Source organism: Microcystis sp. M44BS1 (genome assembly GCF_020244875.1).
In the GTDB taxonomy this organism is placed as follows: domain Bacteria; phylum Cyanobacteriota; class Cyanobacteriia; order Cyanobacteriales; family Microcystaceae; genus Microcystis; species Microcystis panniformis.
In genome coordinates, this window is the sequence record NZ_JADBVM010000153.1 from 1 (window position 1) to 57,671 (window position 57,671).

Genomic DNA, 57,671 nt, shown 5'->3' on the forward strand with positions numbered 1-57,671 from the left:
CAGGTTGGGTTTTCTCAAACCAGTTTTGCAAAACCTTGATTTTAGTTGGTCTTTTTGGTGTTTCTGGTGCTGGTTCAGTGGTTGGGGTTGTGGTATGATCAAGGGTGTCTGTGGCTGCCCAAACTACAATTTCCACGTTTCTGGGGGGTAAATTCAGGGGTTCGGTAATCAGCAACTTACCAGATTGATCAATTTTTCCTTTGAGTTTGTATGCTTGCATGATGTTTTTTTAGGACTTAAGCAAGACGTGGCTGAACGCCTTATTCTTGCGTAGGGGTAATTCATGAATTACCCCTACTTTCGGTCTTTTTTGCGTAAGTCCTGTTTTTATGATAATCTATTTTTAGATGATATCATATTGATCAAAATTCACTCTCTAAATTTGGGTTTAAATTATGATAACTACACTCATTGAACGGGAAGCAGAACCAATTTTAATTAGTGACCTAACCTGGAGAGAATTTAAAGCTGTTGAACAGCTAATTGAGCGCCCAGGGTTAAGGTTATCTTTTTTAGATGGAGTTTTGGAGATTAGAAAAATGCCAGGGAAAAAACACGAAACCATCAAAGAACGTATTGGTGCTTTACTAGAAATTTATTTAGAATTTTTGGGATTAGATTTTACTCCTACTGGTTCTGTCACCTTAGAAAATGAATTTGAAAAGGTTAAAAAAGAAGGTGATAAATCCTATGAGTTGGGAGCAAATAGAAAACATCCTTATTTAGTGATTGAGGTGGTTGTTGGTAGTGGAGTGATTGATAAACTGGAAGCATACAAACGGTTACAAATTCCCGAAGTTTGGTTTTGGATGAATGATGAGTTATTGTTTTATAGTTTAGGAAATGAGGGACATGAAGCTGTTAGTAAATCGCAACTTTTACCAAGTTTAGATGTAGGTTTATTGCTGCGTTGTATTAATATAGAAAATCATGCTCAAGCACTGCGAGAATTTAGAGCAGGGATAAAAATTATTGAACCAACATAACAATATAAAATGGTGATTTTTCCGCCTATCTAAAGATTATGTCGGATTAAATAATTGGCTGAGTTGTCAAGATTTTTAGACTGCCAAGATCAATTATCTATCTCAGTCCAAAATGGATGTCCTTTCTTGATAATGTGTCTTTCTGCTACTAACATTATTATCCGTTGTCTTTTAACTCAGCTATAATCTTTTCTGTCTTTGTTTTCGACCTTCTTAATCCGTAAATTCGAGAACAAAAAGAGGTGATAATGGCTATTAAATCTGACATAAACTCATCTTGCTTATCCTCACTTTGATTGACAATCTCCACTTTTTTATCTAGTTCTTTTAACAAGATTTCTAGATAATTAGTACCAAATCTGGCTAGACGGTCTTTGTGTTCAACAATTAAAACATTATAATTGGGGTCAACTAGAATTTTGGCTAATTGTTGGCGATTATCGTTTAATCCACTGCCTACTTCTTTGACAACTTTGTAGATTTTGTCGCCTCTAGCAACAGCATAATCTTTTAATCGGTCAGCTTGTCTATCTAGATTGTCTTTATTTTCGGCGCTGGAAACCCTTGCATAAATGCAAGCTATCAAGTCGGGTTTTGAATGGTTGTCATCCGTTATGATAATTGTACCAGAAGGCAATTGATAACCTGTTAAATTCCCTTGTTTCCACCATCTCCAAGCCGTTCGATAACTTATTGCTGCTTTTTTTGCATAGTCTGATAGTTTCATGTCCACATATTGCCATGCTTGACTATATCTGACAATATTTGTCTTGAAACTTTACAATACCCTCCGCTCAAAGACAGGGACAACCTTTGATCCTAGCCCATCGATAGAAAAACTACTATGAGGGCCACTGGTAGCAACAAGGTGAACGGTGACAGAACTTAACGGCCTATGATTAAAGAAACGAGGAATCAGAACCCGAAATAAATCCTCGCTCCGCCATTGCCTTGATTCTCCCTGATAATTATGGGACTTTTTGCCCGTTACCAAAACCTCCGTCAGTGGTTTAAATCCCAACACTTCGGACGTAGCGCCACCGATAGTCGCTATGCTTTACTGGTCGCCTGTTTAATCGGAATTCTCTCCGCCCTTGCCGCTATTATCCTGAAATTGGGCATCGGTTGGTTAGGTGGTTGGCGGGTGCATCTAGTAGCCAATTCCTCTCCTTTCCTAGTTTTGCCCCTCGGCGGTTTTCTGCTTGGTTATAGCGCCGGCTGGATTGTGGAACACTTCTCCCCCGCAGCCGCCGGGGGGGGTATTCCCCAAGTAAAAGCAGCCCTAGCTAAATACCCTTTGCCCCTGTCTTGGCGCGTTGCCGTCGTAAAAATGATCGGGGCGATCCTGATCCTTGGCGGTGGTTTAACCCTTGGTCGTCGGGCCCCCACGGTACACATCGGGGCAGCCCTGGCGGCCCAGTTAAGCGTCTGGCTGCCCACCAGTCCCGATCACCGTCGTCAGATGATCGCAGCCGGGGCAGCCGCCGGGTTAGCGGCCGGTTTTACTACTCCCATCGCCGGCGTCCTCTTTGTGATCGAGGAATTAATGCGCGATGTTTCCAGTATGACCCTAGAAACGGCGATCGTGGCTTCCTTTACCGGGGCCGTGGTTTCGATGATGCTGCAGAATACCCCCTCGATTATCACTGAATATGCCAATATTAGCTTCTCTGCCCAAGAAATACCCATTTATTGCCTTTTGGGGGCTTTAGCGGGCTTATTGGGGGCTTTATTCAATCAAGGCATCCTTTTTTGTAGTCAGATGCAGCGGCGTTGGCGGTTATCTTTAGCTTGGCGCATCGGTCTGGTCAGTTGCTTATCGGGAACGGTAGTGGCTTTTTTACCCGACTTTTTTCGAGATAATACGGGTTTACGGGAATTTTTGCTGGCAGGGGAATTAAGTTGGCAGAATACCGCCCTCGCTTTTGTGGTCTATTTTTTCCTGACGATGATTTCCTATAGTTCTGGCGCACCGGGAGGACTGCTCGCCCCTGCTTTGGTGTTGGGCTCCTGTTTGGGGTTTCTGGTGGGGGGAATCGAGACGAAAATTATGGGTTTCGGCAGCGAACCTAGTTATGCTTTAGCCGGTATGGGGGCCTTTTTTACGGGAGTAGTCAGGGTTCCGGTAACGGCGATCGTGATTGTCTTTGAACTGCATCGCAATTTTAATATTGTGCTGCCCCTGATGTTGACCTGTGCCGTTTCTTATATTACTGCCGAAAGCATTCGCCCCGGTTCCCTCTATGAGCATTTACTTTCCGCTAGTGGTATTATTCTCAACGAGGAAACCCCTGCTAATGATGTGCTGGCCCATCTGTCGGCTATAGATGTGATGCAATCCCAGGTGGAAATTCTGCCGGCGGATTTACCCCTGGGGGAAGTGGTGAAAATTATGTCCCGTTCCCATCATCGCGGTTTTCCCGTGGTGGAACAGGGGCGACTATTGGGGATTTTTACCCAAAGTGATCTGGATAAATGGCGATCGAAAAACAGTCAAACCGTCCTACGGGAGATCATGACTCCCAATCCGATTACCGTGGCCCCCCAGGCAGCTTTAAGCGATGTTTTATTTCTCTTAAATCGCTATCAGCTTTCCCGTTTACCCGTTACCGACGGTCAAAAACTGGTGGGGATCATTACCCGCACCGATATTATCCGGGTGGAAGCCGATCAATTGGGGGGGGTTTGTCAACTGCCCCAACCCAGTACCCCTTCCTATGTGGTTTATCAAACCCGTTCCCCGGCCGTGGGAATAGGACGGATTTTGTTACCTATTGCCAATCCCGACACCGCTACCGCTTTGTTTAAAATTGCTGCTGCGATCGCCCGTGAACGCAATTATGAGATAGATTGTCTCTATGTGATTACCGTGCCTCGTCTTAGTTCTCCGGCGGAAGTAAAGGTAGATACGCGGGAAGGACGCAAATTACTTCATCGTCTGGAAAGATTAGCCCGACAGCAGAATATCTCTGTTCATACACAAATTTCTGTGGCTCAGGATATCGCCGACGGGATTTTGGCCACGATTCGCGAACGACACAGCAATTTATTAATTATGGGTTGGACGGGGGAAAAATCGACTACTGGGGCGATTTTTGGGTTTTTAGTCGATACTTTGATCGCCCAAGCTCCCTGTGAAACTATCTTGGTAAAATTGGGAACAAAGGATTGTTTTCCCAACGATCTTAATCGGGAAAGGATTTGGCTGATTCCCACCGCCGGCGGTCCCAATGCCCAACGAGCTTTAGCATTATTGCCTAGTTTGCTGTCTTTGTCCGAGTCTTCGGATCATCCCGAAATTTGGTTATGTAAAATCTATTCTCCGACGGAGTTACTGCCAGATCTGTCTATTTTGGAAGTTTTACAAGCATCTTTACCAAAAGCGATCGCACAGCCGATTGTGCCTTTACCGATTCCTTCGGCCTCTCCGGCCGAGGCAATAATTAATCTGGTAGAATCGGAGGATTGTTCTTTGGTGCTTTTGGGTGCATCTAGGGAAAGTTTGCTCAATCAGTTCTTAAATGGCAATATCCCCTCGACGATTGCCCGTGCGGTTAATTGCACTGTGATTCTCGTGCGAGGGGAATTATCAGATTAGTTTATTAGCTAGGCGGAAGCTAAAGTTAAACCGAAGGGTACGGTGTTGTCAATTTTCGCCCCTTGACTTTCCTCTAGGGAATGGGGGTAGAATATTTCCCCCTCTAGTTGACCATCGGAGTCATCGTCATCCCCATCGCTGATATAAAGGCGTTCACAGGGGATATTATCGGAAAGGATGGCACTGGCCATCATCCCCGTATGAATCTCTAAGAAAGCATCCGCTAGGGTCTCAAATACTAAACGCTGCCCAGGGAAAACCACCCTTTCAAAATACCAGTTAGCAATATTGGTGATGCGAACAATTTGAATATGACTGGTCGCATTGACATAACAACAAAGAATACTATTTTTCTTGCCGTTGGGGAGGGGATCGAGAATCTGTGCCATAGCAATTGGGGTGATCTTAAAGTGGGTTTGTCATCGCTCCTTCACCCTAACATCCTTTGATCCCCGATAGTTGTAAAGATGATTACATTACTCTGATAAAAATCTACCGATCGCTTTTTCTGGTGATAGAAGGCGGTTTTTATTAAAAAATCATTAAATTTAACTAATGCCTAGTTTTGGCTATTTGTCAAGGGGGGAACTACGTTTTTTTGCTGTTTTTCTTGATTTTTTGCTAGGCTATTTATCACTCAATTTTGTTGACGGTTTCAGGATTATCGAAACCGAGGTAATTTTTGTCAAGTTAGATACCTCTTGCTCTTGATCTTATCGATCTGGTTGACTAAAAAGGGGCGGCCTGTGCTGGGACTGATAAGTTTTACAGTGCTGGGGATAATAATCCCTCGATTGTTCGGGGTTTCTAGCCAAATTTCCCCTGAGAATCCCCGTCTTTTGCAAGCGGGGAAATGTCAACTCATCCATACTTGGGACTCTATCAATCGATTTTCCCGGCCGAAGCAGTATTAACTATAAACTTTCTAAAACCTCTTGAGCGGCGGCCAAAGTCCGTTCGATATCGGCCTCTGTGTGAGCTAAAGAAGTAAAACCAGCTTCAAACTGGGAAGGAGCTAGATAAACGCCTCTTTCCAACATTCCCCGGTGAAAACGACCGAATTTAGCCACATCGGCCTTTTTGGCCTCTTCATAGTTATGCACGGGGGTGCCAGTGAAAAACATCCCGAACATGGCACTGATATGACCTCCAAAAACTCTATGACCAGCATCTCTGGCCACTTTCAGCAGCCCTTCAGTTAAGGATTTGGTCACTTTATTGAGATATTCGTAGGTGCCGGGGCGCTGGAGTAACTCGAGGGTTTTAATTCCCGCCGTCATGGCCAGGGGGTTGCCGGATAAGGTTCCCGCTTGGTACATCGGGCCGGCCGGAGCCACCATCGCCATAATATCGGCCCGACCGCCGTAGGCCCCCACTGGCAGCCCACCGCCGATAACTTTGCCGAGGGTGGTTAAATCGGGGGTGATGCCGAATTTTTCCTGAGCGCCACCGTAGGCGATGCGGAATCCGGTCATTACCTCATCAAACATTAATAGGGACCCGTATTCCTTGGTTAATTCCCGCAATCCTTCTAAAAAGCCCGCATCCGGCACGATAAAGCCGGCATTACCCACCACTGGCTCTAAAATCACCCCGGCAATCGAGTCGGGATTTTCGACAAAGAGGGCTTTTACCGCTTCCAGGTCATTGTAGGGGGCGGTTAAAGTGTTGTTAGTGGTGGTTTTGGGAACCCCCGGCGAGTCGGGTAGGCCCAGGGTCGCTACACCAGAGCCGGCTTTAACGAGGAACATATCGGCGTGACCGTGATAACAGCCCTCGAATTTGATGATTTTATCCCGGCCGGTAAAAGCCCGCATTAAGCGCAGGACGGACATACAGGCTTCGGTGCCGGAATTGACAAAACGCACCATTTCAATGCTGGGAACGGCATCAATCACCATTTCAGCGAGAATATTTTCTTGGACACAGGGAGCGCCGAAACTGGTCCCTTTATCTAGGGCATCGTGTAGGGCGGCAATCACTTCGGGATGGGCATGACCACAGATAGCCGGCCCCCAAGTTCCCACATAGTCTATGTATTCGTTACCGTCCACGTCGCGAATATAGGCCCCTTTGACGCTTTCAAAAACGATGGGTTGACCACCGACGGATTTAAAGGCCCGCACGGGGGAACTTACACCCCCCGGCATTAATTTTTGAGCGGCTGTAAAGATTTCTTTCGATTTTGTTGTTTGATACGAAGATGTGCTAACCAATCCTGTCTCCTTGTCTATTTGAGTCTATCGGTTTCGGGGAATGCCCGGAGCTTTGTTTTGTTAACTTCCTGCTGCTTGTTCCATTTTAAAGATCACTGGCCTACATTTGACGCAATTTTTCCCTAGGAAGAGCGCTGGTCGGCTCAAGTCTCGCTCTTCTTGACTTATAGCTTGATGGTTAACAGCTTATAGAATTGGCTGAGAAAGGGCAAAAATTTCACTTTTGACAATTTTTCCACAATCTTTTCAGAATTGCAGTAAAAACCTAGCAATGGGCGAAGTTATTGCTATTGATAGATTTTAGCCCAGAAAGAGCGATCGAAAAAAGCTCCGGTTTTCCACAGATTTTCCACAGGGGAATTCTTGCTATTATTTCTTAGCGTACAAAAAAACTATTCCTGCTATGAAATTTACCAGTAGTCAAAGCGAACTCAACAGCAATTTATCCCTAGTTAGTCGGGCCGTTGCCAGTCGTCCTACCCATCCGGTTTTGGGCAATGTTCTCTTTTGTGCCGATGAGGAAAAGGGCGAAATTAGCCTGACTGCTTTTGATTTGAGTTTAGGGATTCGCACCAGTTTTCGGGCCGAGGTGGTGGAAGGGGGCAAAATTACCCTGCCGGCAAAATTGCTTAACGATATTGTCTCTCGTTTGGGAGAGGGGGAAATCACTATCTCTGTGGAAGAAAACGAGAATGATGAGGAGCATAGTCTCGCTTTCCTGAAAACTGCCTCGGCACAGTTCCAAATTCGCGGCATGAAAGCCGATGAGTTCCCAGAATTGCCCACGGTGGCCGATGGGGAAATTGTTAATTTACCTGTAGTTGCCTTGACAGAGGGACTAAAAGGTGCATTGTTTGCCGCTAGTGGCGATGAAACTAAACAGGTGTTGACGGGGGTACATTTAACTAAAACCGTCGATTGTCTAGAATTTGCCGCTACAGACGGTCATCGTTTAGCGGTGGTACAAACTCCCCTAGAGGAGGTGGAAAGTGCCTCTGGTGGCTTTAATGTCACCATTCCGGCCCGGGCCCTGCGAGAATTGGAAAGAATGATGGCAACAAAACAAAATATCGAGACTATTACTCTGCACGTGGATGATTCTCAAGTCATCTTTGAAATGGGGGAACAGAGGTTAACCAGTCGTAAGTTAGAAGGGGCCTATCCCACTTATAATCAGTTAATTCCTAAATCCTTCGAGCGTTCTTTGGTTTTAGACCGCAAACAATTAATCCGTTGTTTGGAATTAGTGGCGGTTTTATCGGACCAAAAGAATAATTTAGTCAAGTTTAGTCTCGATAGCGAAAATGACCGTTTATCCCTAGCGGTGGAATCTCCTGATTTAGGTAGCGCCAAAGAGTCCATGGCGGCAGAAATTCAGGGAGAAAGTGGCGATATTGCCTTTAATGTTAAATATTTGATGGACGGTTTGAAGGCTTTACCTAATAATGATATCCAAATGCAGTTAAATGCTAGTACCCAACCGGTTATTTTTACCCCCTTGGGAGGTTTAAAGATGACCTATTTGGTGATGCCGGTACAAATTCGTCAGTAATTCTGACTTAATCGGAATTGTGGGATCTGTTTTTAACCTATCCCATTTTTGATTGTAAGTAGCTGGTTATAATTAAATTGAAGATAGATTTTGGGTTCGATCCCCCATTAATCCCCCCTTGATAAGGGGGGTGTCGATCCCCCCTTAATCCCCCCTTGATAAGGGGGGTGTCTGATAGTTTTTAACGCCTAACTACTTATTAACTCAATCCTATTTTCTCGCCAAAGGATTGGGTTTATTCTCTCTATTTTGGCGATATACTGTTGATAATTGAACAACTTCACGGATTGAATGGATATCTTATACTAAATCCGGTTATTAAAGACTGATTATTTATTCCCCCTTTTGCCTTTTGCATGAGTGCCTGTCCTGATATGTAGCCTATACTGAACGGATTTAGTATTAATGGCGATCGCTAACAAGAAGTCCTCCCTACCGATGGACTGGGTTTTACCTCAATCTGCTTAACCCGAACTCAGGTTAATTTAGGCTTTTCTGCCGAAAACAAAAGATAATCATCAAACGCCATAAACCAACCCCGATTGCTTGACCAAGCTTCAAGTCCTGGGTTATCTTTCTGGAGATCGATAACTAAATCATGCTTACTAATCCCTTGGCTAATCTGGGCAAAATAATGAACCATTGCCGGCCAAACATATTCACTAATAGATAAAGCTTGGATATTAACAAATCCATGCTTTTTGAGTTTTTCCACATAAGTATGTCGGTCGTATTGATTAGCAAAGGGAATACACATTTTCTTACTATTAACCCGCAGCCAGAAGTTAATTTCTCGACCCACTCTAGGCAAACAATCCGCTATAGCCAACCTTCCACCGGGCTGCAAAACTCGAAAAGCTTCCGCAAAAAAATCCTCACGAGTGTCAAAATGAAAAGCACATTCTAAAGCGGTCAACTTATCAAAAGAATTCTCATGAAAGGGGATTTGAGTAGCCGAGCCGACTTGAAGTTTTATCCTGTCCGATAAACCTGCTTTAGCTACTCTTTCTTGAGCAATTTCTACTTGTAACTCGGTTGTATTTAGACCGATAATTGAGCTAACATTGTTTTCTCTTACCCAGAGTAAATCCTGTTCAGCAAAACCGAAACCCACATCCAAAAGGTGATCTCCGGCTTTAAGTTCGGCTACTTCGGCTAATTTACGCGCTAAAGCGGCACAAGCTCCGTTATAAGTTGTTTCTTCTTGCCAATAACCAAAATTAAGCCATTGGGGAAAATTAGGATCATGAAGATGAGGATCGCGTTTCGCTATATTAGTATACAGTTCAGAAACTTGAAACTGATCTTGCAAAAACGCCATTTCTCGAACCGGATTAAGGATAAATTGTTTGATGGTTGCCCAGCGATTACGCCATTCATCTTTGAGGGGAATTTTGCCGATGTTTTCCAAATTATTATCCTCCTAAGGATTTTGCAGAAATATTGCCATTTTTAATTAACCGAATCCCTGAGATTCTCTAGGTGCTTTAAAAAAGATTCCACGCCTCTGGATTAATCATATAAGGAGGCTTCTCTCCCTGAAGCACTTGTAATATTTGATTCGCCGCCGAAACAGCAGCTGCTAGACTCGCTTCAGGGGTTACTCCGGCTAAATGAGGTGAGAGAATGACATTCTCAAAATTATATAAGGGATTATCTAAAGCCGGCGGTTCTGGTTCAAAGACATCTAGGGCGCATCCGGATATCAATTTTTGATTAAGGGCGATCCCTAAATCCTTTTCACAAACGACTTTTCCCCGGGAGGTATTAATTAAAAAAGCTGTTGGTTTCATCTTTTGAAAAACTGATATATTAAACATTTCCCGTGTTTCACTTGTTAGTTCAGGATGCAAAGAAACAAAGTCCGATTCAGCCAGAAGAACATCTAAATCTTTGACCCAAGTTGCTCCTACTGTCTCCGCTTTGCTGGCTGGAACATAGGGATCATAAGCTAATACTCTCATCCCTAATGCTAGGTTACATTTGTGAGCCACCAGAGTACCAATTCTTCCTAAACCCACAATACCAACGGTCTTGTTTTCGAGTTGAATCGGTTGGATATGATTGCGAATTAAATAGTTACCCTTTTTCACACAATGATCTAAAAAAGGCAGCTTTTTAGCAAGGGCTAAAATCATAGATAAGGTGTGTTCTGCTACAGCTGTAGTTGACATTCCGGGATTATTAACAACGATAACCCCCTGTTCTGTTGCTGCCATAATATCAATAGAATCTGTGCCAAATCCAGAGGTACTAATTACTTTTAAGTGTTTTGCCAATCGGATTGATGAAGCCTCTAACTTATTAGGATAACGCACAAATACGCCAGATACTTCTTGAATGGCCTGATTAATTTTATCCAGTGTAGGGTTGGCCAAAATCTCTATATTAGTAGATTCTTCAAGGAGTTTTTCCCCCGCTTCATCATACATTTTTCCGATTAACAGAACCCGGTGTTTTTGAATATCCATAGTCAGAGTTTTTGGTGAAGTAGTAGTCATCGTAATTTTTCCTAAATTGAGTTTTGGCAATGAAACAGTTACAAAGATTTTGAGGATCGATAATCATCTATGGAAACAAGTCGCCAACTAGAATCCTCTAAAAGTTCCAACACCCATTGATGATACTTAAATAAACTTTCTCTATGTCCTACGCTAATAAAAGTTGTCTGTGCTTGTTGTAACTGCTGATATAAGGTTTGTTCGTTGTTCAAATCTAAAGCACTTGTGGCTTCATCTAAGATTACATAGCGGGGATGGGTTACTAACAATCGGGCAAAAGCAAGGCGTTGTTGTTCTCCTAAAGATAATATATTTTCCCAAGGAACTTCCGCATCAAAGCCATGAACTTTTGTGGCTATATTTTGAAGATTAACTTGTTGTAAAACCGATTCAAGTTCTCCATCGGTCATTTCACGGGTTGTTTTAGGATAAAGTAACTGTTCTCTGAGAGTTCCTAAAATAATATAAGGACGTTGAGGTAAAAAGAGAAATTGTTCTAAGGGAGGTCGTTTTAAACAACCAGTTCCTGCATTCCATAAGCCAGCAATAGCTCTTAATAGAGAACTTTTACCTCGTCCACTCGGTCCGACAATTAATAAACCTTCGCCTGGTTCGATAGATAGGGATAAATGTTGAACAATTACCTTTTCATAATCCGGTGTTTGTAAAGTAACATCCTCAAACTTGATCTGATTTTGTTCAAGGGTTTTAATGGTACTAGCATCCTTGGGTTGTTGGCGCATTTCTTCTAAAGCCGACGAAAATTCAGATAGACGCTCAACATAACTGGAAAATCTGCCCAAAGAACCAAATTCAAGGATTAACTCAGAAAAACCATTAGCAAACATACTGCAAGCAATAATAGCCTGATTAACTTGTCCGAAATCAATTTCCCCCCGAATATAGGCTGGAGCAAAGACGACAAAGGGAAATATTTGAATAACTGAGCGATAACCTCGACTAAAAATGTCTTGATTTCTCTCCCAATCAATCTTACTGAGAGAATTTCTGACGAGATTATTAAATCGACGTTGAATGATTTTCAACTCTTGATTTTCGCCTTGAAAAAAGGCAATAGATTCAGCATGATTCCGAACATGAGTTAAAGTGTAGGTGTAATTAGCTTTGGATTCCAATTCTTCTTGACTAATCTTATCTAATTCTCGACTTAAATAAACAGCAATTAGGTTGCCGACAATTGTATAAGCCACTAAAATCAAGGCGGCTAGTCGAGAAATCGAAAAAAGAATTACTAAAAAAGTCGTCATTTCTAAGACTTTTTCTAATAAAACAGCACCAAAATTAACAGCATTTCTAGCAATGGGTTCTATTTCTTGAGCTATCCTTTGATCCGGATTATCCACATCGGATCTAAAATTAATTTTATAATAGGCGCGATGGCTCAAATATTGGGTAATAACCTGCTGATTTAGCCATTCATACCAATCCAGAATAATTCTTTTTTTAACAAATTTAGAAAATGCAGTAAACAGGGTAATTAAAAGTAATCCTAAGCCATAAAATAATAAAATTGTCAGAAACTTAGAGGCATTTTTATCTTGAATAATAACATCAACTAAATAGCGATTAACGAAGCTATTAACTGCATTAGAGGCAACCAGTCCAACAATTACTAAAAGGAGGAGAAACAGCATTCCCCATGAACTTATTACCTCGGAAAATTTTCTTCCTTCTTTAGGATCAGTTGGATACCAGTAAGGACCGGCAATCAATTTCAGATTGTCAAAAAATTGATGAGAGCTTTTTACGGTTTCTTGTTGAAAAAATGTAGTTTGCATAGTTTTAATATAGGGTAACTTTTAGGAAATGCCTTGAATTTTTTTAAATTTCAAGCTTTCTAACTTCAAGGCTTAGGATTATTTAATCTCCTAAAAAAGCCTCCAAATCAGTAAGTTCTTGTAAGATTAAATCCTCACTAATCTCCTGCTGAACTTCAGTGAAGTTAATCATCTTCTGGGCTGTTTTTTGAACTTTTTCACCGAAAATGCGGTCAAGCAGATAATCAACTAAGCGTCTAATATTAGGGAAATCAAAGACTAAAGAAGTGGGTAAGAGAACTTCTAATCGTTTCTCTAAACGATTTTTCAATTCAATAGAGGATAGGGAATCAATCCCCATTTCTATCAATCCTTGTTCTGTATCTGGCATAGATTTAATCCCTAAAATCATTCTGACTTGTTTGCTAACATATTCTAACAAATATTCCCGACGTTCTCCGAAAGGCATATCCTCTAAAAGATGCAGTACAGAGTCTGATTCTTGAACAGAATTAATGGGAATTTCTGAGAGTCCTAAATTTTTTAGGAGTGGTTTCTCGCCTTTAAATTGATAGATATTTTTGAAACGAACCCAATCCACATCGGCGATTAAAACCTGTGTTTGATTAGAAGCCATAATAGCATCCATCACTCTCAAGGCCATATCTGGAGCAATTTCCCTGATCCCAATCTGTTTGAGCCAGTCCTCATAGTCTTGAGATACTATACCATGACCCGCCAATAATGCCCAATTTAAAGTCGTTGCAGGCAGCCCTTGAAGATGACGGAAATGAGCCAAAGCATCCAGCCAATGACTAACAGTATCATATAACCCTTGTTCTTTTGCCCCCCAAATTGCACCCGCCGAAGAAAACAGCACAAAATAGTCTAATTGACTACCCAAAGATAGTTGATGTAAATTCCAAGAACCCTTAACTTTTGCCTGAAAAACTGCTTCGAGATCCTGCAAAGTACAGTCTTTTAATTGAGCTTGTCGGCCTGAGATTCCGGCAAGATGGAAAATGCCACGCAGGGGATAAGCGGTTTCTTCAATCTGGGTAAATATGGCCTGCATAGCCTCAAAATTGCCAACATCTGCCGAAATAACTGCGATTGATGCTCCTTTTTCCTCTAATTTTCTGATTTTTTCTGATATTTGAGCTAATTCGGCTGCTGAATCCCACAGGAAGCGGACTGGTAATGAGCGGCGTGTCGTTAAAATGAGATGTTTTGCTCCTAAATTGACTAAATGTTCCGCCAATTCTAAGCCTAGATGTCCTATTCCTCCCGTAATTAGGTAGGTAGCCTCAGGTTGAATCTTAACGGTTTTTGTCTCTAGAGACTTCAGAGGAAGCAGACGAGCAACATAGCCTTGACCTTTGCGGAAGACCAAATGATCCTCATCGTGAGCATGAGTTAATCCTAATAGTAATGCGGTAATATTTTGATTAATGTCAACGTCGGGATCAAGATCGAGCATACCTCCCCATAATTGCGGATTTTCTAGGGCAATAACACGCCCCATTGCCCAAAGAGGAGACTGAAACCCGAAAGAAGGCTGTTCTAATTCAAAGGGTTGGGCCCCCTGAGTAACAAGGAATAATTGAGGGGGATTAGGGATTTTTTGAATAGCTTTGAGAAGATTTAAAAGATAGTTACAGCGATTCAATAAAATGGATTCTGGTTGATCTTTGCCATCACTATTCAAAAGATAAATAATCCGATCTGGAGATGGATTTGACGCAAACCATTCCTCTAATTGTTGTAGTTGATTAGCATTCAAACAAGACTCAGAAGATGATATTTGTGTATTTTTCTCCCCTTGATAAATTATCCGACAGGAATCACACTTTTTCAGTAGTTGCTCTTGAATCCCTAAGGCAAAAGTATTTTGTTGAGGTTCAACATCAGTAAAAATTAGCCAGTTTTTAGCGGTGTTAGGGGAGATTTCTGAACTTTGAGCCAGAATAATACTTTGCTGAAATAAAGCAGTACCTATTTTTTGATCAGGAGAAACAAATTCCACCTGAGAAAAACCAGATTTAAGCAGCATAGATCCCCAAGTCGATGCTGTAATTATAGGATGATTTGGGCGCAAATGATAATCGCTAAAACGCCACCACCCTTGAGTGACACCAAAGATTAAATCAATCCAGGAAGATTGCTGAGTTAATTCTAACAGTAATAAATGACCGCCTGGACGTAGTAAACTTTGAATATGAGGCAAGGTTTCCTCTTGTAAATTGGCGGTAGAGTGTAAGACATTAGCTGCGATAATCAAGTCATAAGAATGACAGCAAAACCCTTGTAATTTCGGGTCTTTTTCAATATCGAGAACTTTGTATTCTAGTCCAGAAAATTCAGCCAAATTATCTCTAGCTTTCTCTAGAAAGAAGGGGGAAACATCAGTGAATGTGTAGGTAATTTGACGAGAGTTACAAGCTTTAAGAACCTGTTGGGTTGTAGCTCCAGTTCCCGCACCAATTTCGAGAATGCGGAGGGAGGCTGAGGGAGGATAACTTGAGAGTAGAAGTTCAACGGTTTTAGAGATACCCAGATTGAGAATTTTTGCCGAAGATGTATTTTTATAAAATTCGCTGGCTCCTCCTTGTCCATCTTGAGAAAATAGGATAGATAAAGGAGATATTTTTCCCGTAATAATGGCCGCTAAATTTGTGGCAACTTGTCGAAATAGATTGAGTTCTATTTGAGCATTAGGATAATGATTGATTAAATCTTCTACCGCTAAATCAGGATTAGATTGTTCAGGTTCTTTAACAATTTTCCATCGGGTATTTTGCTTTTCTAAAATGCCGACTTTCGCTAATATTTCTAGAACATAATTCCAGAAAGATTTATATTCTTGTTTGAGTCCAGCTTGAATAAAACTTTGATCGGGATCAAGAAAGGTATTCATTTGAAAGAGTTCTAAATCTTTCAGAGCTTTAACAACAAAGTCAGCCGCCAGTTTTTCCATTTCAGAAAAAGCGCGAGAAACTCCCATCAATTCTGAGGATTGTAATTGGGGTTCTAAGTAAACCTCTAAATCCGTTTTAAGGCTGGTCAGATTTTCTAGCTTACCGTTAGCTAAATCCCAGGGAAGCCAAGCTACTTGATAAAGTAATTTGGCAAAATCAAAGTCCTCTTTTTCTTGATAATACAGTTTAATCAACTGTTGAACAATGGCGGATATTGTTGGTTTTTCATCTTCAGAATAATGGCCTGTTTCTAAGAGGGTTTGCATTAAAGTAGTTTTGTCCTTTTCGGATAACATTTTGACCAGATTAGATTCCCGTGGAACAGTTGCAGATGGGGTTTTTAAAGAAATCCAGTGTTGACGTTTTTGAAAGGGATAAGTAGGTAAAGCACATCGTCTAGGATGATAGTCTTGATCAAAACTAAACCAGTCTATCTTTGCACCGCGAACATAGAGTTTACCCAGACTTTCTAATAAAACTTGCCAATCAGAAAATCCCGAGCGTAAACTGGGTAGAGTTAGAGGTTCAGATGAAGATAGAGATGATTGAATAATTCCTGAGAGAATAGGTTGAGGTCCAATTTCAATAAAGGTATCACATCCAAGAGATTGTAGGAATAAAGCTCCTTGGTGAAATTGTACCGTATTTAGTAAATGTTGAAGCCAATACTCAGGAGTCATAATGCTGTCATCAGCAATTTCTCCCGTTAGGTTAGAGACCAGAGAAATTTGAGGTTGACTGAAAGAAATCTCTTGAAGAATCGTTTTAAATTCTGCAACCATTGGTTCTACTAAAGGGGAGTGAAAAGCATGAGAAACTTTAAGTTGACGAACTTTAACCCCAGAATTAGTAAAATGGTTACAGAGTTTTTGAATTACGTTTTTTTCTCCAGAAATAACGGTATGTTGTTCTGCGTTAATGGCAGCAATAGCGATTTTTATTCCCTGACTTTGGCAATGCTCAATAACTGAGTTTTTATCGAGAAAAATAGCGGCCATTTCCCCTTGATTTTGGGGTAATTGCCCCATCAAGTTGCCTCGATGGCTGACCAGTTTTAAGCCACTTTCAAGATCAAAAACACCAGCAAAACAAGCAGCTGAATATTCTCCTAAACTATGGCCTAAAATAGCGGCTGGTTGAATTCCCCAAGAATGCCATAATTGAGCGAGAGCAACTTCAATCAGAAATAGTGCCGGTTGGGTATAAGCGGTTTGGTTTAAGGCGTCATCTGTATCGGCAAATACGACGTTTAGTAGGGATTTACCCGTTAGTTTTTGATAGTATTTTTCCCCTGCGTCTAAAGTTTTTCTAAAGGTGGGTTGAGTCTGATAGAGTTGATGAGCCATCCCTGCATATTGAGAACCTTGCCCTGTAAATAAAAAGGCAATCTTAGACGGTCTTTTTTCATCAGCTATACCATGAATAGTTGACTGATAATCGAGTTGCTTAAACTGCCGTAATTGTTCAATAAAATCACTATTTTTATAGCCAGTTAAGGCTAAACGATTTGAGAAATGAACTCGGCCTGTATTGGCCGTAAATACTACATCAGACAGATCCTTTTCAGGTTGACTTTCTAAAAAGTCTATGTAGCGACTTACTAACTCTGTTAAAGCTGGTTCGGTTCGAGCGGAAAGGGTGAGCAAATGATAGGGACGTTGACTCTGATTGTCTTGAGGAATAATGGGAGGAGCTTCTTCTAGAATAACATGGGCATTAACCCCGCCAATACCTAAAGAGTTTACCCCTGCCCGTCGGGGTAATTTTTCGGACTTGTCTTGCTTAGTAGTCCAAGAAATAGCTTCATTATTAATATAAAAAGGAGTCTGGGAAAAATTAATTTGAGGGTTAGGATTTTGGAAATGTAATGTAGGTGGAATAATCTTATATTTGAGGGACAAAGTCGCTTTCATTAAACCGGCAATACCAGAAGCAATCTGCATATGTCCGATATTGGTTTTTACTGAACCTAAAACACATTCTCCCTCATTTGCACCCTGATAAACTTTAGCTAAAGCATCAACTTCTATGGGATCTCCAAGGGGGGTTCCTGTGCCATGAGCTTCCACAAAACTAATTGTATTAGCATCAACACCAGCAAAGGCTAAGGCCTCCGTAGCGGCAGCAATTTGACCCTCTCCACCGGGGGCAGTAAATCCTAATTTTTGGCCACCATCATTATTAATAGCAGAGCCTTTAATAACTGCATAAATATGGTCATGATCGGCTAAAGCATCTGACAATCTTTTGAGCATAATTACTCCTACTCCACTGCCAAAAATAGTCCCTTTTGCTTCAGCATCAAAGGCGCGACAATGGCCATCAGGAGACATAATCAGTCCTTCTTGATATAAATAACCAATTTTTTGAGGAGAATTAATTGAAGCAGCTCCAGCTAAAGCCATATCACTTTCTCCACTGATGAGACTCTGACAAGCGAGATGAACTACAACTAATCCAGTAGAACAAGCGGTTTGAACATTAACGCTCGGACCATGTAAGTTGAGTTTATAAGAAATTCGCGTTGTTAAATAGTCTTTGTCATTAGCTACCATTGTTTGAAACCCTCCCATTGAATCTAGTGTGAAGGGTTGTAACTCGTCATTACTATCTAATTTACCCCGATTAGGATAACAATTATTTATCAAATAGGTGTTCATACTTGCGCCAGCAAATATACCAATTGATCCTTGATAAGTATTAGGATTATAACCGGCGTTTTCTAAACATTCCCAACTACATTCAAGCAGTAAACGTTGCTGAGGATCTAGTAATTCTGCCTCTCTATCTGTATAGCCAAAAAATTCGCTGTCAAAGTATTCAACTTGCTCGAGAATTGGTCTAGCTCTAACATAATTAGGCTGATTAAATAGTTCCGAAGACACTCCCGATTCTTGTAATTCTTCTTCCGAAAAGAAAGAGATAGTTTCGATTCCATTTTTTAAATTTTCCCAGAAGGTTGTTAAATTTTTTGCCCCCGGGAATTGCCCCGCCATACCAATAATTGCAATGTCATGGGTTTCATTATGGCGACGGCTCCGATTTTCGGCACGTTGACGGCTTTTTTGTGCTATAACTTGATTAGTATTTGATTCTTCGCTTAAGAAACGGGCTAGGGTGGCAACGGTAGGATTTTTAAACATTTCAGCAAGGGATAGCTGACGGTTAAAAAGTTTTTCAAGTTCATTTTGAACTCGGATTAAGTGTATAGAATGTCCCCCTAGTTCAAAGAAGTTATCCTCTAAACCAACTGAGGTTAACTGTAAAACTTCACTCCAAACCGCCGCTATTTGCCGTTCATTTTCTGATTGAGGTAAGGTTTGATTTTTCTGACGCTCTTTTGCTAAATATTGATCTATTTCTTGGATACAGCTGCTAAATAATCCCTGTTCAAAATCCTTTTTTAATTTAGATTTTTGAACTTTGCCAATAGAAGTTTTAGGAACTAAATTTCTGTCTATGGGAATGACATAAGCTGGAGCAATCCCGAATTTTTGGGTTACATGACTGCGAATTTTTCTAACAACTTTTATCCCCTGTTCAAATTGCTCAGATTCTGGGCTAAAAGTAATAATTAATAAATCAGTTTCTCGACTTTGATCAAAGACGGCAAAGGCGGCTGTATAAGATACTTTAACTCCTTCTAATTCTTCGATTGTTGTTTCAAGTTCATGGGCAAAGTAATTAACACCATTAATTATAATTTCTTGTTTTTCTCGCCCAGTAATAAAGAGTTCCCCCTTAAATAAATACCCCAAATCTCCCGTAGTAAACCACCCTTCTTGAAAAACTTCCTGGTTGATTTCAGTATTATTATAATATCCTTTAGTAACAGAATTACCTTGAATTTGAAGCCTGCCAATTTCTTTTTCAGGTAAGGGATTATTTTCCTGATCGACTATCCGGATAGTTGCTCCCGGAATCGGCTTTCCTAGAGAGACAAAACTATTTTCTTCGGTGAGTTCATTTTTACTTAAACCGGCTGACCAAGTAATCCCAGAACAGGATTCAGTCATGCCAAAGGCCGGTTTAATCGCTCTCTCCTGTAGTTGATGTTTTTCAAGAATTTCTAAGAATAGGCGAATCGTTTTTACTGAAACTTGCTCGCCGGCATTCACTAAAAATTTCATTGAGGAGAGGTTATAAGAGACGTGCTTAAGTTCTTCGGCCTGTTGATTAATTAAGGAAAATGCAAAGTTAGGAGACCAAGAAATGCTTACTTGATGCTTTTGAATGAGTTCTAACCATTGCAGGGGTTGGCGTAGGACTAATTCCATGGGAACATGAATTTGATCACAAGCCAAATCTACCGCCATAATTCCTAAAAATACGATAGCTCCTACATGATCCAAAGGCATCCAATTAAGGGTAACTTCTTGTTGGGTAAAGTGGTTCATCGCCACTGTACCAGCAGTCATGGACAGAATATTATGATGAGTTAATATTACTCCCTTGGGCATACCGGTACTACCCGAAGTAAAAAGTAATAAGGCTGTATCTTGTGGGTCAAGAATCGGCAATTGATCAATTTTAGAGGGTGCTTTTCTGAGTTCATTAACTGAGATAACTTGCCACCCTTCTAAATGAGAGTAAGTTCCTAATTTTTCAATTTCAGTAATTAGCTCACTGTCGGATAATATCAAGGGATTATCTAAAATTTTCCAAACATTCTCTAGTTTTTTGACGGCAGAATTTTCCAGATCATAGCTAGGAGCAACGGTCAAAGGAACTGGAATAATTCCCCCTAAAAAACAAGCCCATAGTGCGGGAATAAAGTCTTGATTTTTGGCAATTTGTAGAATGACTTTATGCCCTAATTTTATTCCTTTTTGTTCCAGTCCATTTAAAATAACCAAAGCATCTTGATATAAGTCTTGATAACTCTGAAAATATTCAGTTGCGTCATTTCTGATATAAGTAATTCCATGATTATTATGTTTAGTGGCAGTTTCTAATACTGCTGACAGAGTCCGCCAATTATCTTCCAATTGTCCTCCAAAACTGATTGAATGCTTAGACATTTTTTTACACCTCTTTATCAAAAATAGGACTAATCTTGAAAACCTGATGAGCCAGTATATCGCTACGCACAAGTTAAAAGTCAGAAGTGATCAACTCAAGTTTGAATTGTACCTGATAGAGGTGCGATGGTCAAGGGCTTTTTGGGTTTGAAGGCTGATGGCAGTCGGTCACTAGATCTACCTGAGCTTGTTTGATGATTAACTGAGAAAAGTTTTGAGCGATAGTACTTAAAGGATCGATCGCTTTAATGGAGTCAATTCCTTTGAGTTTGAGAGATTTTGTTAAGAGATGAAATTCGGTACACCCAGAAATATAGGAGCGAGTGTTATATTTCTCTAATAATGCTTCTATATCCCTAAGAATACTTAACGGATCCTGTCCTCTTTTTAGCACTTTATAGATCATTTCATGAATCAACTTTTGATCACTTTCTGAGAGAGAAATAATCAGATCTGCGGTGGTGCAGCCTTCATGAAATAATTTTTTCTGGTAAGTCCCTGTACTAGCAAGTAAAAGGGTAGGTTTATTATATTCTTGGAGTTCTTGGTCCGCTATTTTAATTAAGGAAATAAGTTTATCCTTCAGATTTTCGGGAATCTGAGGTAGAGCATAATGAGCCGTACAACAGCCAATGACTATGCAATCAGCCAGTTTATTGAGATGTTCCAGATTGACTTGAATAAAATCAATAAATTCTCTTTCTTTTCCACTATCAATAGAACCTGTGCGATCAGGTGCAGAGGGAAGGGAAAAAACGATAACATTAGGGGCTTCTTGTTCCTTATCAATAAAAGGATTATATTCATAAATCGACTTCAGAAATTCAGCAGTAACCACTGGTCCCATACCACCTAAAACGCCAAGAATCGGTAGTTTTGTCTTCATTAAAATCTCCTGCTAGTGTAATCGCTGTTGACTAAAAATTAAAGTCTTCTGTGAACAGTTCCTGCCCCTCTTGAATAAGATTTTCTGAGGAAGCTAAGGATAAGTTTATCAAAGGTTCATGGGCAAATTTTACAACTTGCTCTAGCCAGTTTTTGAACAAATCTATGATCAATAAAATTCGCTCATGGATAAATATATCTGTGTTGTAGATTAGCTTGAGATAAAGTTCTTCTTCCTCAACAAAGATAAATTCTAAATCAAATTTAGCGGTAATCATTTTTGGGTCAATGGAGTTAACTGTAATTCCGTCCAAGGCGAGATCTACATTTTGATTATTTTGCAGGACAATTGCCACATCAAAGAGAGCATTACGGCTAGGATCTCGTTGTAAATTCAAATCAGATACGATCTGATCAAAGGGATAGTCTTGATGATCATAAGCCTCTAAAGTGGTTGTTTTTACTTTGCTAAGGAGATCCGTAAAACTGTCGTGATCTGTTATCTGATCCCGCAGGACGAGAGTGTTAACATAAAATCCGATTTGATCTTCTAAATCAGGATGATTTCTGCCGGCGATAGCAGAGCCTATTGTAATTTCATTTTGCTCAGTGTAACGGAATAGAAAACTCTTAACCAAACTAACTAAACCCATAAATAAACTGGCTTCTTGTGCTTTAACTAACTTCTCAAAAGTATCGATCAATTCGGGTTCAGGTTGCCATGTAATTGTATTTCCCTGAAAACTTTTAACAGGTGGGCGGGGATAATCAACAGGTAAGTTAAGACGCACAGGAACAGGAGTTAATTTAGCTAACCAGTAATCCCGTTGACCTTGAAGTTTCGAGGTTTCTAATTGACTTTCTTGCCAAGAAGTATAGTCTTTATAATGAATTCTAAGAGGGGGCATTAATTGGGAATTTTCTTGTCCATAGGCGTGATAATGGGTGAGGAAATCTTTAATTAAAACCCCAGCTGACCAACCGTCAAAAATGATATGGTGCATATTAAACAAGACGATGTAATTCTCTTGGCTTAGTTTAAGTAAGTTAACTTTAAGTAACGGTCCCACTTCTAAATCAAAGGTCGTTTTGGCATTATGGCTGATCGCTTCTTCGATCAGGTTTTCTTGTTCTGTGCTAACATAAGCTGTCAGGTCTATTTGTTTAATGACAAAGTTCATTTGATTATGGACAACTTGACGGGGTTGATTATTGATTAAAGTAAAGGTTGTCCGCAAAATTTCATGGCGTTGAATTAACTGTTGAAAGGCATTTTCAAAAGCATCAATATTGAGATTGCCCTTGAATTGATAAGCACTGGGCATTCCGTAAGCATTATGATTTTGATCTAGAAATTCTAAAGCCCAAAGACGACGCTGACCATGAGACATCGGATAAGATTTTTGGGGGGGAATTGCCGAAATGGGTTCTTGATAATTGTATTGAGTCTGGGAGATTAAAGTCGCCAATCCAGCAATGGTTGGAACTTTAAAGAAGTCAGCCAATTTTACGGATACATTTAGTTCTTTATGAACCCGGGTTACAACCCTTGATAAGAGTAGAGAATGACCGCCAATTTCAAAGAAGTTATCAAAAATACCGATAGGATGTTTAGAGAGAATTTTTTCCCAGATACTAACGAGATTGGATTCTAAATGATTACGGGGTGCAACATAATTAGAATTAACCAGATATTTACCGGTTTCTCTGAGTTGTCTCAGGGAGTGCAGGTCAAGTTTCCCATGTCGAGTTAAAGGGAATTGCTTTAAAAAAATAAAGTAACTGGGAATCATATAAACTGGTAAAAACTTGGCAAGAAATTCTCGAATCTCAGCAATTTCTAGAGTTTTTTCTGTTTGACAGTAAGCAGATAATTGAGTTTGATTATTCACTTGAATGGGTAAAACAATCGCTCTTTCAATGGGAGCATAACGAGTCAATTGATATTCAATTTCTCCGGGATCAATTCGATAACCATTGACCTTAACTTGATTATCTTTTCGTCCCATAAACTCAATGATACCCGGAGCAGTTTGCTTGCCTAAATCGCCGGTTCTAAAGAGAGTTTTTGTCTCATCAAGAAAGCTAGGTTTAAATTTTTCTTGAGTCATTTCGGGTTGGTTATGATAACCCGATGCTAGGGCGGCACCTTCTACACAAATTTCGCCGATTACATGGAGGGGAACGGGATTATTAAATTCATCAAGAACCCCTAAGCGATTGTTATGGAAAACTTGACCGAGGGGGATTTCGCTGTCTAAGTTTTCCTTGATTTCATACTGGGATACTCCCACACAAGTTTCTGTAGATCCGTAAACATTGCTAACAATTTCTGCTGGAAAACGTTTCCGCAAAGCTAAGGCAGTTTCCCGATCTAATTTTTCCCCTCCTACCGAGATATATTTTAAGCTGGAAATGGTTTCTCCTGGTTCAAGTAGCCCCAAGATTTCTCGATAGATAGAGGGGGTGGTATGTAGGGCATTAATTTGATTTTCTTGTAGGAAAGAAACCAAATGTCCTATATATTTTATTTCGTACATATATAGGGATGCACCTATGGTTAAGGGGAGAAAAATATTACGAATAGATGGATCATGAGTAACGGCAGCTGTGAAAATATAGCGCCATTCAGGATGTTTATCTAAATCAAAAGTAAGTCGTAAGCTTTGAATAACATTCAAAATTGAGATGTGACGGCCCATGACTCCTTTAGGATTACCAGTTGAACCTGAAGTGTAGAAAATATAAGCAGTTTGGCTAGAATTGCGAAATATTTTAGGCTCATCTTTGTCATATTTTTCAACAATAGGATCAATTTTATCTAAGCAAATTTTTTTCATTTTTTCAGGTAACTTAGAGATAAAATTACTCTCCGTTAGGCAAACATGACAGCCACTATCTTTTAAAATAAACTCAATGCGACTGTGAGGATATTGAGAGTCTATAGGAACGTAAGTCGCTCCAGTTTTAAAGGTAGCCAGAATCCCGATGATTAAGTTGTGATCACGCTGGAGCATGACCCCAATCACTTTTCCTACACCTAGCTGATATTCCTGCTGTAAATAATGGGTAAGACGATTGACTTTTTCATTTAATTCTTGATAGCTAAGGCTAATTTTTCCCGCAATTAAGGCGGGAGCATTAGGGGTTAATTTAACTTGAGCTACAAAGTCATCAATGATGGTGGCTTTCTCAGGGAGTTTGCGAGTTTTTCCGGTTAATTGTCTGAGTAACTTCTCTTGTTGGACTGGGGTTAATAAAGGTAACTGATAAAGAAGATGATTAGCATCGTCAATGATTCCCCTCAGCAAAATTTCAAAGCTTTCAATAAATTGTTTAATTGTCTCTTTTTTAAAGAGGTCTGTATTGTAATTGCAGTAAATAATGAGGTTATCATTAAGTTCAATTAAGTTAAATCCTAGATCAAAAGGGGTGTAAGCAATCGGTGACGGTGGCAAGGATACTTTTAAGTCTTTAAACTCAGGCAAAGTTAAACTAGGATCCATGTTAAAAGATACCGAAATGAGAGGAGAACGAGAAAAATCTCTAGGTAATTGTAAAGCTGCTAATAAATCCTCTAAAGTATAACTCTGATGGCGAAAAGCGTCGATCAGGGTTTGTTTAGTGTGTTGTAAATGTTCAATAAAAGAGGTGGTAGCATCGACTTGTATCCGCAGGGGTAAAAATTGAGAACAAAAGCCTACTAAGTTGTCACTACCTTCTATTTGTCGCCCAGAAATAGGAATACCAATGACTAAATCCTTAAGTCCAGAAATTCGACGCAAAAAAGCAGTATAAGCGGCGAACATTGTCATAAATAATGTAGCTTTATTTTTGCGTCCTACTTTCTGCAAATTTTGCCCAACTTCCGAGGGAATGACTTGACTTTCTTGGCCGCCAGTGTAGGTTTTAACGGCGGGACGGGGAAAGTCGGTGGGAAGCTCAAAGGTTGGCAGCTCTTCCTGATAGGTTTTCAACCAAAAATCCCGATGCTCTAACATTTGCGGACTTTGCGTCTCTTGCCCTCGCAAGGTTAAATATTGCCGAAACTGCATCGGTGGTTTGAGAACATCTTTAGTTGTGTTATTTGGGGATGAATAAAGTTGACCAATTTCCTGCAAAATTAATCCTAGTGACCAACCATCTGCCACAATATGATGAGTTTTTAAAGAGAGCAGATAATGGTCAGATTTTAAGCGCATTAAAATCACAGCAAATAAAGGAGCAATCGACAGGTCAAAGGGTTTTTGGGAAAACTGAGATCGTAACGCTAAGGCCGTCGCTTCGGGATTATCTTCATCCTTCAAATCAATGAGGTTTAATTTAATTTTAACTTCATTGACAACTTCCTGTAATTCTCCTTGTTCTATAATTTTGGTTCGCAAAGCTTCATGGCGATTAATAACTTGATTAATCGTTTTTTCTAAAATGTAAACATCTAAAGAACCTAGTAATTCTAGAGATGTTGTGACGTTATAGGATGCTGAAGCATTACGGTCTAATTCAGCTAATAACCAAAGTTGACGTTGAGCTTCACTGGTGGGAAAGGACTGATTTAAAGATGGTAGATGTCCCCTACCATCTTCATCTTCAGAGAGGGGCTTTTTTTCTTCTTTCTTGACTTGGGGGCGTTTAGCATTAGCAAAAAAACCAGCTTGCTGCAATTCCGTAATCGCTTCTTTGACGGCTACTATAACTTTGTCTATATCTTCATTAGTATGGCAGGTGGAGAGAAAACAAACTCGTTTTTCCCATGTGTAGATTCCTTTAAGATTTAATAGGTAATAAAAGAGGGGTAATTCGATGGGTTGTAAGAAGATACTATAAGCTCCAAAGGGTTCAAAGCGGAATAAAGAGCCAAAATTAACAACCCGAATCGGAATGCCTATTTCTTGAAAAAACTGATTAACTTCGGTGGCTAATCGATGAGTTAATTGATTCACTTTTTCTTGAATCGTTGGACTGTTTTCCCGAAGATGTAAAAGCACAGCACGACAAGCAGCAAGGGCTAAAGGATGACGACAAAAAGTTCCCCCAAAAGCGGTTAACTCGGTTTGGGGATGAGAGTCATCTCCGTATTGCCAGAAACCGCCGTCAACGGTATCTAAGAAATCTGCTTTACCGCAGATCATACTAATTGGTAAACCTCCTCCAATGGCCTTACCATAAATGACTATATCAGCTTCAACATTGAACCATTCTTGCGCTCCTCCCGGAGCAATCCGAAAGCCAGTAATAATTTCATCAAAAATGAGTGTGATCCCTTTTTTATGGGTTATTTGTCGTAGTTTTTGCAGAAATTCTTGAGGCTGTAAATCGGGTTTGCGACTTTGAACTGGTTCGACTAATACGGCGGCTAAATCATCAGCATGAGTAGCAATAATATCGAGGCTTTCTTCAACTCCATAACTCAAGACTATTATGTCTTCAACCATTCCTAAAGGAGTGCCTAAACTTAAGGGTTGAGCCGTGGTTTTATCTTCTCCTACTCGTGCTAAGATGCCGTCAAAAGTTCCATGGTAGGAGCCGGCGAACATAACGATTTTTTGACGTTTTGTACGAGAGCGAGCAATGCGAACAGCGGCCATAATCGCCTCGGTTCCCGTATTACTAAAAGCGACTCTTTCGACTCGACCCATTTCACTAATTAAAGCGGCGGTTTCGGCAGCCAGATTTGACTGCATTCCTAAACCTATTCCTCGGTTCATTTGTTCTTGAACCGCTTCAATGACAAAATCCGGACTATGCCCAAAAAAGTTAACCCCAAACCCCATAGCTAAGTCAATGTAATTATTGCCATCAATGTCCTTAAAATAAGCCCCTTGAGCAGATTCTGAAACAATGGGATATTGAAATTCTTTTAAGGCCATGCGGAAGTCAATGGTCGGTTTAACATCCACCATTGTCTTACGGCTATTTTGTGAATAGGCTTTTGATTTGGCGGTTTTCTGGTTATAAATACTCTGTAAATTTTGAATAAAGGCTTGTTGTTGTTCGGTTAAGGATTTGTTCTCAGTCAGCTTTAAAGCTAAGGGGTTTAAATTGGGAGAACTAGGTTTCTCAGGAGATTTGGGATTCTCTTGAGAAACCGGAAGGTAAGTTTCTATCTTAGAGCTTTGGGTAGGAATGATTTGAGTCTGATTCGTTAATATTTCGGGGGCTATACTGGGGGAGACGGTGGCAGTTTGAAGAACTTCTAATTGCTTGATAATGGTTTTCTCATGGAGGTCTTTTAGGTCTTTTAAAGATTGTAATTGAGCCATCATTAAGGCTTCTTTACCGGAGCTTTCACCTGAGACAGTGAACTTAGGAATTGCAGGAATTGAGAGGTGTTCATCTGGCACACAAGCAAGAATTAATTCTTGGCCATTGTTAATGGGAATATTGTTTTGTTTAGAGAAACTATTCGCCGTAGCGAAACCACAGCGCTTTAAAACGGAACACCAATTTTCCCCACTTAATAAGGGAGTGTCTGAGCGTAATTCTTGGTCCTGAAAGCGCCACCAGCCGGGGGTTAATCCAAAGGTTAAATTCAGCCATGAGTTATTTTCTACGGTTTCGAGGAGAACTAAGTAACCACCGGGGCGCAGCAGTTCCCGAATATGGGTTAGAGTTTCTGTAATATTTCGGGTCGCATGAAGGACGTTAGCGGCCACAACAATATGATAATTACGAGCAGGTATCCCCTGAGAAATGGTGGACTTTTCAATGTCTAGTTGATGAAAGTTTAGGTTATATTTTTTCTGAAATTTTTGCCTAGCTTGATGCAGTAAGAAGGGAGAAACTTCGCTAAAAGAATAAGTGACATGATCGAGATTTAAGTGGTTAAGAATTGCTTCTGAAGTGGCACCAGTTCCTCCTCCTATTTCGAGAATTTGATAGGGGCGATCACTATTAGAAAAGTTGGTTAAAATCTGGTTAATAGCTTGGGCGACTCGTTGATTCATCAATCGAGATACGGGAGAATTTCCATAGATACTTTCTGCATGAGCAACGGAACCTTCTGGGAAAATTAATGTCAAGGGGTCTATATTTCCCTTGAGAACTTCTGCTAAATTTTCGCCGCAGCGTTGCAACATTTCTAATTCAGGTTTTGCAGATGGACAAGTTTTTTCTAGCTTTTGTAGGGCTTGGGGCAAGGAAAAAGACTCAGGCAAGTTTTTGACAGTCCAAATATTCCCTTGATTTTGAAGAATATTAGCTTGCTCTAAATCCTGCAAATAACGATTGAGCAAAATGTGATATTTAGGGGCAACAGGTAAGGTTTGTCTTAGGGTTTCTATTGTCCATTGTTCCCCTTGATTAAGTTTTTTTCCTAGGGACTCTAAGGCCTTGATGATATAGGCTGTAGCGATGGGTTGCAATTGCTCAATGACTTGCAAATAATTGCTTAATTCTGTCTCATCATCGATAACTTTAGTTGTTATTTCTGAAGCATTTTCTAAGGGTTTTTCTTTGACAAATTGGCAGAGGTATTCGGCGATATCAACAAGAGTTTGTAAATCGGTAAAGAGTTGATCTATTTTCACTTTGACTTGAAATTTTTCTTCAACTTTGCGAGAAAAGTCAGTCAAGATAATTGAGTCTGCTCCTAAGTTTAGTAATGTCTCATCCTCCGGTAGATCGTTCTCATCTTCTTTCAGAAGTAAAGCCAAAATTGATTTTAATTGATTACGGATTTCCTGTTGATGTTTTTGCATATTGAAAACTGTGGTTTCGGTATCGGTAAGGTTAGAGGTTTGTGCGTCTAGGAATATTTTGTCAATGCTCTGATTTTCTGTTCGAGGATTAGGCTGAAATTGGCAAGGTTTCCTTTGAAAGGGATAGTTCGGCAATCTGACTTTTTTATAGCCATAATTTCGATTGAATTGTTCTGGATTGAAAGGCGCGCCATTTAGGTAGAGTTGTCCCAAGGCTGAAAGAATTGTATGCCAGTTATCTAAGCCACGATTGAGAGAACTTAACCAGATGAACTCATCTTTATAACGACGACCTTGTTCTGCTAGTATTGGTCTTGGTCCCACTTCTAAAAATAGGTTATATCCCTTGTTGAAAGCGGTTATTAAACTCGACAAAAATCTTACTGGTTCTCGGCATTGTTTGCTCCAGTAAGCGGCATCTGGTGCATTTTCTAAAACCTCTCCATCAAGTCCTGAAAGTAGCAGAATTTGGGGTCGTTGATAAGAAATTTGACGAGCCTCTTTTTCAAATTCTTTTAAAATTGGCTCCATTAAAGGGGAATGAAAAGCCTGAGTAACGGGAAGATATTGAGCGGGAATTTTTTGCTTTTTGCAGGTGCTAATAACTTCCTCAATGCTGGCACTTTCTCCAGCAATCACAATCTGTTGAGGGTGATTAATGGCAGCTATTGAAACTGTTTGAGTATAATTTTTAATTAGGGAACTGACTGTCTCTTCATCAGCAAAAATTGAAGCCATTTTCCCAGAGGTCGTGGTTTGCATTAATTGCCCCCGTTTGACAACTAAGGCGAGTCCAGCTTCTAAGCTAAATACTCCTGCGATACAAGCTGCTACATATTCTCCCACACTATGGCCAATCAGTAAACTGGGGGTAATTCCCCAAGATTTCCATAGCATTGTTAGGGAATATTCTAGGGCGAATATAGCCGGTTGAGCGTAAGCAGTTTGATTGAGTAAATCGGTCTGTTCACCAAATAATATTTCAGTTAAAGGATGGTCTAAATACTTCGCTAATATTTCGGCACATTGATCAATATATTGACGAAATGTCGGCTGGGTTTGATAGAGTTGATGCCCCATGCCGGGATAACAAGCCCCTTGCCCTGTAAAAAGAAAAACAATTTTAGGGGATTTTTCCGATGTAAAACGTTGATAAAAAGTCAAATCATCAAGTGGTTTTTCTTCAGCAAAAGCGGCTAATCTTTGTTGTAATTCTGGACAAGTATCGCCAACAATGGCTAAACGTTCAGGTAAATCTATCCTCCCGACGGCTGCACTATAACAAATATCTCCAATTTCAGGACGAGATTCTAGGAGGGTATGGAAGCGTTTGGCTAATTCTTTTAAAGCGGTTTTGTTGTGGGCTGAAAGGGTTAAGAGATGACTGGGAATTTGTTGTTGAATTTCTGAGATTTTGCTGACGGGTGCCTGTTGAACAATGACATGGGCATTTGTGCCAGAAAACCCAAAAGAACTTACCCCAGCTATAGGGACTTTATTGTTATTCGGCCAAGGTATATTTTGAGTAGGAATTTTAATAGGATGGTCTTCCCAATTAATCAGAGGATTAGGGCTTTGGAAGTGAAGATGGGAGGGGATTTCACCCTGTTGAAGAATCAGAATTGTTTTGATTATTCCGGCCATGCCAGCTGCGGCTTCAAGATGACCGATATTGGTTTTCACTGAGGCGATATAAAGAGGGTCGGAGCGCTTTCCATAAACTGAGGCAATGGCATTCAATTCGATGGGATCTCCTAAAGAAGTGCCTGTGCCATGAGCTTCTATGTAGCTGACATCTTCAGGGACTATTCTGGCATCAGCTAGAGCTTGACGGAGCAATTCTTGCTGGGCGGGTCCACTGGGTACGGTTAAACCGGCAGCAGCCCCATTATGATTCACCGCCGAACCTCGCAACAGGGCAAGAATGTGATCCCCGTTTTTCTGGGCTTCTGATAAAGTTTTTAAGATTAAAACCCCACAGCCTTCCCCTCGCACATATCCGTTAGCAGAGGCATCGAAGGTTTTGCAACGCCCATCGGGGGACATCATTCCCGACTGAGAAAGACTAATCGTAATTGCGGGTTCTAAAATGAGGTTTACCCCACCCACTAAAGCGAGTTCACATTCACGATTTCTAAGGCTACGAATCCCCTGATGGACGGCTACTAATGAGGATGCACAGGCTGCATCAATCGAGAGACAAGGACCGTGAAGATTGAGAAAATAAGATAGCCTTCCGGCGGCTGCGCTTAGAGCATTGCCGGTGCCAAAAAAAGAGTCAATTTGATCATAGTTAGTGCCGTAAACCTTCAGGGCATGATCAATGCTAGTAATCCCCACAAATACCCCTACTTTTTTATTATCGGCTAAATTTTTCAGAGGTAAATTGGCATTTTCTAACGCTTCCCAAGCAACTTCTAAGAGTAACCTTTGTTGAGGATCCATGGAGGCTGCTTCTCTTGCTGAAATCGAAAAGAAACGGGCATCAAATTCTGTAATATTCTCTTGAAGAAATCCCCCATAAGCGGTGTTCATTTTTCCTAAAGTTGGTTCTTGAGAATACAGTTTTGAGATATCCCAACGGCTTTTAGGAACTTCTACTATAGCATCAAGCCCGGCTTGACAAAAACTCCAATATTTTTCTGGGGAATTAATACCTCCAGGAAAACGACAAGCCATCCCAACCACCGCAATAGCTTCACTTTGTCTCGTCTCTAATTCATTGATACGAGCCTGCATGACCTCCATTTTGCTTAAGGTCGTTGCCATTAATTTTTTGTAATCTATACTCTCAACCATGCCCTATTCTCTATAATTTCTAAATTTATACGCCGTTAAACATAAATTAGGATGCTGTGCTATCAGTAAATATAAACCCAAATTTAACCCCAGAGAGTTAAGCTTACTCATGTTCATCTACCTATCCTACCACATCTCATGGCTTTTGAAACATTATTTTTAAAGTTTAACCTCCATATTGATCAAGCTCCGTTAATTTTTGATTAAGTAATCTTGCGAGTTCGTCTTCACTGAGGCTGTCGTAGGGATTATGATTGTCAGGAATTGGATTTATTTTAATCTCAAAATCGAGATGATTGGCTAGAATTTCTTCCCTTAAATAGGTACTTAAGCTGAGAAGATTAGGATAATCGAAAATGATCGAGGATGGCAATTTACACCCTAAATCTCTTTCTAAGCGATTTTTAAATTCTATGACCATTAGAGAGTTTAAACCTAAGTCTAAGAATGATGTTTGTTGAGGAATAACCTTATTCTCATTTAACCCTGTCACTTCTCTTAATATTTTCTCCAGTCCTTCTACTAAAGCGGTTATTCGTTCGTCTATAGAGACAGATTTTAATTGTTCTAATAGTTTTGCTGGACTTGTTTGTTTTTGATTGTTTAGGGTTAATACCTCGCTAAAGAAGGGTTGACTAATGTTGAAAGTTTGATTAAAAATCGACCAATCAATATCGAGAACTATCCCTTGAGTAATATCACCTAAAATTACCTGACTGAGATATTGAAACCCTTGCTCAGAGGACATCATCTGCAAACCCCAATTAGCGAAACGTTGTTGATCAATTTGGTTGCCCGTCTCCCAAGCTCCCCAATTAATACTAATACCAGGTAATCCTAAACTTTGCCGTTGCTGCATTAGAGCATCCAGGAAAGCATTAGCCGCCGCATAATTACTTTGACCCGGCGAACCAAGGATAACAGCCGCAGAAGAAAAGCTTACGAAAAAGTCCAAAGATAGAGAGCGAGTATAACGATCTAATAATAAAGTTCCTGCTACTTTTGGACTGATTACCTTTTGATATTTTTGCCAACTTTGATTACTGATCAGCCCATCTTCTAAGACCGCTGCTGCGTGAATTATTCCTCGTAAGACGGGCAAGTCTGCGCCAAAACGAGAGAATAAATTTTTCATATCTGTGGGGGAAGTAATATCAGCTTCAATCAAGGTTACTTTTGTTCCTTTTTTCACTAATGAAGCTATCAATTCTGTTGAAGATTTAACATGGCGACTACACAAAACTAGGTGACTTGCTCCCATTTCTGATAACCATTGAGCCACTAATCCGCCCAGTTTTCCTCCCCCTCCCGTGATTAAATAAGCCCCTGACTGATTAATAAACTGTCGTTTTTCTGAGATAGGAAGAGATGCAGAAACTAACCTAGCTGCGTAGCGGTTTCCTTGACGTAAAGCTAAACGGAATTCATGGGGGAAACACTTTAATTCATTGAATAAAAGTTCAGCTTCATTAGCTTCTTTATGGATTGGTAAATCTAAACAAACACAACCCATTTTAGGATACTCTTGATTAATGACTGCTCCTAATCCCCATAAATGAGACTGTTGAGGAGATAAAGCCGTATCATTGCTAATCTTATTAGCCCCGCGAGTAATCAGCCATAAATGGGGTAATTTCTCCCAGTTATTAGTGAGGGTTTGCACCAAATTTAAGACGGCATGAGAACTCTGATATACCGTATCTAGAACATCTTCAGCTTCTGAAGATTCCCAACAAAAAACAACACCAGTCGGAAATTCTCCAGATGGATAAGCTTCTTGATAGAGACGCTGAAAATCAGATTTTTGAGCGGCATTGATGGCAAAAGAATCTTGAGAATGACATTGATAATTCTGCCCCATTTCTACAGTAATTACTTTTTCTCCTGCCTTTTTGTATAAATTAATTAGGGAATTTAAGTCTGTTTCTGGACGAACCAAGACTAACCAAGAATTTTGAGGATCAACGGCAACAGTTGGCATTGAAGAAAGTTTTTTCCATTCCACTTTATAAAAGCAATTGTTTGACTTTTCTTGCCATAAACTCTGTAAAATATCTGGATTTATGCGCCGTGCTGTTAAGTCAGTAAAACGAGCGCAAAGCTGTTCTTGTTCATTATAAATATTAACATTTACTCTCATTTCACCATTAGTATCTGAGATGACCTGAACTTCCGTCCAAACTTGCGAAGTTGGATTTAGGAATATTTCCAGGGAAGAGAATCCATAAGGTAGATGCAATTCTTGACCATGAATTTCGGGGAAAGCTGCCCCAATACTCTGTAAGCAAGCATCCAAAAGAACCGGATGAAAATAATAACGCCGATCCGCTAAACTAGGGTTAATACTAATTTTAGCTTGAGAGCCTTTTTTGAAAGAATATAACTCTTGAATCGCTTTAAACTGCTCCCCATACCTGATACCCATCTGCTGATAAAGCTCATAGAATTCACGAATAGAAATCGATTCTTTAGAGTTTTCCCTTTCTAATTTAGTTTGGGTTAATTCTGAGGCAGCCAAGCTTTGTATATCCTTAGGTTTGACTTCACCTGTAACATGAAGAACCCATTGTTCTTGTGCAGAATCACTGCTAAATATCTCAAAAGTATAAATCAGTTGAGATGATTTTTTAGGTCTAAAAATTATTTGGATTATTGAGGGATTTGGAGACAAGAGGAGTCCCTGATGGATAGAGACATTTTCAAGGGTGACAAAATGCCCATCAAATATTTTCTGACTTGCGGCTAAAATAGCTTCAATAAAACCGGTAGCCGGAAATACAATGTTTTCAAATACCTTATGTTCTTCTAAATAACTAGGGTTAAGAGAACTCACCTCACCTTCAAAGATCATGTCTCCCGTTGCTAACTTTTTAAAATCTCTAATAAAAGGATGTAACTGAGTCTTGATTTGCCCTAGAGAAAATTCCGAATTAGATAACCAATACCGTTCTCTTTGAAAAGGATAAGTCGGTAAAATAATCCGCTTACCTTGTTTAAATACTTTAGCCCAGTCTAGGGAATAACCATTAACAAAAAGTGTCGCTAAACTTCTATACATTTGTGCCTGTTCATCCTGCCCGGGTACAATACTAGGCAACCATAATAGGTCTTGGTTAGAGGAAATAAGGCGAGCCATACTCAGTAATACAGGCTTGGAACCGACTTCTAGAAAACAACGATAACCCTGATCAATTAAAGACTTAAATCCTTGACTAAACTGTACAGTATTACGCAGATGAGCTACCCAATAATCAGGAGTTGTAATTTCTGAACCTACAGCTTTCCCTGTCAGATTACTAATAATGGTTAAGTTAGGTTCATGAAAAGAAATTGTTTTTAAGACCTGGGAAAAGTCATCAAGAATAGGCTGCATTAAGGGAGAATGAAAAGCATGAGATACCGCTAAACGTTTAGTTTTATACCCTTGATCAATAAAGTCTTTTTCCAGTTGCTCAACAATCTCTTTAAATCCAGAAATGACGGTAATTGAGCCATTGGCTGAAGCAATATTAACTTGATTTTCATAAGAAGTTAGAGCGTTTGCTACCGTCTCATAATCAGCATAAATAGCGGACATACTGCCATTGTGGGGCAATTTTCCCATTAATTTACCCCGTTGAGTCACTAATTTTAAGGCATCTTCTAAAGAAAAGACTCCTGCCCAACAAGCCGCCACATATTCCCCGATACTATGTCCTAAAAGGGCTGAAGGTTGTATTCCCCAAGATTGCCATAATTTGGCGAGTGCATATTCAAGGGAAAAAATCACCGGCTGAGTGATTTGGGTTTCCTCTAATAACTGGCTATTTTGCTCTTGAAAGATTAAATCTAGGAGAGATTTTTCTAAAAGGGGTTCTAGAATTTGATCACAAAGATCTAATGTTTCCTTAAAAACAACTTCTCGGTTATAAAGGGTTTCTCCCATGCCAGAATATTGAGAGCCTTGTCCAGAAAAGAGGAAAGCTATCTTTGGCGGAGTCTCTGATAAAATCGGTCGAATTAATGAGTCAGAATCTTCACCATCTTGGTAATCAATTAATGCTCGTTGTGCCGTCGTTATTGAGTCTGCTAAAATACAGATTCGTTGCGGAAAAATCCCCCGCCCTGTACTGGCGGTAAAACAAACATCAGCTAAATTGATAGACTCAGTCAAAATATCTTGATAATTTCTCGCTAACTCTTGCAGGGATTTTTCAGAACGAGCCGAAAGAGGTAATAGATAAAAATTATTCTCCGAAGCTTGAGGCAAATCAGAGCCAATTTCCCCAACAATGATATGAGCATTCGTTCCACTAAATCCAAAGGAACTTACTCCAGCAATCCTTGGACGTTCGCTGATATTCCAAGGTTTTCCTTGTACAGGAACTTCAAAAATATGAGAACTCCAATCAAAGCGGGGATTAGGATTTTTAAAGTGAAGATGAGGAGGTATTTTATGGTGTTGTAAAGCTAGAACTGTTTTAATTAATCCAGCAATTCCGGCAGCACCTTCTAAATGGCCTAAATTCGTTTTTACTGAACCAATAATTAAAGGCCGATTAGGGGAGCGTTGACCAAAAACGGCGGACATACTTTCTAATTCAATCGGATCACCAAGGGCTGTTCCAGTGCCGTGAGCTTCAATATAATCGATTTGTTCAGGCTTGAGATTAGCACGTTTAAGGGCTTGATGTAATAATTTTTCTTGAGCTTGACCATTAGGAACAGTTAGCCCACTGCTTGGACCATCGTGATTGACGGCTGTACCATAAATTTTTGCCAAAATTTGGTCTCCATTCTTAACCGCTTGGCTCAATCTTTTCAGAACAACTATTCCACAGCCTTCTCCTCGCACCATGCCATTTGCGCTCTCATCAAAGGTTTTGCAATGTCCATCAGGGGCAAGCATATGGGCGCGACTTTCGATTAAAGAAATAATGGGAGTTAAAATAACATTAACCCCTCCGGCTAAAGCCAGATCGCACTCACCATTAAGTAAGGCATTATAAGCTAAATGAATCGCTACTAATGAGGAGGAACAAGCGGTGTCAATAGTCATTGATGGACCCTGTAAACCAAGGACATAAGAAAGACGACCCGCCGCCATACTAACAGAAGTTCCTGAACCAGTATAAGCATTAATGGCTTGAGGAGAATAACTTAATTGGGCATAATCTTGAGTCATGCAACCGATAAAAACTCCCGTCTGACTGTTGCGTAATTTTTGGGGATTTTGTCCAGCAGATTCTAAAGCTTGCCAGGTGGTTTCCAATAGTAAACGCTGCTGAGGATCCATGGCAACAGATTCTCTAGGAATAATGCCAAAAAATTCTCCATCAAATTCCTCAATTTGTTCTAGAAATGCACCGTAAGGAGCGTATATTTTGCCCGGTACATCGGGATTAGGATCATACCATGTTTCCTGATCCCAGCGATCTTGAGGAATTTCTGTTATGGCATCTTTTCCCTGTTCTAAAAGTTCCCAGAAAGATTGTAAATTCTTAGCACTGCCGGGAAATCGACAAGCCATGCCGACAATAACAATAGGATCATCATCGAGTTGTGATTTTTCTACAGAGGATTTTTCTGGCTGTTTTTGAGAAATTTCTGCTTTTATTTGAGGGGTAAATACTGGTTGAAAATTATCTAGAACTTCTTGCTGTAAATAATTAGCTAAGGCTTCAACATTCGGAAAACGAAAAGTAATTGTCGAAGGGAGAGAACAATTAAAGTCAGTTTGTAACAGATTTCGTAACTCTGTAGAAGTGAGAGAGTCCATCCCCAAATCAAAAAAGCCCTGTTGAGGGGAAAAAGTTTCATCATTTGAGCGTCCTAAAACAGTAGAAACACGCATGATGATATGATTAGTTAGCCAATTAGGACGCTCTTTTAAGGTTAAATTTTGCCATTGTTTTAAAAACTCAGATGAGGGGGCAGCTTGGGGTTTTCCTTGAGGCAGAAAGTTTTTATAAAAGCTTTGATGAATATAAGGAAATTGTTGCCAGTCAATCTTAATTACACCAGCGCGGATAATCTGATTTAGAAGAATTTTTTCCAGAGCATTAATGGCTAAATCGGGTTTCATAGCCCCATATCCTTTAGCGGCTAATCTCTCTAAAACATTGCGATCTACTGCTGCACCTATTTCACTCCAAGGACCCCAATTTATGACCGTTCCGGGTAAACTATGCGCCTGACGATAATAGATAAAAGCGTCTTCAAAGGCATTAGCTGCCGCAGCATTAGCTTGTCCTGCCGAGCCAATTAAAGATACAGCAGAAGTATAACAGACAAAGAATTCCAATGGGTCATTTAGGGTGAGTTGATGAAGCAACCAAGTTCCTTTAACTTTGGGAGCTAAAACATAATTAAAGCTCTCTGGTGTTAGTCTTAATAAGGTTGTATCGTCTAAGGTTCCAGCAATGTGAAAAATACCCCGTATAGGATATTTAGAACGGCATTCTTCTAGGACGGCGTGCAGTTTTTCAGCATCGGTAATATCAAGTTTTTTAAGGGTAACTTCTGCCCCACTAGAGGAGAAATTGGCTAATATTTCAGGGCTAATTCCTTCTGCCCCTCGACGACTACACAAAACTAGATTCCGCGCCCCTTTTCCAATCATCCATCGGGTTGTTGCTAATCCTAACCCCCCTGTGCCTCCTGTGATTAAATAATAGGCATCAGGACTAAAATTGATCTTTCCATCTTCAAGTTTTCTCTGCACCAAACGAGGATAAAAACGCTGTTCCCCCCGCAAAGCAACCCGGTTTTCTTGGGGATTACTGTAGATTTCTTGCAGCAGTTTGTCGGCTGCGTTTACTTCATCTGGATCTAGGTCAATTGCCTTAAAATTAAGTTCAGGATGTTCTAAGACTAGGCTGAAGGCTATTCCTAATAAGGAGGCTTGAGAGGGAGAGGTTAGGGTTTTAATGGCTTTTGCTGGTACTGCTCCTTGAGTCACTAAAATCAGAGTCGGTGGATTTTCTTGCTGCAATAAGGCTTGTAAGAAAAAGAGAAATCGTTGACAATGAATCTCGACTTGTTGATCAATTTCTCCAGGGATGTTTTCTAAGCCCCAGAAGTACAGTATTTGACGAGTTTCTGAAGTTATCGAGTTTCTCAATGTTGATAGGTAATCTTCAGCAATCTCCGGGTTAATATCTTGGGTAAAGACGCAAGAACAACTTATTCCTCTCTGTTGGAATAGAGGGATTAAACCGTTAGCAATTCCTTGACTATCTGCCCAGATTATTTGATGAGAGTAGGATTTTGCTGGCAGAGAAGGTAATTGCTCACTGCTTCTACCAATAATGACACTTTGTTTTAATAAATTTCGGGTTTTTGCTTGGCTTGGTTCGATAATATTAATGTCTTCAAATTGATTCTCAATCAGTAAATTTTGCCAATCTTTTGTGCTGATTAACGGATAACCATTCCGCCGCAGATCTTGACTACATAACCACCATCCTTCTGTCAAGCCAAAGGTTAAATCTACCCAACGTCTTGCCCCTGTACTTTCTAAGAGGATTAGTAGTCCCTTGGGAGCGATGAGAGAGCGCACATTTTCAAGGGTTTTTTGAAGGTTGGCTGTGGCATGAAGAACATTAGCGGCAATGATTATGTCAAAACTGCCAGGTAGAAAATCCTGAGTAAAGGGATTTTTTTCAATGTCTAAAGTTTGATATTTAATAAAGGGATAGTTTCTAAAATTTTCCTTGGCTCTTGTTAAGAAACTAGAGGAAATATCGGTGAATACATATTCGATATGTTCCGTGGGTAAGTGAGGTAAAATGCCAGTAGTAGCGGCTCCTGTGCCTCCTCCAATTTCGAGAATTCTTAGGGGATAATAGGGGGGGAAATTTGCAATAGCACGGCTGATTGTGGTGGCGACTAACTGATTCATCAATTTAGCTCCGGCGGCTTCCGAATAAATTGACGCAATCGCTTCTAAATCCCCTTGAGGAAAGAGTAATTCTAATGGATCAACTTGACGACTCATGACTGCTGCCAAAGCAGAGCCACAACGCTCCATTAGACTAATTTCTGCTGGATAATCGGCAAATTCTTGGCGGATAATTTTAATTTGTGATTGGGATGAAGGTGCTTCTAATTTTTTGAGGAATAGCCAGCCATCTTTTGTCTGATTAACGATTTTTTCTTCAGCTAAAATGCTTAAACATCGAGATAATAAAGGTCGGTAAAAATCGACAATTTGACCTTGATTTGCTATCTGTGCTTCGGAATAAGTTTGACCTAATTTTGGCTGTCCATTAAGTTTTGTTAAGGCTTCCCAGATATAGACAACGCTTAACTTTTCTAAAGATGCCATTAAGCGCTCATATTGCGCCAATTTTTCCCCTAGTTGTTGTTCTAACTGTGGGGGGTGAATTTGATTTTTAATTACCTGGGGAGCTACTAAAGTGTCTCTGCCATTCCCTAATAATTCCTCGCAAGGCATCCATTCTTCTAGATAGATTTGAGGGGGGATTTCTTGGGGGATAATCTCTTGGGATTGAACGGCTTTTAGTTCTAAGTTGGTGAGGGATGCTAAGGGTTGACCTTGGGGGGAATAGATATCAATATCAGCGATAATAATGTTAGGGTTAGGGGAGGAGTTCTTCAGTCGAACCGCGCTGATTACCTGCTCATCAGGAGGGTGAAAAAATGCCAATTTACCAAGACGAACAGGAACATAAGTTACTGAGGATTCTTCTTTAAATAAAATGGCAGCAATCCCTTGAAAACAAGCGTCTAACATAGCTGGATGAAAATGATATTTTTCCCGCTCTAATCTATCGGTTAATTTGATTTGAGCAAAAGCTGTATTTTCTCCGCGCTTCAGTTGATGAATGAGCCGAAAGTTACTCCCGTAATTTATCCCTGATTTTTGATAAGTTTCATAAAAGGAGTTTATATCGACTTCTTCAGGACAATTTTTTGCGATTTCTTCTAGATCACAATTGGTTAAATTAGTTGATTTCAATTCCTCAATTGTTCCAGTAACTAATACTGCCCAATTTGGCTCAAGTGCATGGTAAATTTTAAAGCTTTTTTGCTCAATGATTAACTGTAATGTGTCTTCCGTATCTTTTAAAATTAATGCTTTCTTAAATTCAACATTTTCTAAAATAACTTTTTGATTCTCCCCAGCAGCTAAGGCCATTTCTATTAAGGCAGATGCTGGCAATATGGCCTGATCAAAAACCTGATGTTCTCCTAAAAATGCAGGTTTATGTTGACTAATGCTCCCTCGATATTGAAGCAGAGCTAAGGGAGAAGGAAAATGCTCGCCTAGTAAGGGATGTCCAGAGTAATAATTAGGGTTTTTATAGCTAGAAGACTCTGATTTATTGCCAGAATTTATCCAGTAGCGTTTGCGGATAAAAGGCGAATTAGGTAAACTAATTTTTTGCCCTGGATGTGAGCGATGAAAGGCTTCCCAGTTAATATTAAATCCTCTCACATAGAGTTGACCTAGCACCCTTTGCTCATGCTGGTCACTGTGACAATCTTTCCCTAAACTAGATAACCATAGAATTGAATTTACCCCTAACTTTTGACGACCTATATTAATGAGATTGGCACCGATTCCCATTTCTAGGAAGATTTGATAGCCCATTTGATGCAGAGTAGAAATTCCCCGGGCGATTTCGTCGGATTTCTGCCTAATCTTTTCCCCTCTATTCACCAAATTTCTGAGAGATTTTTTCACAACTTCACCCTGATAAATTAGGGTAATATCGGGGGAGTTAGAATCGACTTCTGGGGTGCTTTTGAGCAAGGATAAAAGGTCTTCTGAGTTGGGGTTTTGTGGGCTAATTTTAGCGCGTTTCGCCACCAGCTTGACGGTATCTTCAAGGGAAAAAACGCCCGCTTGTTGAGCGGCGAGATATTCCCCTAATCCAGAACCTAGAATCGCAGAAGGAGAAATTCCCCACGATTTCCAGAGTTCACAAAGAGCATATTGATAGGCAAATAATAGCGGTTGTACAGACAAAGAACTCTGAGGCTCTAAGGCTTTTTTAGATGACAATAATTCCTGAAGAGAAACTTCTAAATATTTTTTAAACAGATGCTCGCACTGCCTAAAAGCCTCATGAAATACTGGCTCATTATTGAGCAGATTTTCAATGATTTCTGGACTAATTTCTTCCTCGTCATTGCAGAGAAAAGCAACTTTAGGATGGCTTTGCGCTTCTCCATAAATGATGTCGAAGCTATTATTTTGAATATTTTGAAATTGCTTTTCATCCCCATTGCTATTGAGAAAAGCCTGAATTCCTTGGCGCAGATTCTCTTGATTAGAAACTAAAAGAGCGAGACGATGTTTATGGGGGAAACGACCAGTATTTAAAGATAGAGCAATGTCCTTGACGTTGAGTTCTGTTTTCTGCTCAAGCTCATCGACAAATTGAGTCGTAAAAAGACGTAAACGTTCGGGTTCCTTAGCCGAGAAAGTAACGAGAATGGGGGATATTTTTGGGGTTTGGGGTTGCGGTTGAGGCGGTTCACTTAAAATAACATGAGCGTTGGTTCCCGATGCTCCAAAAGAACTGACTCCAGCCGCTTTGAGCTTGCCATTATTAACATTCCAAGGACAATTTTGCGTAACGATACTAATCGGTAAGGCATCCCAATTAATATGAGGATTGGGTTTTTTAAGATTTAGATGAGCCGGAATTTCACGGTAGTGCAGCGATAATGCGGTTTTAATTAATCCTGAAATTCCCGCCGCCGCCGCCAGATGACCTAAATTAGTTTTGAGAGAACCGACTAATAAAGGGTTAGATTTGCGACGATTGACGCATAATGCCTCGGCTATGGCTTTAATTTCGATGGGATCTCCCAAAGATGTTCCTGTACCGTGAGCTTCAACATAATCGATCGCCTCGGCATCTAAACGAGCGTCAGCTAGAGCTTCTCTGATTAATTCTCTCTGTACGGGCCCATTAGGAACGGTAAAGCCGCCACTGGCCCCATCGTTGTTGACTGCGGTCCCTCGAATCACGGCCCAAATGTGATCACCATCTTCAAGAGCGTCACTGAGTCTTTTTAAGACGATGACTCCGCAACCTTCGCCGATTCCAAACCCATCGGCACTTTCGTCAAAGGTTTTGCATTGGCCATCTGGGGCCAACATCTGATTGCGGCACAAGGCGATGACCACTTCTGGAGTTAAAACTAGGTTCACTCCTCCGACTAAAGCTTGTCTGCATTCTTGGGAACGTAAGGAACGGCAAGCGAGATGAACAGCGACTAAGGAGGAAGAGCAAGCGGTATCTACTGCCAAACTCGGACCATTAAGATTTAAAAGGTAAGAAATACGCCCAGCTGCCGCGTTAGTATGATTGCCCGAAATATGATAGGCTCCGATGGCATTATAGTCCTCATTTGAGGTAAGAATACGGGCATAGTCATTGTTGGTAATCCCGATAAAAACCCCTGTTTTTCCCCTTCTAGCCGTCGTTGTTGCCATTCCTGCATTTTCCAAAGCTTCATAGGCTACCTCTAAAAGCAACCTTTGCTGAGGATCCATAGCGACGGCTTCCTTGGGAGCAATTCCGAAAAAATGGGCATCAAACTGGGAGACATCATCGAGAAACCCCCCCTGAGAAACATAGATTTTACCCACTTTATTCCGATCTGAATCATAAAAATCCTGCTGGTTCCAGCGCTCCTTAGGTATTTCTCTGAGGTGATTTTTACCCGCTTTGAGGAAAGACCAGAAGGATTCAGGTGTCGCAATATTATGACCGAAACGACAACCTAAACCCACGATAGCTAAGGGTTCTCTTTGTTGAGACTCGAAAGCTTTTAATTTTTCTTTAGCTTCACTAAGAGCTTTAAAAACTCTAGTTTGGATTGATTGGTCGTTTTCGGATAAGTTCTTTTTATCTTGAAAGTCCATATTGTTAGAATCGACTTGGAAAAGAATAATTATTGCGACTGACGGGGTGACAAGCAGATGGAAAGTGAAACAGGGTGTAGAGTGTCGGGTTTAGGGAAAAAGCTTGAGACTTTCGCCGAAAGATAACGAGGGAATTTGGTTTTTGCCGAGTAAGTCGATTAATTTGATGGCTCACAGTGAGGAAATTTTTCCCCCACCTCACTTAAACTTCAACCTCGTTGTCACCCCTTCAGCTATTACGACCAGACAGCTAATCGTACCTGATCAAGGTAGTAATTGTCAATAGACATCTGCAATAAACGTTTATGGGGTGTGGCATCCTAAGCTCTGCTCTGCTGGTCTCGCGCAATTGTATCTTTAAATGTCACACTTTTTGCACTTCTTAATATTCAATTAATAATTTTTACTAATTTATTGGGTTCAGTGGTTTCTACAGTGAAGATTTTTTGTCAAAACATCCCAGGGAATGTAAAAATTTGTAAAAGTATATGGAGATGTGCAGAATGTCGGTTAGTATGCTACAATGTCGAGGCTCAGAACAATTTTGAAGAAGCGACAGAAACCCTGACCTTAGCCGTAGTCGGGTTTCCTGTAGTTCAAATAGCAATAATCCCACTCGTCAGAGACAGGAATTATCGCTTTAAGGGAACGGTGAAAAAAGCATTGTACCCCATGACTCTGAATACCGCCATCAACCACTATTTAGGGAAAAAGTTAGAACAGCAATGGAAGCACATCTGGTTTCAATAGATTACCAAATTCGGCAACTTCAAGAAATAGAGCCAGTAACTACTCTATTTGGTAATGTAAGTCAGAATAAAACCGGGGAGCAGCATAGCGTTCTTGAAGTTATCTCTACAGATTTACAGGAAAAAATCAACAGTTTAACTGCAAATAATTCTGTTAATAATTTAGCATTTCATCTGGCTGTTGTTCAAGTTTTAATGTTTAAATACACTGCTCAAGTCGAGTTTGCCACGGCTACAGCAGCTTTGAATACAAAAACATTAGATAGCCTGATATTTTGCCGGTTCAATCAACATAATTTTAGTTCATTTAAAGATTTACTAAGGATCATTCGTAAAGATTTACAAGAAGGCTATCGCCATCAAAACTATACGCTGGATAGTTTGGTCAAAACCTTGGCAGCAAGAGGAGGAAATCTAGAGAATATTTTTGACGTTGCTGTGATCAAAGAAGGACTGTGCGCCGACATTTCTTCGTTAAATCGGTTTCAATTAGTTTTTGCCATAGCAGCGGATGATAGTGGTGTTTCTGTCACTTTTATTAAAGATAAATTTCCCAGAGATTTTGTCGAGAGAATGCTAGGACATTACCTAGAAATCTTAGAAACAGTGACGATTAATCCCGATATAGATTTGTCAGAAATTGATATATTAACGACCGAAGAACGAGAACAATTGCTGAGAGATTGGAATGATACGGCCATTGAATATCCTGAAAAGCAATGGATTCATCAGCTATTTGAAGAGCAAGCCAAACTTTACCCTGAGAGAGTGGCGGTCATTTTTGAAAATCAAGAATTAACTTATCAAGAATTAAATGAAAAAGCCAATCAACTTGGTCATTACCTACAAAAATTAGGAGTAAAACCAGAGGAATTAGTAGGAATTTATCTAGAGCGTTCCTTAGAAATGGTAGTAGGATTATTGGCTGTTTTGAAAGCTGGAGGAGCTTACGTCCCCTTAGAACCTAATTATCCTCAAGAACGCCTAAGTTATCTATTAGAAGATACTGGGGTAAAAGTGATCATTACTGCGGAATCGCTGCGGGGATTGTTGGGGGAATACCGGGGAATTGTTGTTGCTTTGGATACAGATTGGCCAGCAATTTCTCAAGAAAGTCAGAACAATTGTGACAGTGGCGTAACGGGGGAAAATTTAGCCTATGTTATTTATACTTCGGGATCCACAGGTAAGCCTAAAGGCGTAATGAATAATCATAAGGGGATTAGGAATCGTTTGTTGTGGATGCAGGATACTTATCAGTTAACTAAGAGTGATGGCATTTTACAAAAAACCCCTTTTAGTTTCGATGTTTCAGTCTGGGAATTCTTTTGGCCCTTATTAGCGGGTGCAACCCTAGTAGTAGCAAAACCCGAAGGTCATAAAGATAGTACCTATTTAATACAATTGATCCAAAAGCAGCAAATCACTACCCTTCATTTTGTCCCCTCCATGTTGCGGGTGTTTCTGCAAGAACCAGAGCTAAAAGGATGTAGTTCTCTCAAGCGGGTTTTCTGTAGTGGAGAAGCTCTGCCATTAGACTTAACACAACGCTTTTTTGAGCATTTTGACTGTGAACTTCACAACCTCTACGGTCCGACTGAGGCGGCGATTGATGTGACTTACTGGCCCTGTTTGCCGGAGAATCAAAAAGCTCTAGTGAGTATTGGTCAACCAATTGCCAATACTCAGATTTATATTCTTAATCCGGATTTACAACCAGTTCCTATAGGGATTGTGGGAGAATTACATATTGGTGGCATAGGTTTAGCTCGTGGATATCTCAATCGTCCCGAATTGACGGCCGAGAAATTTATCCCTAATCCTTTTGCTAAGGTGGAAGCAGGAATAGGGGGAGAAATTAGGGCAAAATTATATAAAACGGGAGATTTAGCCCGGTATTTACCCGATGGAAATATTGAGTTTTTAGGGCGGATTGACCATCAAGTTAAGATTCGAGGTTTCCGGATTGAGCTTGGGGAAATTGAAACTATACTCAGTCAACATCCAGCAGTTGAGCAAGCGGTAGTCATTGCATCGGAGACAGAAACAGGGAGTAAAACACTAATTGCTTATGTTGTGGGTCAGTCTCAAGAGGGGGAACTCTTGGCGACTTCAGAAAAAGGGCAATTATTCGATGAGCAAATCGAGCAATGGCAAAGCCTCTATAACCAAATTTACAGGCAAACATCGACAGATTCTCAAGGGATATTTAATATTGTTGGCTGGAATAGTAGTTACACGGGGGAACCTATCCCGGTTGCTCAGATGCGAGAATGGCTAGATGATAAAGTTAAGGTTATTCTCGCTCAACAACCGAAAAAAGTTCTGGAAATAGGTTGTGGAACCGGGTTAATATTATTCCAAGTTGCTCCCCATTGCCAGTGTTATTGGGGAACCGATATCTCATCCGTTGCCTTAGACCATATTCAGCGAATTAATCAAGAAGGGCCGAAGCTAGAGCAAGTCAGGCTATTGCATAGCACAGCCGATAATTTTGAGGGTTTGGAGTCAGAAGGATTCGATACAATTATCCTTAACTCGGTTGTGCAGTATTTCCCCCATATAGATTACTTATTGCGGGTTTTAGAGGGAGCTATCAAGGTACTAACTCCGGGGGGGTGTATTTTCCTTGGAGATGTGCGAAACTTGCAACTCATGGAAGCTTTTCACGCTGATGTAGAACTTTATAAGGCTAACCCTGAGGATTCGATTAAGGATTTTAAACAGCGTGTACAGAGAAAAATTGAGCAAGAAAATGAGTTATTCATTGACCCGGATTTTTTTAGAGCAATTCAGTCCTATTTTCCTCAGATTACTGAAGTCGAGATTCATCTAGAGAGAGGTCAACACCACAACGAATTAACTCAATTCCGTTATAATGTTGTTCTGCGGATTGAAACGATTCTGGATTTTAGCACCGACTTTCCAGAATTAAACTGGACTGAACAGCAGCTGACTTTATCTGAGGTAAGAAATCAACTGGGGACATCTGAGGGGTTAAGGGTGATAGGTGTCCCTAATTCTCGCTTGTTTCGACCTTTAAAAAGTGTGGAATTGTTCAGAAATTCTCAAGACTTTGGGACGACCGAAGAATTTCAAGCTATTAAATCGGAAATTATCCCAGAAAATGCCGTAGAACCTGAAGATTTTTCGGCTTTAGCTGAGGATTTATCCCTTTCGGTTTGGGTAACTTGGTCGGATACTCCGGACCGTTACGATGTGATTTTTTCCCCGCTGGAAAATTCCCGTAGAAATTACATCGCTTTTACCCCCACCCACACCGCAAAACCTGAATGGCAACTTTATGCAAATCACCCTTTAAGGTCTAAGTTAAACAGTAAACTGATTCCCCAACTGCGGAGTTATCTGCAAAAGCAACTCCCAGAATACATGATACCTCATGCCTTTGTGCAATTGGATGCTATTCCTCTGACAAATAGTGGAAAAATTGACCGTCGCGCCCTACCCTCTCCAAGCTATAACAGTTTCAGGAATTCGGAGAATTTTGTCGCACCTTGTACCCCTCTTGAGGAAATTTTAGCACTGATTTGGGCTGAAGTTTTGGGCATCGAAGAGGTTGGTATTCACGATAATTTTTTTGAACTTGGGGGGGATTCGATTCGGGGAATACAAGTGATCGCTAAGGCGCGACAAATGGGTTTTCATTTTTCCTTACCCCAATTATTGCAACATCAAACCATTCAAGAATTGGCCAATTGCGTTAGCTATGAAATTGATACTTTAGGGACTGAAAAAACGGAAGTTTTTAGTTTAATTTCTCAAGAAGTTCGCCTCAATTTACCGGAGGAAGTGGAGGATGCTTATCCTCTAACTGCTCTACAATTGGGGATGATATTTCATAGTGAATATCAGGGGAATCTATCGGTGTACCATGATGTGTTTACCTATCATATTCGTGCTGATTTTAGTTTTCCAGCTTTACATAGTGCTATTCAGGAGATTGTCCAGCGTCACCCAGTATTACGAACCAGTTTCGCACTCTTTGAATATCAAGAACCCCTACAATTAGTTCACAGAAAAATCGATGTTCCTTTAGGATTAGATGACCTAACCCATTTATCTCCTTCTGAACAAGATACGGCTATTGATGATTGGATTGAGCGGGAAAAAATCCGCACTTTTGACTGGAATAGTCCTCCTTTATTTCGCTTTCATCTCCATCGCCGCAGTCAGGATAACTTTAACCTAACTTTCAGTTTTCATCACTCTATTTTAGATGGTTGGAGTGTAGCTTCGTTGCTCACAGAATTGTTACAACAGTATCTCTATCTTCTCGACAAAAAAGTTCTCCCTCTCTCTCCAACTCCCGCTCTCAGTTTTAGGGATTTTGTCGCCTTAGAAAAGAAAACTATTCAATCGCCAGAATGCCAGAATTATTGGCAAGAAAAACTCAGAGATGTGACGCTGACCAAACTTCCTCAGTGGTCGAAATCTAATCGAGTTAATCAAGATTGGGATTGGTTAGTTCCTATATCTAGTCAGGTATCTCAGGGATTAAAACAACTCGGTAAACAACTGGGAGTTCCCCTAAAAAGTGTTTTATTAGCGGCTCATTTTCGGGTATTAAGTTTACTGAATAATCAAAGGGATATTATTACGGGTTTAGTCTCTAATGGACGGTTAGAAGCAGCCGATGGAGAAAAGATATTAGGTTTATTTTTGAATACTTTGCCCCTACGTTTAGAGTTATCTGGCGGTACTTGGAGCGATTTAGTTAAGCAAGCTTTTGATGTTGAAAGAGAATGCTTATCTTGGCGAAGATATCCCCTCGCTGAGTTACAAAAATCAGGTCAACCTTTGTTTGATACGGCTTTTAATTTTATTCATTTCCATGTTTATCAAGGTATCATCGGTGTGAAAGATTTAGAGGTCTTAGGAGGGAAGTTTTTTAATCAAACTAATTTTACATTGTTAGCTAATTTTAGTCTTCATCCCCTTTCATCTCAAATAGAACTTACCCTTAAATATGATGGGAATTATCTAGGGGAAAAGCAGATGGAGTTAATCGGAGGATACTACGAGAAAACTCTCATCGCTATGGCAACGGAAGGGTTAGAACGTTATGAAACTTGTTGTTTACTTTCTGAGCAAGAACAACATCAATTATTAAAAGAATGGAATGATACTGAGGTTCACTATCCGGATGGGTGTATTCATCAATTGTTTGAGGAGCAAGTTAAGCGCAGTCCTGACGCAATCGCTATTATTACAGAAAATGAACAATTAACCTACCGTCAATTAAATGAAAAAGCGAATCAATTGGGGCGATATTTAGCGAGAAAAGGGGTAAAATCTGAAGCTTTGGTGGGAATTTGCCTAGAACGGACTCCTGAGATGGTTATAGGGTTATTAGCCATTCTCAAAGCAGGGGGAGCTTATGTACCTTTAGATCCAGCTTATCCAACTGAACGCCTCAATGTTATCTTAGAAGATGGTCAAGTTTCCTTGTTGCTAACACAAGCAAAATTAGTAGAGAAATTAGGGAATTATCCAGGGAATCTGGTGATATTAGAGGCAGAAGCCAGAAATATAGCCCTAGAAAGTCCCGAAAACCTCTCTTTACCCGTAAGTTCTAGTCATAGCGCTTATGTGATTTATACCTCCGGTTCAACGGGGAAACCAAAAGGGGTTGTCATTGAGCATCACAGCACCACAACCTTACTCAATTGGTCCAAGGAAGTCTTTAGCAGTGAGGAATTAGCGGGGGTTTTGGGTTCTACTTCTATTTGTTTTGATTTGTCAGTATTTGAACTATTTTTGCCCTTGGCTGTGGGGGGTAAGATTATTCTGGCCCAGAATGTTCTAGATTTGCCTAGTTTAAGTGCAGCCAAAGAGGTAACATTAATTAATACCGTACCTACAGCGATCGCCCAACTACTGGAAATTGAGGCGATACCTGAGACTGTGCGAACGGTAAACCTCGCCGGAGAAGCTTTGTCTAATCAATTAGTCCAGAAGCTTTACCAGCAGGAAAACATTAAGAATGTTTATAATCTCTACGGTCCTTCAGAAGATACCACTTATTCCACTTTTAGCTTAGTGCCTAAAAAAGACCATGGACAACCGAGTATCGGCCGACCTATTGCCAATACTGAAGTTTATATTCTGGACTCTTTTAAACAACCGGTTCCTTTAGGAACTATTGGTGATTTATATATCGGGGGTAAAGGGTTAGCTCGATGTTATCTGAATCAACCTGAATTAACCGCTGAGAAATTTATCTCCAATCCCTTTAGTAATGAACCCAATGCCAAACTCTATAAAACAGGAGATTTAGCCCGATATTTACCCGATGGAAATCTTGATTTTTTGGGGCGGGCTGATAATCAGGTAAAATTGCGGGGTTTCCGCATTGAATTAGGAGAAATTGAGGCAACTCTAGGGACTTATCCCCAAGTTAAGAAAGCGGTGGTGAAGGTTTGGGAAGACTCCTATCGGAATAAGAGGTTAGTCGCTTATCTAGTGGCAGAAAATGACCCGATAAATACTGAGGATTTGCGTCGTTTCTTGGGACAGAAATTGCCAGAGTATATGATTCCGGCTCTTTTTGTCTCCTTAGAAGCTCTCCCTCTGACTCCTAATGGAAAAATTGACCGTTCTAGATTACCCATCCCTGAGATACCTTCCACATCTGAGCAGGATTTTGTTCCCCCTCATACTCAGAAAGAAAAGATTTTGGCTAGTATTTGGCAAGATGTTCTCAGCATTAAACAAGTAAGTCGTTATGACCGCTTTTTTGAAGTTGGGGGCGATTCTATTATCAGTATTCAGGTTGTCGCTCGCGCTCGTCAAGCCGGGTTGAAGATTACCCCTAAACAGATATTTGAATATCCTACTCTTGCGGAACTGGCTACAGTTGCCGATTATTCCACAGCGGAATTAGCTAAACAGGGTTTAGTGACGGGTATTGTGCCTCTCACTCCCATTCAACTGTGGTTTTTTGAGCAAAATCGCGCTGAAATGCACCACTTTAATCAGTCTGTCCTCTTAGAAGTTCCCCATCACCTGAAAGCTGATTTGTTAGCTCAATCTCTGAGAAAATTAATTGAACATCATGACGCTTTGCGGTTACGGTTTACTGTGGAGGAAGGACAATGGCAACAAGTCAATGAAGGAATGCCGGAGGAAGTACCTTTTGAAGTGATTGATTTGTCTTCTATTCCTCAATCTCAGCAAGGGGAAACTCTCTTAGCAATGGCAACAACTCAACAGGCAAGTTTAAACCTCTCTACTGGACTATTAATCAAGGCGGTGCTATTTGAATTAGCACCCTATCAACCCAGTCGGTTACTGATTATTATTCATCACTTGGGGGTTGATGGTGTATCTTGGCGAATTTTGTTAGAAGATTTATTGATGACTTACCAACAGCTAGAAAGGGGGGAGAATGTAGAACTTCCACCTAAAACCATAGCCTTTCAGGATTGGGCGCTTCTCTTGAGGGATTATGGACAAGGGCAAAAAGCGAAAGAGCCATTAGACTATTGGTTAACTCAACCTTGGTTAGAGGCGAGAAATTTACCTGTAGATGACGAGGCTGGAAAACCATACAATACAGTAGCGACGGCAAATGATGTCACGGTGACTCTAGATGAAGAACAAACCCGCACCCTCTTGCAAAAAGTCCCCGCTGCCTATAACACTCAAATTAATGAGGTTTTGTTAACCGCTTTAGCGGAAACTTTGACAGAATGGACAGAAAATTTGACCATATCCCTTGATTTAGAAGGACACGGACGAGAAGATTTGTTCAGTGAGGTTGACTTATCGAGGACGGTGGGTTGGTTTACCAGTCTTTTTCCGGTTATTTTGCGACTCCCCCCCGAAAATCACCCCGGTGAGCGGCTCAAATCTATTAAAGAACAGTTACGAGCTATTCCTCACAGGGGAATTGGCTATGGAATTTCGCGATATTTGAGTGATGATGCTGATATTAAGTCTCAATTAGCTGAAATTCCTGCCAGAGAAGTTTTGTTTAATTATTTAGGTCAATTTGAGCAAGGACAATTGCAAAAAGGGGATTGGAAATTAGCGGATGAGTCTAAGGGGCCTAATCACAGTCTTAAGGGACATCGTAGTCATTTATTAGAGATTACGGCCAGAGTTATCGAGGGACAGTTACAAGTAAACTGGACTTATAGCGATCTCATCTATGAACGTTCGACGGTAGAATATTTAGGGCGCAGCTATAAAGAAGCTTTGCTGAAATTGATTGAGCATTGTTTATCTCCTGATGCTGGGGGTTACACTCCCTCCGATTTTCCAGTAGCGCACTTGAATCAACAGGAATTAGACGATATTCTGGCAGAAATTGACTAATAAGGAGAATCTTTCATGGCAGACACAAAAAATCAACCCGCCAAAAATGTGGAGTCTATTTATCCTCTTTCCCCCATGCAGGAAGGGATGCTCTTTCATAGTCTTTATACTCCTGATTCAGGGATTTATTGTAGTCAAACTCTAATTACTCTGGAGGGAGAAATTAACCTTACAGTTTTTAGGCAAGCGTGGGAAAAAGTTGTAGAGCGTCACTCGGTATTAAGGACTCTATTTCTCTGGGAAAAACGGGAAAAACCTCTGCAAATTGTGCGAAAAAAGGTTGATTTGCCTTGGGATTATCAGGATTGGCGCAATCTTTCCCCCACAGAGCAACAACAACGTTTAGATTTATTGTTACAAACAGAGCGTCAACAAGGGTTTGAATTCAAAGTTGCTCCTTTAATGCGCTGCTTGATGATTCAACTATCGGACCAAACTTATAAATTCCTCTGCAATCATCATCATATTATTCTGGATGGTTGGAGTATGCCTATTATTTATCAAGAAGTTTTAGGGTTTTATGAGGCAGGTATTCAAGGGAAAAGTTATCATCTTCCTTTGCCGCGTCCTTATCAAGATTATATTGTTTGGTTACAGGAGCAAAACCCATCTATTGCTGAGAGTTTTTGGCAGCGAACTCTTGAAGGGTTTATGACTCCCACCCCCCTGAGGGTGGACAGACTCCAGTTAATGAAATCTGAAGGTAAGCCGACTTATAAAGAGTATAACTGTCATTTATCGGCTTCTCACTCCAAAGACCTGCAATCTTTGGCGCAAAAGCATAATCTGACCTTATCTACTCTAGTACAGGCCGCTTGGGCGATTCTTCTCAGTCGCTATAGTGGGGAGTCAGAAGTTTTATTTGGGGTTACGGTTTCTGGTCGCCCTCATGATTTATCAGGGGTAGAACATAGGGTAGGATTATTTATTAATACATTGCCGCTGCGAGTCTCCATCAGAGAATCAGATTTATTGCTATCTTGGTTACAGGAATTACAGCAAAAGCAAGCAGAAATTCAGGATTATGCTTATGTTTCTCTGGCTGAAATACAGAGATTAAGTGATATTCCACCGGGGGTTCCCCTGTTTGAGAGTTTGGTCGTTTTTGAGAATTATCCTAGAGAAGCGTTATCGAGAGATTCTCGTCAATCCTTAAGGGTTAAGGATGTGGAGAATTTTGAGGAAACTAATTATCCTTTGACGGTGGTTGCTATTCCTAAACAGGAGTTACTGATTCAGTTAGTCTATGATACTAGCCGTTTTACTCAGGATACGATTGAACGGATGGCAGCACATTTACAGACTATTTTAACAGGGATTGTTACTGATACTCGGCAACGGGTAACACAATTACCTATATTGACAACACAAGAGCAACATCAGTTATTAGTAGAGTGGAACAATACCGAGGCAGATTATCCTTTAGATAAGTCTTTACATCAATTATTTGAAGAACAAGCTGCACAGAATCCGCAGGGAATAGCGGTTATTTTTGAAGACCAAAAATTAACCTATCAACAGTTAAATAACCGGGGCAATCAGTTAGCTCACTGTTTACGAGATAAGGGTGTAGGTCCAGAAAGTTTGGTCGGGATTTTTATGGAGCGTTCCCTAGAGATGGTCATCGGTTTATTAGGGATATTAAAAGCCGGGGGAGCTTATGTACCTTTAGAGCCGGATTATCCTACCGAGCGCTTGGGGGATATCCTCTCAGATTCGGGTGTTTCTTTGGTGTTAACTCAGGAATCTTTAGGGGATTTTCTTCCCCAAACTGGGGCCGAGTTACTGTGTTTAGATAGGGATTGGGAAAAGATAGCTACCTATAGTCCAGAAAATCCCTTCAATCTAACGACTCCTGAGAATTTAGCCTATGTTATTTATACATCAGGTTCAACGGGAAAACCCAAAGGCGTGATGAATATTCATAGAGGAATTTGTAATACTCTGACATATGCTATTGGTCATTATAATATTACCTCTGAAGACCGCATTCTCCAAATTATTTCCTTGAGTTTTGATGGTTCAGTCTTGGAAATTTTTTCGTCTTTAATATCTGGTGCTTCTCTAGTCGTGGCTAAACCTGACGGGTATAAAGATATAGATTATTTAATAGATTTAATTGTGCAAGAACAAGTAACTTATTTCACTTGTGTTCCCTCAATATTGCGAGTTTTTCTGCAACATCCCAAGAGCAAAGATTGCCACTGTTTAAAACGAGTAATTGTCGGGGGAGAAGCCTTATCTTATGAACTCAATCAACGATTTTTTCAGCAGTTAAACTGTGAATTATATAACGCTTATGGACCAACAGAAGTAGCGGTTGAGACTACTATCTGGTGCTGTCAGCCAAATTCCCAAATTTCTATTGGAACTCCCATTGCTAATGCCCAAGTTTATATCCTCGACAGTTATCTCCAACCGGTTCCTATTGGTGTTGCTGGAGAATTACATATTGGTGGAATGGGTTTAGCGCGTGGATATCTCAATCGTCTGGAATTAACTCAAGAAAAATTTATTTCTAACCCTTTTGCTGAGGGGAAATTATATAAAACGGGGGATTTAGCTCGCTATCTTCCTGACGGCAATATTGAATATTTAGGGCGGATTGATAATCAAGTCAAGCTGAGAGGTTTACGCATTGAATTAGGAGAAATTCAGACAGTTTTAGAAACTCATCCCAACGTTGAACAAACTGTTGTGATTATGCGGGAAGATAGCTTATATAATCAACGGTTAGTTGCTTATGTAATCAGAAAAAATTCTTTATTAACTCCTCAGGATCTGCGTCGTTTCTTACAGCAGCAACTCCCCGCTTATATGGTGCCTTCTGCCTTTGTCATCTTGTCGGATTTTCCCTTAAATAACAATGGCAAGATAGACAGGAAAAAATTACCCGTCCCCGATGAGACATCAATTATTGAATCTGCTTATATAGCCCCAAGAAATGAAAAAGAAAGCCTCTTAGCTCAGATTTGGCAAGATGTTCTTCAGGTATCCAAAATAGGGGTTAGTGACAACTTCTTTGAGTTGGGAGGACATAGCTTAAAAGCTATTTCTCTAGTGAGTAAAATTCAGGAAAAGTTAGGGCAATCTTTGCCCATTAAACAAGTATTTGCTCATCCTACCATTGCTGAACAAGCAGCATTATTAAGCACTGTTACCCCTCTGACGGTAGCCACTATTCCCCTTGTATCTGCACAAGAAACCTACGAAACATCCCATGCTCAGAGACGTTTCTATGTCTTGCAACAGATGGATCTCAATAATGTAGCTTATCATATTGTTTCCACTCTCAAAATAGCAGGAGATTTTAGCCCAGATGTCTTTGAAAAAGCCATACAATTATTGATTTCCCGTCATGAATCCCTGCGGACATCTTTCATTTTAATTAACGGAGAACCACAACAGAAAATCTTGCAAAATCGTCCTTTTGATTGGGAATTTAAAGACTGGACAAATAAACCTGATGAAGAAATCCTAGAAACGATTGCAAAAGAGAGAAAACCGTTTGACCTAGAGAAAAGTCCCCTGGTGCGCTCTAAGATTTATAAACTATCTCCGAATGAATATATTTTAGAGTTAGAAATTCATCACATTATTTGTGATGGTTGGTCAATGAGTTTGTTAGCTAAAGAATGCTTACAATACTACTCTGATTTAGCCAAAGGATTACAGCCTAGTATAGAGCCATTGCCGATACAATATAAAGATTATGCAGGATGGCAAAATAATCTTTTAAGAAGCGAAAATAATCCCCAAAACCTAGATTACTGGCGGCAAAAACTGGACAATGGACAACTGACCAGAGTTCACTTACCGACAGACTTTAAACGTCCCCAAATAAAGACGTTTAAGGGTTCTCATTTAAGCTGGACATTTGACCGAGAAACGATTTCTAAATTAAGAAAAATTTGTCAAGAAAACGAAATCACCCTATTCATGGCATTGGTAGCGGCTGTCAAAATATTACTGTATCGCTACAGTGGTCAACATGATATTACTATTGGTACAGAAATCGCCACCAGAAACCATCCTCAACTGCAATCTCTAATCGGTTTATTTCTCAATACCTTAGTTATTCGTGACCAAATTGAACCCGAAAAAGGCTACAAAAATCTACTCGCAAAGGTTCGTCAAACCGTTACCGAAGCTTTAGAACATTCCGATTATCCCTTTGATATTTTAGTAGAAAAATTAGCTGTTTCTAGAGAAATTAACCGCACTCCCTTGTTTGATATATTAGTCCTTCTGCAAAATTTTGATCAACCTGTAGGCTTAGAAAATATACAAATAAAATCTCTAGATTCCCTCACCCCGACCAGTAAGTTTGATCTATCTTTTGTGTTTAGTGAAGATCAGGAAAAACTCAGATTAGAGCTAATTTATAACACCGACTTATTCCAAGAGGAGAGGATGAAAAAATGTCTCATTCACTTCGATAAACTCTTGAATGAAATGCTATCTAACCCCGCCCAACCCGTCAAAGACATTTCTTTGTTATCGGAGGCAGAAACAGCTTTCATTGCCAATTTTATCAATCCTATTCCTCGCTTAGAAAACCGTACTATTATCCACGATTTTATTGACCAAGTTGCAGCCACACCAGAGAAAATATCGATAATTTATCCAGGGGGTAAATTTAGCTATCAAGAATTACATGAACTAACTAACTTTTGGGCTT

The 57,671-nt window shown here is 40.3% G+C and carries 16 protein-coding genes (1 of these 16 running past the window's edge); 5 read left to right on the top strand and 11 right to left on the bottom strand.

What is annotated here, in order from left to right; all coding sequences use genetic code 11:
* Window positions 1-220, bottom strand: a 220-nt coding sequence (locus IM515_RS12440) for a hypothetical protein (RefSeq protein WP_287627195.1), incomplete at its 3' end; no start/stop codon positions are given.
* A 175-nt stretch (window positions 221-395) separates the two neighbouring features.
* On the opposite strand from IM515_RS12440, the gene IM515_RS12445 reads away from it, so the two are divergent.
* A complete protein-coding gene (locus IM515_RS12445) occupies window positions 396-986 on the top strand; it encodes a Uma2 family endonuclease (RefSeq protein WP_287627196.1) in 591 nt (196 codons plus the stop codon).
* Window positions 987-1,143: 157 nt separating this feature from the next.
* On the opposite strand, the gene IM515_RS12450 is transcribed toward IM515_RS12445, so the two are convergent.
* Window positions 1,144-1,713: an IS607 family transposase gene (locus tag IM515_RS12450; protein WP_287627197.1), complete on the bottom strand. Its 570-nt coding sequence runs from the start codon at window positions 1,711-1,713 to the stop codon at window positions 1,144-1,146.
* A gap of 243 nt (window positions 1,714-1,956) precedes the next feature.
* On the opposite strand from IM515_RS12450, the gene IM515_RS12455 reads away from it, so the two are divergent.
* Complete coding sequence (locus tag IM515_RS12455) at window positions 1,957-4,584, top strand: chloride channel protein (protein ID WP_287627198.1); 2,628 nt, start codon at window positions 1,957-1,959, stop codon at window positions 4,582-4,584.
* An 8-nt stretch (window positions 4,585-4,592) separates the two neighbouring features.
* On the opposite strand, the gene IM515_RS12460 is transcribed toward IM515_RS12455, so the two are convergent.
* Together IM515_RS12460 and hemL are read right to left on the bottom strand one after the other, a co-directional pair.
* Complete coding sequence (locus IM515_RS12460; RefSeq protein ID WP_287627199.1) at window positions 4,593-4,973, bottom strand: DUF1830 domain-containing protein; 381 nt, start codon at window positions 4,971-4,973, stop codon at window positions 4,593-4,595.
* 525 nt (window positions 4,974-5,498) lie between these two features.
* Complete coding sequence (hemL, locus tag IM515_RS12465) at window positions 5,499-6,800, bottom strand: glutamate-1-semialdehyde 2,1-aminomutase (protein WP_287627200.1); 1,302 nt, start codon at window positions 6,798-6,800, stop codon at window positions 5,499-5,501.
* A gap of 403 nt (window positions 6,801-7,203) precedes the next feature.
* On the opposite strand from hemL, the gene dnaN reads away from it, so the two are divergent.
* Window positions 7,204-8,352, top strand: coding sequence for a DNA polymerase III subunit beta (gene dnaN / locus IM515_RS12470; protein ID WP_287627202.1), 1,149 nt, complete (start codon window positions 7,204-7,206; stop codon window positions 8,350-8,352).
* Between the two features lie 475 nt (window positions 8,353-8,827).
* Here dnaN and IM515_RS12475 read toward each other — a convergent pair whose 3' ends face one another.
* The 7 genes from IM515_RS12475 to IM515_RS12505 form a co-directional block, all read right to left on the bottom strand.
* Window positions 8,828-9,763 (bottom strand): class I SAM-dependent methyltransferase, encoded by a 936-nt coding sequence (locus IM515_RS12475; RefSeq protein WP_287627203.1) that lies wholly within the window; start codon window positions 9,761-9,763, stop codon window positions 8,828-8,830.
* A gap of 76 nt (window positions 9,764-9,839) precedes the next feature.
* Window positions 9,840-10,853: a hydroxyacid dehydrogenase gene (locus tag IM515_RS12480; protein ID WP_002768083.1), complete on the bottom strand. Its 1,014-nt coding sequence runs from the start codon at window positions 10,851-10,853 to the stop codon at window positions 9,840-9,842.
* 38 nt (window positions 10,854-10,891) lie between these two features.
* Entirely contained in the window at window positions 10,892-12,652 is a 1,761-nt protein-coding gene (locus IM515_RS12485) for an ABC transporter ATP-binding protein/permease (RefSeq protein ID WP_002768082.1), read from the bottom strand.
* A gap of 82 nt (window positions 12,653-12,734) precedes the next feature.
* Window positions 12,735-20,630 carry a type I polyketide synthase gene (locus IM515_RS12490; protein WP_287627204.1) on the bottom strand — a complete coding sequence of 2,632 codons (7,896 nt, stop codon included), beginning with the start codon at window positions 20,628-20,630 and terminating at the stop codon, window positions 12,735-12,737.
* Window positions 20,631-20,760: 130 nt separating this feature from the next.
* Window positions 20,761-21,516, bottom strand: coding sequence for an aspartate/glutamate racemase family protein (locus IM515_RS12495; RefSeq protein ID WP_002768078.1), 756 nt, complete (start codon window positions 21,514-21,516; stop codon window positions 20,761-20,763).
* 31 nt (window positions 21,517-21,547) lie between these two features.
* Entirely contained in the window at window positions 21,548-32,014 is a 10,467-nt protein-coding gene (locus IM515_RS12500) for a non-ribosomal peptide synthetase/type I polyketide synthase (RefSeq protein ID WP_287627205.1), read from the bottom strand.
* A gap of 166 nt (window positions 32,015-32,180) precedes the next feature.
* Window positions 32,181-43,901 (bottom strand): type I polyketide synthase, encoded by an 11,721-nt coding sequence (locus tag IM515_RS12505; protein ID WP_287627206.1) that lies wholly within the window; start codon window positions 43,899-43,901, stop codon window positions 32,181-32,183.
* A gap of 725 nt (window positions 43,902-44,626) precedes the next feature.
* On the opposite strand from IM515_RS12505, the gene IM515_RS12510 reads away from it, so the two are divergent.
* Both IM515_RS12510 and IM515_RS12515 read left to right on the top strand, forming a co-directional pair.
* Window positions 44,627-52,990, top strand: coding sequence for a non-ribosomal peptide synthetase (locus IM515_RS12510; protein WP_287627207.1), 8,364 nt, complete (start codon window positions 44,627-44,629; stop codon window positions 52,988-52,990).
* A 15-nt stretch (window positions 52,991-53,005) separates the two neighbouring features.
* Window positions 53,006-57,671, top strand: the 5' portion of a protein-coding gene (locus IM515_RS12515; protein ID WP_287627208.1) for a non-ribosomal peptide synthetase. 1,715 nt of this gene lie beyond the right edge of the window; 4,666 of the gene's 6,381 nt are visible here — the first part of the coding sequence; it begins with the start codon at window positions 53,006-53,008; the stop codon falls past the right edge of the window.

Excerpts from the sequence above, each read along its gene's own strand:
- IM515_RS12505 (WP_287627206.1), bottom strand. The coding sequence starts at position 43,901 with ATGGACTTTCAAGATAAAAAGAACTTATCCGAAAACGACCAATCAATC.
- IM515_RS12490 (WP_287627204.1), bottom strand. The coding sequence starts at position 20,630 with ATGTCTAAGCATTCAATCAGTTTTGGAGGACAATTGGAAGATAATTGG.
- IM515_RS12455 (WP_287627198.1), top strand. The coding sequence starts at position 1,957 with ATGGGACTTTTTGCCCGTTACCAAAACCTCCGTCAGTGGTTTAAATCC.
- IM515_RS12495 (WP_002768078.1), bottom strand. The coding sequence starts at position 21,516 with ATGAAGACAAAACTACCGATTCTTGGCGTTTTAGGTGGTATGGGACCA.
- IM515_RS12485 (WP_002768082.1), bottom strand. The coding sequence starts at position 12,652 with ATGCAAACTACATTTTTTCAACAAGAAACCGTAAAAAGCTCTCATCAA.
- IM515_RS12510 (WP_287627207.1), top strand. The coding sequence starts at position 44,627 with ATGGAAGCACATCTGGTTTCAATAGATTACCAAATTCGGCAACTTCAA.
- IM515_RS12445 (WP_287627196.1), top strand. The coding sequence starts at position 396 with ATGATAACTACACTCATTGAACGGGAAGCAGAACCAATTTTAATTAGT.
- dnaN (WP_287627202.1), top strand. The coding sequence starts at position 7,204 with ATGAAATTTACCAGTAGTCAAAGCGAACTCAACAGCAATTTATCCCTA.
- IM515_RS12460 (WP_287627199.1), bottom strand. The coding sequence starts at position 4,973 with ATGGCACAGATTCTCGATCCCCTCCCCAACGGCAAGAAAAATAGTATT.
- IM515_RS12480 (WP_002768083.1), bottom strand. The coding sequence starts at position 10,853 with ATGACTACTACTTCACCAAAAACTCTGACTATGGATATTCAAAAACAC.
- IM515_RS12500 (WP_287627205.1), bottom strand. The coding sequence starts at position 32,014 with ATGGTTGAGAGTATAGATTACAAAAAATTAATGGCAACGACCTTAAGC.
- IM515_RS12450 (WP_287627197.1), bottom strand. The coding sequence starts at position 1,713 with ATGAAACTATCAGACTATGCAAAAAAAGCAGCAATAAGTTATCGAACG.